The sequence below is a fragment of the Nonomuraea maheshkhaliensis genome (assembly GCF_039529435.1).
Lineage (GTDB): Bacteria > Actinomycetota > Actinomycetes > Streptosporangiales > Streptosporangiaceae > Nonomuraea > Nonomuraea maheshkhaliensis.
In genome coordinates, this window is sequence record NZ_BAAAMU010000037.1 from 1 (window position 1) to 55,173 (window position 55,173).

General features: G+C 71.2%; 54 protein-coding genes and 1 pseudogene (1 of these 55 only partly in view). 30 read left to right on the forward strand and 25 right to left on the reverse strand.

Translation table 11 applies throughout. The features are described from left to right. Positions 1-795 (reverse strand): serine/threonine-protein kinase (locus ABFX54_RS24520; RefSeq protein ID WP_346108384.1); only part of this gene is annotated, 795 nt, incomplete at its 3' end. A gap of 253 nt (positions 796-1,048) precedes the next feature. On the opposite strand from ABFX54_RS24520, the gene ABFX54_RS24525 reads away from it, so the two are divergent. The 7 genes from ABFX54_RS24525 to ABFX54_RS24555 all read left to right on the forward strand — a co-directional run bounded on the left by ABFX54_RS24525 (position 1,049) and on the right by ABFX54_RS24555 (position 7,164). Further along, positions 1,049-1,954 (forward strand): carbohydrate ABC transporter permease, encoded by a 906-nt coding sequence (locus ABFX54_RS24525; RefSeq protein ID WP_346108386.1) that lies wholly within the window; start codon positions 1,049-1,051, stop codon positions 1,952-1,954. Next, positions 1,951-2,793 (forward strand): carbohydrate ABC transporter permease, encoded by an 843-nt coding sequence (locus tag ABFX54_RS24530; protein WP_346108387.1) that lies wholly within the window; start codon positions 1,951-1,953, stop codon positions 2,791-2,793. The genes ABFX54_RS24525 and ABFX54_RS24530 overlap by 4 nt, the downstream gene beginning before the upstream one ends. 26 nt (positions 2,794-2,819) lie before the next feature. Further along, on the forward strand, positions 2,820-4,214 hold the full coding sequence (locus ABFX54_RS24535; protein WP_346108389.1) for an ABC transporter substrate-binding protein: 1,395 nt from the start codon (positions 2,820-2,822) through the stop codon (positions 4,212-4,214). Between the two features lie 142 nt (positions 4,215-4,356). Continuing rightward, on the forward strand, positions 4,357-4,905 hold the full coding sequence (locus ABFX54_RS24540; RefSeq protein ID WP_346108391.1) for a YciI family protein: 549 nt from the start codon (positions 4,357-4,359) through the stop codon (positions 4,903-4,905). A 160-nt stretch (positions 4,906-5,065) separates the two neighbouring features. After that, positions 5,066-5,821: an SDR family oxidoreductase gene (locus tag ABFX54_RS24545; RefSeq protein WP_346108393.1), complete on the forward strand. Its 756-nt coding sequence runs from the start codon at positions 5,066-5,068 to the stop codon at positions 5,819-5,821. A 122-nt stretch (positions 5,822-5,943) separates the two neighbouring features. After that, positions 5,944-6,375, forward strand: coding sequence for a cupin domain-containing protein (locus ABFX54_RS24550; RefSeq protein ID WP_346108394.1), 432 nt, complete (start codon positions 5,944-5,946; stop codon positions 6,373-6,375). A 27-nt stretch (positions 6,376-6,402) separates the two neighbouring features. Continuing rightward, entirely contained in the window at positions 6,403-7,164 is a 762-nt protein-coding gene (locus ABFX54_RS24555; RefSeq protein ID WP_346108396.1) for a class I SAM-dependent methyltransferase, read from the forward strand. Positions 7,165-7,256: 92 nt separating this feature from the next. Here the strand turns inward: ABFX54_RS24555 and ABFX54_RS24560 are convergent, their stop codons facing one another. Next, positions 7,257-8,051 (reverse strand): FHA domain-containing protein, encoded by a 795-nt coding sequence (locus ABFX54_RS24560; RefSeq protein ID WP_346108398.1) that lies wholly within the window; start codon positions 8,049-8,051, stop codon positions 7,257-7,259. A gap of 194 nt (positions 8,052-8,245) precedes the next feature. On the opposite strand from ABFX54_RS24560, the gene ABFX54_RS24565 reads away from it, so the two are divergent. Further along, on the forward strand, positions 8,246-9,580 hold the full coding sequence (locus ABFX54_RS24565; protein WP_346108400.1) for an acyltransferase family protein: 1,335 nt from the start codon (positions 8,246-8,248) through the stop codon (positions 9,578-9,580). Here the strand turns inward: ABFX54_RS24565 and ABFX54_RS24570 are convergent. Then, complete coding sequence (locus tag ABFX54_RS24570; protein ID WP_346108402.1) at positions 9,480-10,598, reverse strand: helix-turn-helix transcriptional regulator; 1,119 nt, start codon at positions 10,596-10,598, stop codon at positions 9,480-9,482. The genes ABFX54_RS24565 and ABFX54_RS24570 overlap by 101 nt on opposite strands. Positions 10,599-10,703: 105 nt before the next feature. On the opposite strand from ABFX54_RS24570, the gene ABFX54_RS24575 reads away from it, so the two are divergent. Then, complete coding sequence (locus tag ABFX54_RS24575; RefSeq protein ID WP_346108404.1) at positions 10,704-11,126, forward strand: VOC family protein; 423 nt, start codon at positions 10,704-10,706, stop codon at positions 11,124-11,126. Positions 11,127-11,203: 77 nt separating this feature from the next. After that, entirely contained in the window at positions 11,204-12,301 is a 1,098-nt protein-coding gene (locus ABFX54_RS24580; protein WP_346108406.1) for a winged helix DNA-binding domain-containing protein, read from the forward strand. A gap of 6 nt (positions 12,302-12,307) precedes the next feature. Here ABFX54_RS24580 and ABFX54_RS24585 read toward each other — a convergent pair whose 3' ends face one another. After that, complete coding sequence (locus tag ABFX54_RS24585) at positions 12,308-12,940, reverse strand: pyridoxamine 5'-phosphate oxidase family protein (protein ID WP_346108408.1); 633 nt, start codon at positions 12,938-12,940, stop codon at positions 12,308-12,310. Positions 12,941-12,968: 28 nt separating this feature from the next. Continuing rightward, positions 12,969-13,952, reverse strand: coding sequence for a helix-turn-helix domain-containing protein (locus tag ABFX54_RS24590; protein WP_346108410.1), 984 nt, complete (start codon positions 13,950-13,952; stop codon positions 12,969-12,971). A gap of 230 nt (positions 13,953-14,182) precedes the next feature. On the opposite strand from ABFX54_RS24590, the gene ABFX54_RS24595 reads away from it, so the two are divergent. Next, positions 14,183-15,262: a sialidase family protein gene (locus tag ABFX54_RS24595; protein ID WP_346108411.1), complete on the forward strand. Its 1,080-nt coding sequence runs from the start codon at positions 14,183-14,185 to the stop codon at positions 15,260-15,262. 24 nt (positions 15,263-15,286) lie between these two features. On the opposite strand, the gene ABFX54_RS24600 is transcribed toward ABFX54_RS24595, so the two are convergent. Then, positions 15,287-17,362 carry a serine/threonine protein kinase gene (locus ABFX54_RS24600; RefSeq protein ID WP_346108413.1) on the reverse strand — a complete coding sequence of 692 codons (2,076 nt, stop codon included), beginning with the start codon at positions 17,360-17,362 and terminating at the stop codon, positions 15,287-15,289. A gap of 105 nt (positions 17,363-17,467) precedes the next feature. After that, a complete protein-coding gene (locus ABFX54_RS24605) occupies positions 17,468-18,037 on the reverse strand; it encodes a CGNR zinc finger domain-containing protein (protein WP_346108528.1) in 570 nt (189 codons plus the stop codon). Between the two features lie 81 nt (positions 18,038-18,118). Here ABFX54_RS24605 and ABFX54_RS24610 point away from each other — a divergent pair, with 81 nt between their 5' ends. Continuing rightward, positions 18,119-19,330: an MFS transporter gene (locus ABFX54_RS24610; protein ID WP_346108414.1), complete on the forward strand. Its 1,212-nt coding sequence runs from the start codon at positions 18,119-18,121 to the stop codon at positions 19,328-19,330. A 10-nt stretch (positions 19,331-19,340) separates the two neighbouring features. On the opposite strand, the gene ABFX54_RS24615 is transcribed toward ABFX54_RS24610, so the two are convergent. The 3 genes from ABFX54_RS24615 to ABFX54_RS24625 form a co-directional block, all read right to left on the reverse strand. Then, positions 19,341-21,182 (reverse strand): zinc metalloprotease, encoded by a 1,842-nt coding sequence (locus ABFX54_RS24615; RefSeq protein WP_346108416.1) that lies wholly within the window; start codon positions 21,180-21,182, stop codon positions 19,341-19,343. Positions 21,183-21,263: 81 nt separating this feature from the next. Next, positions 21,264-21,866, reverse strand: coding sequence for a TetR/AcrR family transcriptional regulator (locus tag ABFX54_RS24620; protein WP_346108418.1), 603 nt, complete (start codon positions 21,864-21,866; stop codon positions 21,264-21,266). A gap of 30 nt (positions 21,867-21,896) precedes the next feature. Then, complete coding sequence (locus ABFX54_RS24625) at positions 21,897-22,736, reverse strand: oxidoreductase (RefSeq protein ID WP_346108419.1); 840 nt, start codon at positions 22,734-22,736, stop codon at positions 21,897-21,899. Positions 22,737-22,835: 99 nt separating this feature from the next. Between ABFX54_RS24625 and ABFX54_RS24630 the strand changes: the two genes are divergently transcribed. The 3 genes from ABFX54_RS24630 (at position 22,836) to ABFX54_RS24640 (ending at position 25,510) form a co-directional block, all read left to right on the forward strand. Next, entirely contained in the window at positions 22,836-23,414 is a 579-nt protein-coding gene (locus ABFX54_RS24630) for a TetR/AcrR family transcriptional regulator (protein WP_346108421.1), read from the forward strand. Positions 23,415-23,491: 77 nt separating this feature from the next. Next, positions 23,492-24,601: an aldo/keto reductase gene (locus tag ABFX54_RS24635; RefSeq protein WP_346108423.1), complete on the forward strand. Its 1,110-nt coding sequence runs from the start codon at positions 23,492-23,494 to the stop codon at positions 24,599-24,601. 504 nt (positions 24,602-25,105) lie between these two features. Continuing rightward, the gene (locus ABFX54_RS24640) at positions 25,106-25,510 is read left to right on the forward strand and encodes a hypothetical protein (protein WP_346108424.1); all 405 of its coding nucleotides are present in this window, start codon (positions 25,106-25,108) and stop codon (positions 25,508-25,510) included. On the opposite strand, the gene ABFX54_RS24645 is transcribed toward ABFX54_RS24640, so the two are convergent. Continuing rightward, positions 25,405-26,466, reverse strand: a complete 1,062-nt coding sequence (locus tag ABFX54_RS24645) for a 3-deoxy-7-phosphoheptulonate synthase (RefSeq protein WP_346108426.1) — start codon at positions 26,464-26,466, stop codon at positions 25,405-25,407. The genes ABFX54_RS24640 and ABFX54_RS24645 overlap by 106 nt on opposite strands. Positions 26,467-26,791: 325 nt before the next feature. Between ABFX54_RS24645 and ABFX54_RS24650 the strand changes: the two genes are divergently transcribed. The 3 genes from ABFX54_RS24650 to ABFX54_RS24660 all read left to right on the forward strand — a co-directional run bounded on the left by ABFX54_RS24650 (position 26,792) and on the right by ABFX54_RS24660 (position 29,184). Next, positions 26,792-27,745 (forward strand): phage baseplate protein, encoded by a 954-nt coding sequence (locus ABFX54_RS24650; RefSeq protein WP_346108428.1) that lies wholly within the window; start codon positions 26,792-26,794, stop codon positions 27,743-27,745. Positions 27,746-27,801: 56 nt separating this feature from the next. After that, complete coding sequence (locus tag ABFX54_RS24655) at positions 27,802-28,527, forward strand: helix-turn-helix transcriptional regulator (protein ID WP_346108430.1); 726 nt, start codon at positions 27,802-27,804, stop codon at positions 28,525-28,527. Positions 28,528-28,620: 93 nt separating this feature from the next. After that, entirely contained in the window at positions 28,621-29,184 is a 564-nt protein-coding gene (locus ABFX54_RS24660) for a hypothetical protein (protein ID WP_346108431.1), read from the forward strand. Here the strand turns inward: ABFX54_RS24660 and ABFX54_RS24665 are convergent. The 6 genes and pseudogenes from ABFX54_RS24665 to ABFX54_RS24690 all read right to left on the reverse strand — a co-directional run. Continuing rightward, a complete protein-coding gene (locus ABFX54_RS24665; RefSeq protein ID WP_346108433.1) occupies positions 29,144-30,028 on the reverse strand; it encodes a glycerophosphodiester phosphodiesterase in 885 nt (294 codons plus the stop codon). The two genes, ABFX54_RS24660 and ABFX54_RS24665, sit on opposite strands and share 41 nt — an antisense overlap. Before the next feature lie 245 nt (positions 30,029-30,273). Beyond that, positions 30,274-31,179: a sugar phosphate isomerase/epimerase family protein gene (locus ABFX54_RS24670; protein ID WP_346108435.1), complete on the reverse strand. Its 906-nt coding sequence runs from the start codon at positions 31,177-31,179 to the stop codon at positions 30,274-30,276. 9 nt (positions 31,180-31,188) lie between these two features. After that, positions 31,189-33,300 carry a PQQ-dependent sugar dehydrogenase gene (locus tag ABFX54_RS24675; RefSeq protein ID WP_346108437.1) on the reverse strand — a complete coding sequence of 704 codons (2,112 nt, stop codon included), beginning with the start codon at positions 33,298-33,300 and terminating at the stop codon, positions 31,189-31,191. Between the two features lie 232 nt (positions 33,301-33,532). After that, the gene (locus ABFX54_RS24680) at positions 33,533-34,624 is read right to left on the reverse strand and encodes a S1C family serine protease (RefSeq protein WP_346108439.1); all 1,092 of its coding nucleotides are present in this window, start codon (positions 34,622-34,624) and stop codon (positions 33,533-33,535) included. A 284-nt stretch (positions 34,625-34,908) separates the two neighbouring features. Beyond that, positions 34,909-35,172: a hypothetical protein gene (locus ABFX54_RS24685; RefSeq protein ID WP_346108441.1), complete on the reverse strand. Its 264-nt coding sequence runs from the start codon at positions 35,170-35,172 to the stop codon at positions 34,909-34,911. 157 nt (positions 35,173-35,329) lie between these two features. Continuing rightward, positions 35,330-35,831: pseudogene (locus tag ABFX54_RS24690) on the reverse strand (response regulator); the annotation flags it as partial. 18 nt (positions 35,832-35,849) lie between these two features. Here ABFX54_RS24690 and ABFX54_RS24695 point away from each other — a divergent pair. Beyond that, complete coding sequence (locus tag ABFX54_RS24695) at positions 35,850-36,023, forward strand: hypothetical protein (RefSeq protein ID WP_346108443.1); 174 nt, start codon at positions 35,850-35,852, stop codon at positions 36,021-36,023. Between the two features lie 352 nt (positions 36,024-36,375). On the opposite strand, the gene ABFX54_RS24700 is transcribed toward ABFX54_RS24695, so the two are convergent. Beyond that, entirely contained in the window at positions 36,376-37,032 is a 657-nt protein-coding gene (locus ABFX54_RS24700) for a hypothetical protein (RefSeq protein ID WP_346108445.1), read from the reverse strand. A 311-nt stretch (positions 37,033-37,343) separates the two neighbouring features. On the opposite strand from ABFX54_RS24700, the gene ABFX54_RS24705 reads away from it, so the two are divergent. The 5 genes from ABFX54_RS24705 to ABFX54_RS24725 all read left to right on the forward strand — a co-directional run bounded on the left by ABFX54_RS24705 (position 37,344) and on the right by ABFX54_RS24725 (position 41,782). Then, the gene (locus tag ABFX54_RS24705; RefSeq protein ID WP_346108446.1) at positions 37,344-38,333 is read left to right on the forward strand and encodes a trypsin-like serine peptidase; all 990 of its coding nucleotides are present in this window, start codon (positions 37,344-37,346) and stop codon (positions 38,331-38,333) included. A 144-nt stretch (positions 38,334-38,477) separates the two neighbouring features. Then, on the forward strand, positions 38,478-39,662 hold the full coding sequence (locus tag ABFX54_RS24710; RefSeq protein ID WP_346108448.1) for a M20/M25/M40 family metallo-hydrolase: 1,185 nt from the start codon (positions 38,478-38,480) through the stop codon (positions 39,660-39,662). A 150-nt stretch (positions 39,663-39,812) separates the two neighbouring features. After that, the gene (locus ABFX54_RS24715; protein WP_346108450.1) at positions 39,813-40,262 is read left to right on the forward strand and encodes an RlpA-like double-psi beta-barrel domain-containing protein; all 450 of its coding nucleotides are present in this window, start codon (positions 39,813-39,815) and stop codon (positions 40,260-40,262) included. 13 nt (positions 40,263-40,275) lie between these two features. Next, positions 40,276-40,884: a cell wall protein gene (locus tag ABFX54_RS24720; protein ID WP_346108452.1), complete on the forward strand. Its 609-nt coding sequence runs from the start codon at positions 40,276-40,278 to the stop codon at positions 40,882-40,884. A 10-nt stretch (positions 40,885-40,894) separates the two neighbouring features. Next, positions 40,895-41,782, forward strand: a complete 888-nt coding sequence (locus tag ABFX54_RS24725) for a MauE/DoxX family redox-associated membrane protein (RefSeq protein ID WP_346108454.1) — start codon at positions 40,895-40,897, stop codon at positions 41,780-41,782. An 11-nt stretch (positions 41,783-41,793) separates the two neighbouring features. Here ABFX54_RS24725 and ABFX54_RS24730 read toward each other — a convergent pair whose 3' ends face one another. The 3 genes from ABFX54_RS24730 to ABFX54_RS24740 all read right to left on the reverse strand — a co-directional run bounded on the left by ABFX54_RS24730 (position 41,794) and on the right by ABFX54_RS24740 (position 43,733). After that, on the reverse strand, positions 41,794-42,135 hold the full coding sequence (locus ABFX54_RS24730) for a chorismate mutase (protein ID WP_346108456.1): 342 nt from the start codon (positions 42,133-42,135) through the stop codon (positions 41,794-41,796). Between the two features lie 43 nt (positions 42,136-42,178). Further along, positions 42,179-43,351, reverse strand: a complete 1,173-nt coding sequence (locus tag ABFX54_RS24735; protein ID WP_346108458.1) for a 4-hydroxybenzoate 3-monooxygenase — start codon at positions 43,349-43,351, stop codon at positions 42,179-42,181. Positions 43,352-43,424: 73 nt separating this feature from the next. Then, positions 43,425-43,733 (reverse strand): hypothetical protein, encoded by a 309-nt coding sequence (locus ABFX54_RS24740; RefSeq protein ID WP_346108460.1) that lies wholly within the window; start codon positions 43,731-43,733, stop codon positions 43,425-43,427. 143 nt (positions 43,734-43,876) lie between these two features. Here ABFX54_RS24740 and ABFX54_RS24745 point away from each other — a divergent pair, with 143 nt between their 5' ends. Beyond that, positions 43,877-45,145, forward strand: coding sequence for a sensor histidine kinase (locus ABFX54_RS24745; RefSeq protein WP_346108462.1), 1,269 nt, complete (start codon positions 43,877-43,879; stop codon positions 45,143-45,145). Then, positions 45,136-45,783: a response regulator gene (locus tag ABFX54_RS24750; protein ID WP_346108464.1), complete on the forward strand. Its 648-nt coding sequence runs from the start codon at positions 45,136-45,138 to the stop codon at positions 45,781-45,783. Before ABFX54_RS24745 ends, ABFX54_RS24750 begins: the two co-directional genes overlap by 10 nt. 44 nt (positions 45,784-45,827) lie before the next feature. Here ABFX54_RS24750 and ABFX54_RS24755 read toward each other — a convergent pair whose 3' ends face one another. Further along, positions 45,828-46,085, reverse strand: a complete 258-nt coding sequence (locus ABFX54_RS24755; protein ID WP_346108465.1) for a hypothetical protein — start codon at positions 46,083-46,085, stop codon at positions 45,828-45,830. A 214-nt stretch (positions 46,086-46,299) separates the two neighbouring features. Here ABFX54_RS24755 and ABFX54_RS24760 point away from each other — a divergent pair, with 214 nt between their 5' ends. Further along, positions 46,300-47,631, forward strand: a complete 1,332-nt coding sequence (locus tag ABFX54_RS24760) for a hypothetical protein (RefSeq protein WP_346108467.1) — start codon at positions 46,300-46,302, stop codon at positions 47,629-47,631. 48 nt (positions 47,632-47,679) lie between these two features. On the opposite strand, the gene ABFX54_RS24765 is transcribed toward ABFX54_RS24760, so the two are convergent. Continuing rightward, entirely contained in the window at positions 47,680-49,083 is a 1,404-nt protein-coding gene (locus ABFX54_RS24765; RefSeq protein WP_346108469.1) for a hypothetical protein, read from the reverse strand. A gap of 196 nt (positions 49,084-49,279) precedes the next feature. Between ABFX54_RS24765 and ABFX54_RS24770 the strand changes: the two genes are divergently transcribed. Continuing rightward, positions 49,280-50,029 (forward strand): response regulator transcription factor, encoded by a 750-nt coding sequence (locus ABFX54_RS24770; RefSeq protein WP_346108471.1) that lies wholly within the window; start codon positions 49,280-49,282, stop codon positions 50,027-50,029. A 258-nt stretch (positions 50,030-50,287) separates the two neighbouring features. Here the strand turns inward: ABFX54_RS24770 and ABFX54_RS24775 are convergent, their stop codons facing one another. Beyond that, positions 50,288-51,484, reverse strand: a complete 1,197-nt coding sequence (locus tag ABFX54_RS24775; RefSeq protein ID WP_346108473.1) for a cytochrome P450 — start codon at positions 51,482-51,484, stop codon at positions 50,288-50,290. A gap of 172 nt (positions 51,485-51,656) precedes the next feature. Here ABFX54_RS24775 and ABFX54_RS24780 point away from each other — a divergent pair, with 172 nt between their 5' ends. Next, positions 51,657-53,171 carry an FAD-dependent monooxygenase gene (locus ABFX54_RS24780; protein WP_346108475.1) on the forward strand — a complete coding sequence of 505 codons (1,515 nt, stop codon included), beginning with the start codon at positions 51,657-51,659 and terminating at the stop codon, positions 53,169-53,171. Between the two features lie 21 nt (positions 53,172-53,192). Then, the gene (locus ABFX54_RS24785) at positions 53,193-54,146 is read left to right on the forward strand and encodes an NAD-dependent epimerase/dehydratase family protein (RefSeq protein ID WP_346108477.1); all 954 of its coding nucleotides are present in this window, start codon (positions 53,193-53,195) and stop codon (positions 54,144-54,146) included. A 1-nt stretch (position 54,147) separates the two neighbouring features. Here ABFX54_RS24785 and ABFX54_RS24790 read toward each other — a convergent pair whose 3' ends face one another. After that, on the reverse strand, positions 54,148-55,173 hold the 3' portion of the coding sequence (locus ABFX54_RS24790) for an ABC transporter substrate-binding protein (RefSeq protein WP_346108478.1). 246 nt of this gene lie beyond the right edge of the window; the window shows 1,026 of its 1,272 coding nt (coding positions 247-1,272); the start codon falls outside the window, past its right edge — the gene reads right to left on this strand; its stop codon occupies positions 54,148-54,150.

Sequence of the window (55,173 nt, forward strand, 5' to 3'; positions counted from 1 at the left end):
CTCCGGCTCGCTGCGCAGCATCGCCGCCAGCACCGGACGTAACGGCCCCACGTCCACCGCCATCTCGACGACACCGTGGTGCGCGGCCCGCCCGACGATGCGCGCGTCGTCAACAGAACCGCGGCCGTCGGCCCGGCGCGCGTCGTCAACGGAACCGCCATCGTTCCTGGCATCGCAGCCGTCGTCGTGGGCCCAGGGGCGTGGGGGGTGGCCGGCGACCAGGGCGTACACGGTGGCGCCCAGAGAGAACACGTCGGAGGCCGCGCCCGGGCGCCCGCCGACGAGTTCGGGCCCGGCGTAGTCGGGCGTGTAGGAGATCGGCCGGTCGGGCGAGATCGTCTCCACGCCGCCGATCCGCCACACGGCGTCGAAGTCGGTGAGCTTCGCCGTGCCCGCGGCGTCCATGACGATGTTGGCCGGTTTCACGTCGCAGTGGACCAGCCCCTTACGGTGCAGCGCCGCCAGCGCGTCGGCGATCTGCGCGCCGATCCTGGCCGCCTCCCGAGGGGAGAACGTGCGCTCCGACAGGCTGCCGTCCGGCATGCGTTCGAGGACCAGCCACGTGCCCGCCCAGGCCCCGTCGTCGAGGGTCAGGACATCCTGGACGGTGACGATGTGGGGGTGGGTGAGGGTGGCCAGGGCGCGGGCCTCGACCGAATCGGTGCGTTTGAGCACGACGGGGCGGCCGAGCTGCTCGTCGTGGGCGAACAGCACCCTGCCCCTGCCCTCGGCGACGGACGCCTCCTCCACCCGGAATCGCGCGCCGAGCCTGTCCGCCGGCTCTTCGTCCACCATCCGCCTCCCTGCGGTCCGGGCGGCCGCGTCGTCACGTGCGGTAGGCCCGATGATCCACGAGAGTAACAAGAACACCGCCCGGCCGCCCCCGGACGGGGGCAGCGCACCAGGTCAGGAGGGTCATCGCGGATAACGTTCCGCGAACGTTCGCTGTGAAGTCACTGGTCAGACCTACCGCGAGCTGACCTGGGTAGGCAGAATCCAGCAAGCACGTTTGTGAATGGTCAGTGAACGAAAGTAGGACGGCACGACGATGGAAGCCCGCGCTACCAGGGAACGGGGACCGACGGGCGAACGCCGGTTAGCACTGCTGTATCTGGCGCCCTCGCTGATCATATTCGCGATCTTCGTCTTCTACCCGCTGGGCAGGACCTTCTACCTGTCCACGATGGGCACCGACATCATCGGCCGGGCCAACAAGTTCGTCGGTCTCGACAACTTCACGGCCATGTTCGGCGACCCCGGATTCTTCAAGGCGCTGGGGACGACCGCGCTCTTCGTCCTGTTCACGGTGGTCCCCGCGATCGCCGGCGCTCTCGTGGTCGTGCTCCTGCTGGAGTCGCGGATCAGCGGGCAGCGCATGTTCAGAACGGTGTTCGCGCTGCCGTTCGCCTTCTCGGTGGCGACCGCGTCGGTGATCTTCGCGCTGATCTACAACCCGGCCGTGGGCATGGCCAACGGCGCGCTCAGTTACCTCGGCGTGGACCGGATCGGCTGGCTCACCGAGCCGGACCTTGCCCTGATCTCCATCTCGATCACCACGGTCTGGATGACGCTGGGCTACAACGTCCTCGTCCTCTCGGCGGGGGTCGGCGCGATCCCGGCGGAGGTGGTGGAGGCGGCCAGGCTCGACGGCGCCACCGGATGGCGGCTGCACAGCCGGATCACCATCCCGATGTTGTCGCCGCAGCTCTTCTTCCTCGTCGTGATCTCCACGATCCACGCGCTGCAGAGCTTCGGGCAGATCCACATCCTGACCAAGGGCGGCCCCGACGGCGCCACCTCCACGCTCGTCTACTGGATCTACGAGAAGGCCTTCAGCTACGGCTCGTCCGACTTCGGCACGGCCAGCGCCGCGGCGATCGTCCTGCTGGTGATCGTGCTGGTCTGCACGGGCATCCAGTTCGGCGTGCTGGAAAGGAAGGTCCACTACCGATGAGCAGATCCGCCACCTCCTCGGTCACGAGCAAGATCATCGTCTATCTCGTGCTCATCGTGTGCGCCATCCCCGTGGTCTTCCCGCTGTACTACGCGTTCATCGGCGGCATCATGACGCCGGGCGACCTGTCCAGCTATCCGCCGAAGCTGCTCCCGACGGCGATCGACCTCGGCAACTTCTCCTCGGCGCTCGACACGATCCCGCTGGGCAGGCAGTACCTCAACTCGGCGATCCAGACCGGCATCGTCACCATCTGCCAGCTCCTGTCGAGCGTCCTGGCCGCCTACGCGTTCGCGTTCCTGCGGATGTGGGCCAAGACGGCGATGTTCGCGCTGTTCATGGTGACGCTCATGGTTCCGTGGGAAGCGATCATCCTGCCGAACTACCTGCTGATCTCGGACCTGGGCCTGACCAAGGGGCCGCTGACGTACCTCGGTCTGACGCTGCCCTTCCTGGCGCACGCCTTCGGCACGTTCCTGCTGCGGCAGTCGTTCCTGCAGTTCCCGGTCGAGGTACGCGACGCCGCGGTGATGGACGGCTGCGGGCACCTGCGGTTCCTGTGGCGCATCCTGCTCCCCCTGTCGAAGCCGGCCATCGCGGCGGTCGGCGTCTACGTGTTCATGACCACGTGGAACCAGTACTTCTGGCCGCTGATCCTCGGCAACGACGACCGGTACAAGACGCTGCAGATCGGCGTGTCCATGCTGAACGACGCCGAGTCGTCCAGCCCCACGCTCATCCTGGCCGGAGTCACCCTCGCGTTGCTCCCCACCCTCGCTCTCGTGATCTTCGGACAGCGCTTCATCATCCGCGGGCTCACCGCGGGCGCGGTGAAATGATCGTGATTCAGAAACGGAGTTCCCCCATGGCACTACCCCGATCCCGGCGAACGCGCGGCGCACTGGCCGCGGTGGCCGCGCTGTCACTCACCCTGACGGGCTGCGGCGGCGACGGCGGCTCCGGCGAGGGCGGCGAGGCCGCCACCGCACCGGGCGCCGACGCGATCAGCGAACCGGTCGAGATCGAGTTCTGGCACTCCATGAAGGAGAAGAACGAGCTCGCCATCAAGGCCATGGTGGACGACTTCAAGAAGGCCAACCCCAAGATCACCGTGAAGCCGGTGTTCAAGGGCGACTACGACCAGATGGTCGTGGCGTACAAGCAGGCCGTCCAGCAGGAGTCCACGCCGCCGCTGGTGCAGATCTACGACATCGGCTCGCGCTTCATGTACGACGCCCAGCAGGTCGTGCCGATGTACAAGTTCATCGAGGCCGACAAGTTCGACCAGAACGCGAACATCGAGCCCAACATCGCCAGCTACTACACGATCAAGGGCAAGCTCTGGTCGATGCCGTTCAACTCCTCGGCGCCGCTGCTCTACATGAACGCCGACGCCGTGAAGAAGGCCGGGCTCGACCCCGACAAGCCGCCGGCGACGCTCGACGAGATCGGCGAGTGGGCCAGGAAGCTCACCGTCAAGGAGGGCGGAACGGTCAAGCAGTACGGCTTCAACGCCGCGCTCTACGGCTGGTTCGTCGAGCAGCTGACCGCCCAGGACAACGCCGAATACTGCGACAACGGCAACGGCAGGAACGGGCTGGCCACCAAGGTCAACTTCGGCACCGGCGCCGGGCCCAAGTTCGCCGAGTGGCTGGGCACCCTGGTGAAGGAGGGCTACGCCACCAACACCGGCCGGCCCACCGACCAGGCCCAGAACGCGTTCAAGACCGGGACCGTGGCCCTGCACCTGGAGTCGACCTCCGCGCTCGGTGGCTACACCCAGGCCGCCGAGGGCAAGTTCGAGCTGAAGACCGCGCCGTTCCCCAAGCCGTCCGCCTCCTCCAGCGGCGGCACGATCATCGGCGGCGCCTCCCTGTGGATCAACGCCGCCGGTCACAGTGACGCGGAGAAGCGGGCCGCCTGGGAGTTCGTGAAGTTCTCCAACACGCCCGAGCAGCAGGCGAAGTGGCACGCGGCGACGGGCTACGTGCCGGTCAACCCGCAGGCCAAGTCGAACGACAACCCCAACTTCCAGGTCGCGGTGACGCAGCTGCGCTCCCAGCAGCCGTCGGCGGCCACGTCGGGCTGCCTGCTCGGCATCATGCCCGAAGCCAGGAAGGCGGCCGAGGTCGGCCTGGAGCAGGCCGTGCCGGCGGGCGAGGGCCAGGAGCCGAAGACGTCGGCGGAGCAGGCGATGCAGACGGCGGCGACCGGCCTGCAGACGGCCATCCAGAAGTACAACGCCAACGTCGGGCAGTAACCCGGCCGGGGTGACTTGCGCGCGGGCGTCCTCGTACGAGGGCGCCCGCGCGTGTGGTTGTACGGGGCGGCTGGACGGGCCCGGCCGAGCGGGCTGCCCCGAGGATGACCCGGGTGGCCGGGCGGGTGGGAGACTGCGCGGCATGGAGTTCTTCTGCTACCACCGTGACCGGACCGGCTCGCTGCCCCTGCGTGAGGAACTGCTGGAAGCGCACTGGAGCTACATGGACCGGTACGTGCAGGAGCTGATCGCCCGGGGCCCGACCATGGCCGACGACGGCGAGACGCCCACCGGCAGCGTGCACGCCGTCGACCTGCCCGATCCCGCCGCCGCCCGCGCGTTCGCCTTCGACGAGCCGAACTACCAGGCCGGTGCCTACCGGGACGTGCTGCTGCGACGGTGGCGCAACACGCTGGGCCGTACGATGTGGGACTTTCCCGGCGGCCGTGAGGGCGGCAACCGCTACCTGGTGCTCGGCCTCGGGGAAGGCGAACCCGCCGACCTGGCCCTGCCGCCCGCCGAGGAGACGCTGATCGCCTACGGGCCGCTGTCGTCCGACGACGGGACCGCCTGGCTGGGCACGGCGGCGCTGGTCCTGGCGCCGGACGCGGCCACGGCCCGCGCCGTCCTGACCGCCGACCGGTACGCGGACATCGAGGTGCACAACTGGCAGTTCGGCGGACGCTCCTGACCCAGGCTCAGCCGGTGAGGTCCAATCCGCCGTCCACGGTGAGGATCTGGCCGGCCGGCTTGCGAAGAATTTAACGGCGGCTGTCACAAGTGAGAAAGGCGTCCTGTCTTAGCTGTCGTCCGTAGGGCAAAGGATGCCCCGGCGGCAGAAAGGGGATGTCATGAAGGTCGTCGTGATCGGCGGAACCGGCCTGATCGGGTCGAAGCTGGTGGCCAAGCTGCGCGAGCACGGCCACGAGGCGGTGGCGGCGGCGCCGAGCACCGGCGTCAACACGCTCACGGGCGAAGGACTGGCTGAAGTGATGGCGGGCACGCAGGTCGTGGTCGACGTGTCGAACTCGCCGTCGTTCGAGCCGGCCGCGGTGATGAAGTTCTTCGAGACCTCCACCCGCAACCTGCTCGCCGCGGAGGCGGAGGCCGGGGTCGGCCACCACGTCGCCCTGTCGGTGGTGGGCACGGATCGTATGCCGGACAACGGCTACTTCGCGGCGAAGATCGCCCAGGAACAGCTGATCCAGAAGTCGGGAATCCCGTACTCGCTCGTGCACGCGACGCAGTTCTTCGAGTTCGTCCGGGGCATCGCCGACGAGGCCACGCGGGACGACGTCGTACGGATCGCGCCGGTGCTCTTCCAGCCCATCGCGGGCGACGACGTCGCCGCCGCGGTCGGCCGGGTCGCGGTGGGCCAGCCGCTGAACGGCCGGATGGAGATCGCCGGGCCCGACCTGTTCCGGATGGACGACTTCTTCCGCGAGACGCTGGCCGGCTGGGGCGACCCGCGCCAGGTGGTCACCGACCCGCACGCGCGTTACTTCGGCGCGGAGCTGAAGGAGCGGTCGCTGGTGCCGGAGGACGGCGCGGCGCTCGGCTCGATCCGCTACGCCGACTGGCCCGGCCGCGACGCCGACGGCCGCTGAGGCGCCCGGGTGCGACGCACGCGCCGCGCCACCGGCCCTCCGACCGCCGTACGAACAAACCGGTTCGTACGACCTCCGCCACGAGCCGACCGGCTCGTAGCGGCCCACGAAAGGTGAACCTCATGTCCGACAGAACATCGCAGACGCGCGAACCGCGCTCGACCGCCTGGCAGACGGCGCTGACCGTGCTGCAGGAGGCCGAACCCCCGTTCATCCCGGCCGGGGCGCACGCCATGACCATCGTCATCGAGTACCCGCCCGGCGATCCTGGCACGCCGCCGCACCGCCACACGGGGCCCGCGTTCGGCTACGTGCTGGAGGGCGAGATGCTGTTCGAGCTGGAAGGCCAGCCCGAGCGGGTGGTCAAGGCCGGAGAGGTGTTCTGGGAGCCGGGTGGCGACGTCATCCACTACCAGGACGGCAACAACCGCGACGACGTGCCGCTCCGGTTCACCGTCACCATGCTGTGCGAGCCGGGCAAGCCGATGCTCGCCCTGGTCGACGAGGAGGAGCTGGCCCAGCGCAGGGACCGCCGCGCTCCCCGTCCCGCCTGAGCGCCTGCCCGACGACACAGGAGGCGCGTGGTGATCGGATCGGCGATGTCCGCCGAGTTCGACGACGTCCCCGGCTGGACCGCGGAGGCCGTCGAACAGCTCGGTGAGCGGCACGCCATCCCCGCCGCCTGCCGCGGCAGCGCGAGCCCGGCCGCGCTGGCCTGGCTGGCCGAGGCGTGCGAGCTCGCGCCGGGGATCAGGCTGCTGGACGTGGGCGCGGGAGCCGGCGGCCCGGCCGCCTGGGCGGCGGAGCGGTTCGGGGTGACGCCGATCCTGCTGGAGCCGATGCCGGCCGCGGGCCGGGCCGCCGTCCGGCTGTTCGGGCTGCCGGTCGTCGCGGCCGACGGACGGCGCATCCCGCTCCGTACGGCGTCGGTGGACGCGGCCTGGTGCCTCGGAGTGCTGTGCACCGTGCGGGAGAAGGCGGCGATGCTCGCCGAGATCCGCCGGGTGCTCACCCCCGGGGCCTCCCTGGGGCTGCTGGTGGTGCTCGCCAGGGGCCCGCAGTTCCTGCCCGCTCCTGACGGCAACCACTTCCCCACCGGCGGAGAGCTGCTCGGGCTGCTGACCGGGGCCGGGTTCGAGGTCGTCGAGCAGATCGACCAGCCCACCGACGCGCCGCTGTCCTGGACGCGGCGGGCCGAGCAGGTCGCCGAGGTGGTGGCCAGCCGCCACCGTACCGACCCCGCCTTCCGCCTGGCCGCTCACCAGGGCGAACGTTTCGCCCGGCTGTTCGCCTCCGGCCAGATCGCGGTACGCCTGGTCCACGCGATCAGCCGTACCAGCTGACCCCCACCCCCATGGAGAGAAGATGAACCTGCCGAACGGCGAGGACGACGTCCTGGACGAGCTGGAGGGCGGCCACGACGCCTGACGCGCCCTCACCTGGGCGGGGCGTGCCAGATGTGCAGGCGGTAGCCGAGGGTGGGGACGGTCTCCAGGACGACCGGGTTGCCCGGCTCGGGCTCGACGCACTTGCGGACCGCGTACACGACCGCCGCGACGTCCGAGTTGTCGTACGTGCGGCCCACCGGCCAGTCCTCCCTCGGGCCCCACAGCGCGGTGATGAGCTCGGCGTGGTCGCAGGCGACCTCGTCTGAGGACTGGCTGCGACCCCGTCCGACCATGAAGCGCAGCAACTGGTGGCCCTTGGGGCGCAGCCCTTCGATGAGCGTCTCGGCGCCCGACTGGTCCACCCGGTACGCCCGGCTCGCCACCCAGTCGTAACGCAGCCTGGCCCGGGGCGCGGGCAGGTCGAGCCGCGCGGGGGTGGTGGTCGTGTACCACTGGCGCGCGGGCAGGGTGCGCTCGTCGGCGTCGATGTAGACGAGCTGCCAGTGCAGCGGGACGTCGCCGTCGGCCATGTCGCCGATGATCAGCAGGCGGTCCTGGTGGTGCAGCATCTGGCGGCCGCTCACCGGGCGCGGCCCGCCGGGGGTGTCGTCGCGCTCGATGAGGGTGCCGTTGCGGGCGTGGTCGGTCACCCACCAGCGGCCGTGCTCGTAGTCGAGGATGCAGTGCAACCGGCTGATCCAGCCCTGCGGGTCTGGTCCGAGCACGATGTCGGGGCGGTGGTCGGCCACCGCGCGGCCGATCGTGTACTGCGTGCCCGTCAGGTCGTATCGACGTGACTCGCCTGAAGGGGAGATCACTTCGAGTACGGCCGTTCGCGACATCGCTACCTCCGGTCCGGCGGGGAAGATCCGCGCTCGTCCCGATGTAGCCACAGCCGCCGGACACGTGTCAACCGGCCCGAATCGGCGATTGACCAGTGAACTTGACAACACCTTCCGGCGGACAAGGGGTGTCCACTCATGCTGCCTGAGCACACTCCAAGGTTTCGCTCAGGTTGACCACCTAGCCTGACACGATGCCCATCGACCTGGCCGCTCGCGAAGGCGGCGGTGAGCTGCGGACCGGACACCGGACCAGGACGGCCCAGGCGGCCCCGCCGGCTCGCCGGCAGACCTGGTTGGACGCCCTGCGCGGGCTGGCCGTGCTCGCCGTACTCTTCGAACACCTGCTCGACCCCCTCTTTCCCGAGGTCCGCTCGGGCGCCAGCCCCTGGTTCGACTTCGGCCAGTACGGCGTCATGCTGTTCTTCATCATCAGCGGCTACGTGGTGCCCGCCTCGCTCGAACGGCGGGGCAGCGTCACCGGGTTCTGGATCGGCCGGGTGTTCCGCATCTACCCGCTGTGGATGGTGGCCGCGGTCATCGGCACCGCGTTCGCGCTCGTCCCCGTCTACGCGGAGCTGCCCGCCCAACTCGGCGAGCATCCGGTGCTGGCCGGGCTGGCGCACCTGACCATGCTCCAGGACTTCCTCCAGGTGGTCAGCGTCGTCAACGTGTTCTGGACGCTGTCGTACGAGATGGTGTTCTACCTGCTGGTCACGGCGATCTTCGTGATCGGGGCGCGGCGGGTGCGCACGACGGGCGTGCTCGCCGTCGCGGTCGCGGGCGTGCTCGTCGGCGGTCTGCTGCCGGCCGGCGCCCTGTCGCGCGCCTTCGGCTCCGACGTCGTGGTGCTGGTGGTGACCGGGGTGATGGTGGCGGGGCTGGCCGCGGTCGTCGCCGGGGCTCATCGCGTACGGCTCTGCGGCGCGGCCGCCGTGGCCGCCGTGGCCGTCGTGCTGCTGGTCGTCAACAGCCGGATCGGCGCCTGGCAGAGCGTGGCCGTGGTCGCCACGATGTTCGCGGGGACGGCCCTCTACCGGCTGGACCAGGGGCAGGTCAGGCGGGGTGTGGCCGGGTGGGTGATCGGGCTCGTGCCGGTCGTGTCCGTCGGCGCGGCGGCGTGGTTCGGGCCCGGCTGGTCCATGGCCCACCAGCAGGCGGTGGCGTTTCGGTGGAGCTGGTCCACCGCCGTCGCCGCCGCGTGGCTGACGTTCCTGATCGGCCGAAGGCTGCGGTCGTCCGCGTGGCCGGCCCTCATCGTGCGTCTCGGGCTGATCAGCTATTCCGTCTATCTGCTGCATCCGCTGCTGATCCAGGTGCTGCGGCGGTCCATCCCGGATCCGGCGCCCGTGCCGCTCGGCTGGCGGATCACCTGGTTCTGGGTGCTGCTGGCGGCGGTGGTCGCCTGCGCCGTCGTCAGTCACCGCTTCATCGAGCTGCCCGGGCAGGGGGCGGGTCGTCGGCTGGCACGTTCCGACCGGCTGCGGCGCCTGCGTAGCGTCGTGCCAGGCGGGCGAACGCGTCCCTGAGCTCGGACGGGCCGACCACCTCGATGTCGGCGTCGAACCTGCCGACGGCGGCGACCAGGGCGGGCCACGACCACGAGCCCATGACGAGCCGGCAGCGGTCCGGGCCGAGCTCCTCGACGAGCCCGTCCCGGACGTAGCGGGACACTTCGGCCGCGGGCAGGCCGAGGATCACCTCCCCCTGGCACGGCCAGTCGCCGGTGCCGCCCGAGCCGCGGAACTTGCTGGTCACGTACGTGGCGACGTCGCCTCCCGGCAGCTCGCGCGGGGTGAAGCGGGGGCCTGAGGGGGTGCGGAGGGTGATGCGGTCGGCGCGGAAAGTGCGCCAGTCCGCGCGGTCGACGTCCCAGGCGATGAGGTACCAGCGCCCGCCCCAGGTGACGAGGGGGTGCGGCTGCACCCGGCGCGGCGGACGCGGCGGACGCGGCGGGAATCGCTCGCCCCCGGCGGAGGCCGCGCCATCGCGGGAGGCCGCGCCGTCGTCGGGGGATGCGTCGATGGCGGCGTCCGGGGACGGCCCGGCGTCGGGGGACGCGCCGGCGTAGTCGAAGCGCAGTACCTCGCGGGCGTGGACGCCGGCGTCCAGGGTCATGAGCACGCCGCTGTCCACCTGGACGTCCGGCCGGGAGGTCGGCCGGTCGACGGCGGTGACCTGGAAGGTGTCGATCCGGTGCCGCAGCCGGGCGGGCATGACCTGCCTGATGGTGTGCAGCGCGCGGGCCGCGGCCTCCTCGATGCCGGCGCCCGTTCCGGTGGCCAGTTGGAGCGCGATGGTCAGGGCGACGGCCTGCTCGTCGTCGAACAACAGCGGGGGCAGCTCGGTGCCGGCCTCCAGCCGGTAGCCGCCGTCGGGGCCCTTGAAGGCCACGATGGGGTAGCCGAGCTCGCGCAGGCGGTCGACGTCGCGGCGCACGGTGCGCGGGCTGATGTCCAGCCGCTCGGCGAGCAGCGCCCCCGGCCAGTCCCGGCGGGTCTGGAGCAGGGAGAGCAGGGCCAGCAGGCGCGCTGAGGTTTTCGGCACGAATTCCATCCTGCCGCAAGTAGAGGCCACAACCTGGCCGCTACTCCTGTGAGCATTCATCTCGGGCGCCATCCCGGCGTCCACCGCAGAATCAGGAGTAGCGATATGTCGGTCAAATCCGTTCTTCATGTGAACTTCCGTGGCGAGGCCCGGGCGGCGCTGGAGTTCTACCGGTCGGTGTTCGGCGGTGACCTCGGCGTCGTCACGTACAAGGACGCGGGCACCGCCTCGGACCCTGCCGACGCCGACCACGTGATGTGGGGCCAGGTCGCCGGCGACAACGGCTTCCACGTGATGGCGTACGACGTGCCCGCGGGCATGCCGTACGAGCGGGGCGAGAACTCCTTCTTCGTCTCGCTGTCGAGCGAGGACGCGGAGGAGATCACCGCGTACTGGGAGCGGCTCTCCGCCGGGGCGGAGATCGTGCAGCCGCTGGAGCCCTCGCCGTGGGCGCCGCTCTACGGGATGCTCAAGGATCGTTTCGGCGTGGTCTGGGCGGTCAACGTCACGAGCACCTACCACGGCTGAACCCACCCAGATATCGGCCAGATACCGGAAGGAACCACCACCATGACCACGCGGCTCCTCGACCTCCGGGCACGCGCATGACCGTCCTCGGCACCCGGGCGCTCAACCGCGCGACGCTCGCCCGGCAGTTACTGCTCGATCGCGCCGATCTGCCGGTCCTCGACGCCGTCGCGCACCTGTGCGGGCTGCAGGCGCAGGAGCCGCAGGAGCCGTTCGCCGGGCTCTGGTCGCGGCTGCGCGCGTTCGACCCGGCGGCGCTCTCGGACCTGCTGACGGGACGCCGCGTGGTGCGCACCGTCCTCATGCGCCGTACGATGCACCTCCTCACGGCCGACGACGTCGTGGCCTGGCGGGCGCGGCACGACGGCATGCTGCGCCAGCGGGTCCTCGGGACCTACCGCCGCGAGCTGGCCGGGGTGGACCTCGACGAGCTGGCCGCGGCGGGCCTGGCGGTCATGGCCGACGGCGAGCCCCGCTCGATGGGCGACCTGGCGCGGGCGGTGGCCGGACGCTGGCCGGCGGCGGGGCCGCGCCCGCTGGGCGAGATGCTGACCGCCGCCCTCATCCCGATGGTGCAGTTGCCGCCGCGCGGGCTGTGGCGTACCAAGGCGGGGGTGCGTCATGTCCCGCTCTCCGCCTGGCTGGGGCGCGAGCCGGCCCCGCCGGCCCAGGACGGCTCGGACCCGGTCGGGCAGGAGCTGGTGCGGCGCTATCTGGCCGCGTACGGGCCCGCCGCCACGGCCGACCTGCGCGCCTGGTCCGGCCTGGCCGGACTGCCGGCCGCGGTGGCCGCCGTACGCGATGAGCTGGTCTCCTTCCGCGACGAGCGCGGCAGGGAGCTGCTCGACCTGCCCGACGCCCCGCGCCCCGACCCCGACACGCCCGCCCCGGTACGGTTCCTGCCCGCCTTCGACAACGCGATCCTCGGCTACCAGGACCGCGGCCGGATCATCGACGACGCCCACCGCAACCTGTCGGTCAGCGGCGCCCGCGTCGCGCTGGTCGACGGCCGGGTGGCCGCGACCTGGACCGTCGCGGACGACACCGTGACCGTCACCCCGCTGGGCCGGCTCTCCCGCGAGGAGCGGGACGCGGTGGCCGAGGAGGGGCGGTCGATGGCGTCGTTCCTGTCCGACGGCGCCTCCGACCGCGTCCACGTCGCCGCCTCCCCCTGACCGGTCTCAGTACCGGTTCTGCTCGGCGTCGCGGTCGAGCCCCTCGTCGAGCGCCTCGGCGGACAGCTCCTTGATGCCGAGGTGGTCCTTGGCGATGCGGCCGAGCGTGGGCAGGCTCTTGCGGTCGGGCCAGGTGTCCGGCTGCCACAGCGACGAGCGCAGGAACGCCTTGGCGCAGTGCATGTAGAGCTCTTCGACCTCGACGAGCAGCGCGAGCCGGGGCCGCTTGCCCTTGACCACCAGGTCGTCGAAGAACGGCGCGTCGGAGACGAGCGTGGCGCGCCCGTTCACCCGCAGGGTCTCGTTCATCCCCGGCACGATGAACAGCAGCCCCACCTGGGGGTTGGTGAGCACGTTGCGCAGGCCGTCGAGGCGGTGGTTGCCGGGGCGGTCGGCGATCGCCAGCCGGTGATCGTCGAGGACCAGCACCGACCCGGCGGGGTCACCACGCGGCGAGACGTCGCAGGTGCCGTTCTCGTCGGCGGTGGCCAGCAGCAGGAAGGGCGAGTGGGCGATGATCGTGCGCGCGTGCTCGTCGATCCTGGCGATGTCCTTGTCCCAGATGGGCTGCGGGGGCGCCGCGACGATCTCCCGCAGCTCGGCCTCGGTCGTCACCGTACGGATCTCAGAAGCGCTCATCTCCCCAACATAAAAGACATGCCGGACATCAGGCCGAGTCGGGCCAGCCGCGGCGGGCGGCGAGCAGGCCGGCCTGGAAGCGGGTGCGCGCGCCGAGCAGATCCATCAGCTCGCTGACCCGCCGGTGGATCGTACGCAGGCTCACCCCGAGCTGCCGCGCCACCGCCTCGTCCTTGAGCCCCGCGGCGAGCAGGGTGAAGAGCTCGGGGTCGGGCAGCTCGGGATGCCCGGTGGACGGGGTCGACGGCAGCGGCAGTGCCGCGCGCCACAACATCTCGAAGAGCGCGACCAGGGCGTCGAGCAGCGTGGAGGAGTGCACGATGACCGCACTGTCGGCGTGCGCGGGCTCGGTGGTGCTCAGCGGCAGGATCGCGCTCTTGCGGTCGGCGATGGCCAGCTTCATCGGCACCTCGGGGCTGATCCTGGCCTGCTCGCCGGCCGCCGCCGCCTCCTGGGCCAGGCGCAGCTTGCCGGGGACCTCCAGCGCGGAGACGTCGTAGATGCCGCGCACGAGCACGCCGTGCGCGAGCCGGTTCATCTCCTCGGCGTTCTGCTCGGTGGGATTCTGTGCGTAAGGAGGACGGTCCAGCACCAGGAGCTCCTCGGTCGCGGTCTGCTGCAGCTGGGTGAAGCGCTGCACCACGGCCGCCTGGCCCTGGACGACCTCGACGAGCTCCTCCGGCGACTGGTTCTCCGTCCGCGGCGTCTCGGCGAGCAGCGCGATCGAGGCCAGCCGGGCCTGGGCCAGCCCTTCCTCCCTGCGTGAGATGAGGGCGGCCACCGCGACGTCGGGCCTGGTCGCGAGGAACCGGGCCGGGCGGCCCGCCATGCGGCTGACCAGCCCGAGCGCCTCCAGCCGGGTGAAGGCCCTGCGCAGGGCCACGGTGGTGCGGCCGGTGTGCTCGGCCAGCTCGGGCAGGGTCGCGCGCGGACGGCGGAGCAGGTCTCGGTAGACGCGCTCGTCGTCGGCGTCAACGCCGACGGCCGAGAGTGCGTTGTCGTCGGCGTTCACGGTCTCTCTCTGTGTCCTCTTCATGAAATGTCACAAATCTGCCAGTGCTTTGCCTAGCCTAGGCGATTCTCCGCCCGGTAGGACGGACGACGGGATGTTCCCGTTTGAGCCTGTCATGGAGGCAGTCGTGCGAAAGATGATCACCTTGGGAGTCGCGGCCGCGTTCGCGGTCCTGTCGGCGGCGACTCCGGCCGCCGCCGCTCCCCCCCGCCGCCACCGGAGACCCGGCGATGCCGGCCCCGGCCGCCGGAGATCCGGCGGCGGCGGCGGGCCTTGACGGTTTCGGCCGCTGGCACCAGCCGCGTTGCGCGACGGTCACCGGCGACGGGACGGTGACCTTCACCCGTGACGAGGGCAGGACGCTCGCGCCCACCAGCCAGACGCCGCGGCCCGTCGTCTACACCCGCGGGCTGGTCGCGCTCGACCGTCCTGACCACTTGCTGGCCATGTCGAACAACGTGCTGCTGGCCTCGAAGGACGCCGGTTGCACCTGGACGCGGGTGGGCGAGGTGCAGGGCGCCAACCTCACGCTGACGGCGGCCCGCGGCGGCCGGGCCTACGCCTGGGACCAGGACGGCAACCTGTCGCTGGTCACGCCGGACGGCATCACGCCGCTCACCTCACCGGCGGACGAGGTCGCCGGGCTCGGCACCGACTCGCTGCGCGGCGACCGGCTGCGGGTCGCGGACGGCGACGGGCAGCTGCACGAATCGCGTGACGGCGGACGCACCTGGAAGCCCGTGGGCAGGCGCGCCTTCCCCGAGAGCGAGCTGCTGATGATCTACACGGCGGCGTTCGACCCGCACAACCTGAACCACGTGCTGCTGGGCGTGGCGAGCGACGGCGCCCGCGTGACCTACGACGGCGGGCGGAGCTGGCGCGCCGCCACCGGCCTGAGCAAGACCGGCACCAGGGTCAACGTGTTCAGCGCGACGATCTCGCCCGCCGCGCCGAACGTCGTGTACGCGATGGGGCTGAACCTGGCGGAGAACGACGAGCACGCGCCGTCCGGCGGCCGCCACATCTACCGCTCGTTCGACGGCGGCCGCCGCTTCACCCCGGTCGTCGACCAGGGCGACGGGATCACCCTGCCCAACGGCCCGCTTCTCGCCGCGCACCCGACGAACCCGGGCGTGCTCTACTTCGCGTGGGGCACCGGCTGGTCCAACCTCGGCACCGACATCTACCGGTACGACGCGCTGCGCGGCCGGGTCACGACCAACCACAACCCCCACGACCGGGTCACCTCGATCGCGTTCAACCCGTCGAACCCGAGGGTGATGTACCTGGGTCTGGCCGAGGAGTCCTGAGGGCGGCCGGCGCGGACCTCCGGCTCACGTCGTCTTCTGGGTGTAGGTCAGGGTGAGCCGGGGGTAGTCGTCGGTGTCCGCGAGCTTGCGGACGAACTGCCCCTTGAAGTCGATGACCTGGATCGTCCCCTTCTGCTGCACCTTGGCGTAGCAGTAGAGGTGGGCGTCGTCGTACCAGCCGAGCAGATCCTGGCACTCCGTCCTGAACTCGTGCAGGGTCTTCCCCGTCACCACGTCCGAGATGCAGTAGCCGCCGGTCGGGCAGTCGGTGAGCACGACGGCCCCGTTGGGTGAGAAGTCATCCCAGATCTTCTCGGTACGGGCGCCGACGCCGAGCAGGGCGTGGTCCATGGTGCCGTCCGCGTCGAAGAAGCGGATGACGTTCTTGCGCTCGTTCACCACACCCCGGTCCTTGTTGTCCCAAGTGAAGGCCGAGGTGGCGGTGAACTCGTCGGTCGGCTCGACCTTCTTGATGGACTTCTTCGCGACGTCGATGATGGCGAACCCGGAGTAGAGCGTCTCGTCGTTCTTGGTCGTGCTCAGGTTGAGCAGGATGCGCGAGCTGTCCCGCGACCACCCCACCAACGTCCCCACCTGCGGTTCCTTCACGCTCTTGACGGTGAACCTGAGCCCGGTGCCGCGCTCCATGACGGTGACGGAGTCGTAGCCGTCGTCCTCGTACGTCGACTTCCTGGTCGCCACGTAACGGCCGTCGGGCGAGACGAGACCCTCGATGAGCTCGGAGTGGTAGTTGAAAACCCCGGCCGTGGTCGGCAGGTAGACCCTGACGTCGTCGTCGGTGACGTCAAGCTGGTAGCTGGTCAGCTCGACGGGCTGGTCCGGGTAGTCGTACACAGTGGTCTTCGTGCCCGGCAGGAGCCGCCCAGGGGGAAGCTGCACCGAGGCGGACGGCCGCGTCGGCGGGGGCGTGGACGAGGCGTTCGTCGGGCCCAGGCGGCTCCAGGGGACGGTCACGCCGATCGTGACCAGGGCCGCCGCCGACAGCGCGGCCAGCACGCTCTTCCTGCGCCGGCGCCAGGCGGTGGTGCGCCACAACGACGACAGCGAGGTGGACGGCGACGCACCGGCCGGCGGCGAGGCAGCCTGCGGCGAGGCGGCCGGCGGCGAGGCGGCCGGCGGCGAGGCGGCCTGCGGGAAGACGAACGGGGGCGAAGCGGACGGCGGCAGGGTGACCGGCGACTCCGGCGGCGGCTGGGTGGGGGCGGATCCTGTGGTGCTCGCCGGGCGCGGTGGGGAGGTGTGGCCCGTCCGCGCGGGCCGGGAGGCCGTGGCCGGGCCCTGCAGCAGGCGGCGGGTCGCCTGGTCGAGGGTGGGCCGGCAGGCCGGATCCTTGTGCAGGCAGTCGATCACCACCTCGCGCAGCGGGTTGTCGAAGTCGGGCACGTTCGGCGGGTTGTAGAGCACCCTGGCCAGCACGGCCGGCACGCTGTCGTCGCCGAACGGCGGCCGCCCGGTGGCGGCGTAGACCATGGTGGAGGCCCAGGAGAACAGGTCGGCCGCCGGTTCCACCGGCTGCCCGAGGAACTGCTCGGGCGACATGTACGCGGGCGTGCCCAGCACGGACGAGGTGAGCGTCGACGTGGCGTCGAGGGCGCGGGCGATGCCGAAGTCGACCACCCTCGGCCCGTCGGTGCCGATGATCACGTTGGACGGCTTGAAGTCGCGGTGCACGATGCCGGCCTGGTGGATGGCCGCCAGGGCGGTGAGCGTGCTGACGGCCAGCCGGTGCAGGCCGCCGCCGCTCCTCGGCCCGTCCTTCTCGATCACCTGCCGGAGCGACGGGCCCTCGATGTACTCGCTGACGATGAACGGCCGCCCGGCCTCGACGCCGGTGCTCAGGACCTGGGCGGTGCAGAACGCGGCCACCCGCTCGGCCACCCTGGCCTCACGCAGGAACCGCTGGACGATGTCGGGATCGAACGACACCTCGGGACGCAATAACTTGATCGCCACCTGCTGGTCCGGCTCGGCCGCCGCCAGGTAAACGACCCCCTGTCCGCCCTCTCCCAGCCTGCCCAGAAGCTCGTAGTCCGCGAGCCGCTTGGGGTCCTCTGGTTTGAGTGGTGCGTACGGCGACATGAACGAATTGTCTCGTCCCTCTCCACCCGAAACCAAACATCGGCGGGGACGAGCACGTCAGGGCGCCGGACGGGCGCGTCAAGCGGGCCGGCGGACCGGAGCGGGTCAGGCCGGCGGACGGGTGGCCGAGCGGGCGCGGAAGGCGGCCGCCTTCGTCCGGCTCTGGCAGGAGCGGGAGCAGAACTGGCGCACCGCGTTGCGGGAGGCGTCCACGTACACACGGTCGCACCCCTTGGCCTGGCAGACGCCGAGCCGCCCGCCGAGGTCGCTGCCGATGGCCAGCGTCAGCGCGGAGGCGAAGCCCGCGCTCCACCCCACCGACAGCGTGTCGTCGGCCCCGTGGAAGTGGACCTGCCAGGGCTCCCCGGGCACCCGGTTGAGCTGGGGGCGCGCGCCCGTGCTGATGACGAGCGCGTTGACGATCTCGGCCGCCTCGTCGTCGCGCCGGCCGTCCATGGCCTCGAAGACGCGCCGGACCTTGAGCGTGGTGCCGGCCAGGTAGAGGGCCTCCTCCATCGAGACCGCCGGCTCCCCCGGCAGCACGGCGGCGATCGCCTCGGGCAGCGCGTCCGCCCTGGGCGCCGTGTAGGGCCGGCCGCGGTCGCCGCCGTCGGTCAGCACGTTCACGAGCCCCGCCGCGGTGTCGAGCAGGATCGCCACGTGACTATCGAACATCACTTGACCGGTCACCCCTAGCGTCGTAAGGTCCGTGACCAACGTTAGCAGTTTCGTTGGTCACGCGAGGAGGAGTGCGGCATGCCGGCCCTGGGCTTCCCGCGTACCGTGTGGTGGCTCGTCCTGGCCCGGGCGATCAACCGGCTGGGCGCCTTCTCCCTGGGCTTCCTCACCGTGCTGATCACCACCGGCTTCGGGGCGGACACGGTGACCGCCGGCCTGGTCTCCGCCGCCTTCGGCGTGGCCACCATCCCGTCCCGGCTGCTCGGCGGCGTCCTGGCCGACCGGTTCGGCCGGCGCCGCACGATCGTGGCCGGGCTGGCCGGATGTGCCCTGGCGCAGGCGGGCATCGCGGTGTCCGGGTCCGTGGCGATGGTGGCCGTCTTCGCCGTCCTGCTCGGGCTGGTCTTCGAGATCTACGAGCCGCCGTCCCAGGCGATGATCGCCGACGCCGTACGGCCGGAGCGGCGGGCGCAGGCGTTCAGCCTGTTCAACACGGCGCTGGCGGTGGGCGGCATGGGAGCCGGGCTGATCGCGGCCGGGCTGGGGCGCTGGGACCTGCGCTGGCTCTTCGTCGTGGACGCCGTCACCTGCCTGGCCTGCGCCGTCGTGATCCGCCTCGTCCTGCCCGCCGACCCACCCGTCCGGCGCAGCGCCTCCTCACCTAAGGCCGAGGACGCGGGGGCGGTGTGGCGGGATCGGTCGTTGCTGGTGCTCCTGGCGTCCGGGACGTTCTTCGCGCTGATCTACATGCAGGTCGTGATGGCGTTGCCGCTGGCGCTCACCCGGCGCGGGCTTGAAGCAGCCGACGCCGGGCTGCTGTCGGCGCTGTCGGCCGTCGTCATGGTGCTCTGCCAGCCGCTGCTGCGCCGGACGGCGGCGCTGTCCCACCACGCGGCGATGACCTGCGGCTACCTGCTGCTCGCCGCCGGCCTCGCCGGTTACGCCGCTTCGGACGGCCTGCCCGGCCATCTCGCCGCCACCGTGGTCTGGAGCGTCGGGGACGTGCTGATGTTCGGGCGCAGTTACGCGCTGGTGGCCGGCATCGCGCCCGACCACGCCCGCGGTCGCTACCTGTCGGTCTTCGGCACGTCCTGGGGCATCGCCACCGTCGTGGCCCCTTTGTGCAGCACCCAACTGCTCGACCGCGCCGGACCTGCGGGGTTGTGGAGCGGCCTGGCGTTCACCTGCCTGCTCCTGGCCGTCGCCCAGCTCACGGTGATCAAGCCTGTGCTGGTCAGGAACGCCGCCGGTGCGGGGTCTGCGCCGGCGGCGCGTTCTCAGGAACGTTGACGCGAGGCCGCTACCGCTCCGCCGCGTCGCGGTAGCGGTCGGCGAGGGCGGCCGTCTGCTGGGCGGTGTAGGGGTCGAAGGTGCGCAACGCCTCCGCGCCCAGGCCGCCCAGCAGCCGCGCGGCCCGCTCCGGGTCGCCGTCGTGGCGGACGAACTCGTGGTCCGTGAGCCGGATCGAGAGCCGGGCGGCGTCGAGCGCGGCGGTCCTGGTGGTCGCCGCGACGACCGGGTCCGCCGTCCCCGCCTCGGCCTGGCGGCGCTCGCGTACCTCCTCCAGGTCCCGCTTCGCCTTTCCGAGCGCGTCGCTGCCGCCGAGGGCGAACCACGCGCCGACGTCCGCCCGCCCCAGCACCTCGGCGTCACGTTCCCCGGCCACGCCCAGCGGCGGAGCGACGCGGACGCGCAGCGGCTCGCCCGAGACCAGCCACTGGACGGGCTCGCCCGCCGGATCGCGGCCCGGGATGGCGAGGACCGGGGTGATGTCGTATTCGCCGGGTTCGGCGAAGGTGAAGCCGGCCGAGCCGAAGGTGAGGTTGACGTTGTTGCTGAGTGACGCGCCGGGCGGCAGGGTGAGCGTGGCTTCGGCGTCCATGGCGGCCATGCAGCGCTGGGCGATCGGGGTGAACGCGGCCGTCTCGTCCTGGGGAGCGCCACGGCGGCGTACCAGGAGCTCCAGCGGGCCCGCCTTCGGGTCCAGCACCCAGCGCTCGACCTGCAGATCCGTGGCGGTCCTGTTCTCCAGGGTGACCTTGAGGAAGACGGGCTGCCCGAAGGCGAAGACCGGCCCCGCCTCGGGCGCGGTGAGCGCCAGCCGGTATCCGTCGAACGGGATCTCCGGCGCGTACGGCGAGTGCCCGCCGGCCCCGTCGGCCCAGTACCGCACCGAGTGGAACGGCTCGCCGCCCGGGATCAGCGACGTCAGCGGCCCGTGCCGGAGGAAGGCCAGCTCGTCGGCGTCGAAGGTGAACGCGAAGTTCCGCCAGTAGTCCGCCTCGTGCCCGCCGCCCAGGTAACGCCAGTCGTAGTTCATGAACGAGGTCGAGTCGGCCCGGCCCACAGCGCGCTCGAAGCGGTGGGCGAGGTTGAGCGCGTGACCCAGTTCGTGGACGATCGTCCTGATGATCCGCTGGTCCCTGGACGCCCCCGTGAAGCCGGAGGTGAAGACGGCCGCGCCCTGCCGCTGGAGCAGGCCGTCGGCGTCGAACATGATCCCGGCCAGCCCGGGGATGGCCGCCCGCGACAGCAGGAGCAGGTGCAGCTCCCACGCCCGGCCCCGGAGCGAGGCGTCGCCCGTGATGAGCATGAGGTCGCTCAGCATGGTGTAGAGCAGCGAGTCGTCCCAGGCGCCGGCGATCCCGGCGGGGATCGGGCTCTGCCGTCCGATCTCCTCGACCGCGAAGCCGGCGGCCCGCAGGCACCCGTCGACCGTGCGCTCGATGCCCTCGACGACCACCGGGCTCGGCGCGGGGATGCCCTGCTCCAGCTCGATCTCCAGGCCGAGCGGGCGCAGCGCGTCGTCCTGGTGCTCGACGGGGACGATCACGTCGGTCCGCGCGGGCAGCCCGTTCAGCGGGGCGTCGAGGACCAACGTGGCCGACACCGTGCCGTCCGGAGCCGAGTCCAGGGCCAGCGAGCCCGTCGTCTTGTTCGCGGGGCTCGCCTGCCAGACGGCCGGCCACCTCCCGTCGTCGAGCGCCACCTTGGCCCCCGGCGCGGTGCGCGCCGACGCCAGGTAGCGCCGTCCCTCCGTGCGGAACACGTCCGCGCTGATCACGCCCGAGCCGTCCGCGTCCACCCGCAGCGTGACCGAGAGGTCGCCGCTCTGTCCCTCGTATCGTCCGTCCCTGATCATGGGACCCCTCCTCGACCGTCGAATACGCCGGTTTCCCCACGATGAGGGCGAGAGGCGGAGCGGGCATGAGTACCCCCATGCTCAGGCTGCGGCCGGGCCTCGGAGATGGGCGATGGCCATGTCGAGCGCGGCCTCCAGGTGCGTGATCTCGCCGGTGGACAGCTGGAGCAGCACCCCGCCCTGGATGCAGGCCAGCACGGCCGCCGCCGCGCGGTCGGGGTCGAGGCCGGCGTCGATCTCGCCCACGGCCTGCATGTGCCGCACGCCGGCGCCGATCTCCCTCTGCCACCGGTTCATCAGCTCGGAGACCACGGCCTGGGCGGCGGGCGTGGTGTTGCCCAGGTAGGACATGACCGTGTTGAGCGGGCAATGGCGGCCCTGCCGACGGTAACGTTCGACGACCTTGTCCCGCCACTCCTGCCACGCCGGCCAGGAGGTGAGGTAGCCCAGCTGGGGCTGCTGGTCCTCCAGCACGCGGGTGGCCTCGAACCGGGCCACGGCCAGCAGCAGCTCCTCCCGCCCGTCGGGGAAGTAGTGGAACAGCTGGCTCTTGCTGGTCGCCGTCCGGCTCAGCACGTCGTCGAGGGTCGTGGCGGCCACGCCGAACTCCCGGATGTGGGCGGCCGCGCCTTCGAGGATGCGCTGCCTGGTCGCGGCGCCCTTGCGGGTCAGCGTGGGCATCATTCCTCACAAAACTGGATTTAGCGGTCCATACTACTCACCCGGCGGGAAGTCGGCCGAGCGGCTGACCTCGGCCCAGCGTTCGGCCTCGGCGGCGCGGGCCCTGGAGGAGGTTTCCGCCATCTCAACCGCCTGCGCGCCGAGCAGCAGCCGCAGCGGGGGCTCGGCCAGTTCGGCGAGGTCCGTGATGATCCGCGCGGCCCGGACCGGATCGCCGCGCCAGGTCGCGACGGTGCTTTCGCGGTAGCGGTTCATCTCGCCGACCGTGGCCTCGTAGTCCTCGCCGACCGGCAGGGCGGTCATGGATGAACCACCCCAGTCCGTACGGAATCCGCCGGGTTCGATGATGGTGACCTTGACACCCAGCGGCTTCAGCTCGGCGTTGAGCACCTCGGAGAAGCCTTCGACGGCGAACTTGGCGCTCTGGTAGGCGGCCAGGCCGGGCGATCCGCCCACGCGCCCGCCGATGGAGGAGAACTGGATGAAGTGCCCGGAGCGCTGCTTCCGAAGGGCCGGCAGGGCGGCCCTGGTCACGTTGAGCACGCCGTAGAAGTTCGCCTCCATCTGGGCGCGGAACTCCTCGTCCGGCATCTCCTCGATGGGGGCGCTGGTGGCGTAGCCGGCGTTGTTGACGACGACGTCGAGCCGGCCGAACGCGTCGAGCGCCAGCCGCACCGCGGCCTCGGCCGCCGCGGCGTCGGTGACGTCGAGGGCCGTGGTGCGGACGCGGTCGCCGTACTGACGGACGAGGTCGTCGAGCTGCTCGGGGCGGCGGGCGGTGACGACGGCGCTCTGCCCGCCGTCTAGTACGGCCCGCGCGAGCGCCAGCCCGAAGCCGCGCGACCCGCCGGTGATGAGCCAGACCTTGCTCATGGGAGTTCCTGCTTCCAGTTGTAACTAAACAGTCATTTATATACTGCGTCGCGCGAACCAAGTTGTCAAATAAACGGTTAGTTGCCATAAACTGAGGGCATGTCGCAGCAACCCCGGCCCGCCAAGACCCGCGACGCCGAGGCGACCAGAGCGCGCCTGCTCCAGGCGGCCACGGCGGAGTTCGCCGCCCACGGCATCGCCGGCGCCCGCGTCGACCGCATCGGCGCCGCCGCCAACGCCAACAAGGCGCTGATCTACACCCACTTCGGCAACAAGGAGCAGCTGTTCGACGCGGTCATGGACGCCCATGTGTCCCGCGTGCTCGACCAGGTGCCCTTCACCGCCGACGACCTGCCGGGCTACGCGGGCCGCCTGTTCGACTACCTGCTCGCCAATCCCGACCAGCTCCGCCTGGCCACCTGGCACCGCCTCGAACGCTCGGGCACCGGCCACGAGACCGAGGGGCTGCGCGCGTCGATGCGGCAGAAGACGGAGTCGATCGCGCACGCCCAGGCCGAGGGGCGTGTGCCCGCCGCCTTCACCCCTGAGGACCTGCTGGCCTTCACCCTGGCCCTCACCAACGCCTGGATGCCGACCAGTCCGGTCGCCGCCACCGGCCAGGACGTGCGGCAGCACCGCGCCGCGGTCGTGGAGGCCGTCCGCCGCCTGGTCACCTGATCGGCCATTTCTGGACTTGCCAGTCCATTTTCTGATGTGCAGGCTGAACGCACCACATCGGAAAGAGAGGCACCGCCATGTCCATGGACCGCTACTACCTGCTCGGACGCTCCGGGCTGCGGGTCAGCCCGCTGGCGCTGGGCACGATGAACTTCGGCACCGGCGGCTACCACGCCGCCTACGGCAAGACCGAGGAGGAGGCCCGTCCGATCTTCCGCCGCTACCTCGAGGCCGGCGGCAACCTCATCGACACCGCCGACTTCTACACGGCGGGCGAGAGCGAGGCCATCCTCGGCCGGCTCATCGCCGAAGCCGGCGTGCGCGACCGGGTGGTGCTGACCACGAAGTACACCAACAGCGTCGATCCCGGCGATCCGAACGCGGGCGGCAACGGCCGCAAACACCTGATCAGGGCAGTCGAGGAGTCACTGCGCCGCCTGCGCACCGACCACATCGACCTGTTCCTGCTGCACACCTGGGACCGCATCACCCCGGTCGAGGAGGTCGTGCGCACCTTCGACGACCTCGTCCGGGCCGGGAAGATCCGCCACGCGGGCCTGTCAGATGTGCCCAGCTGGTACGCCGCCCGCGCCCAGACCTACGCCGAGGCCCACGCCCTCGAACCCATGGTCAGCCTGCAACTGCCCTACTCCCTCGTCGACAGGGAGATCGAGCACGAACACGTCCCCATGGGACAGGCGCTGGGGCTCGGCGTCACCGCGTGGAGCCCGCTCGCCGGCGGATTCCTCACCGGCAAGTACCGGCCCACCGGCCGAGGGCTGGCCGGGCCTGGCCGGCTCAGCGGCGAGGGGCCGGAGTGGTCCGAGCGGGAGTGGGGGGTCCTGGCGGCGGTCGAGAGCGTGGCCGGGAAGCTGGGCGTGCCGATGGCCCAGGTCGCGCTCAACTGGGTCGCCACCCAGCCCGGCATCGCCGCGGCGATCGTCGGCGCGGGCAGCGCGGCGCAGCTCGACGCCAACCTGGCCGCGCTCGACTTCGAGCTGCCCGCCGACCTGCGGGCAGAGCTCGACCAGGCGAGCGCGGAGCCGGCTCGTTCGGTCTACCGGATGTTCACCAGCGGCTACCAGAGCCTGCTGGTCAACCCGGGCGCCAAGGTCGGGGACAAGCCGGATGGCTACGCCCCCGCCATACGCAACTGGGTCGAAGCGGAGCGCTCCACCACGTCTTGACCTGCGCGGAGATGTGGACCTGGCGCTCGTTCCCGAGCGCGTCAGGCCGGCCGACGTGCTCGGGCGCGGCCGGCCGGCGACCGCGCGGCGGACGCGTACGGCGGATCCCCCAGCGCGAGGTCATCACCTCAGCCGATCGCCTATGTGAAAACTCTTCACCTTTATCTAACGTGGTGTCTCAGGAGGCGGACGATGCAGTGGTGACGGATGTGTTCCGAGCGACGGTCGATCGGTTCCTGGGCGCGCTCATGGGCTGCATGCTGCCAGGCCCAATCTGGCCACGCTGTGGCGGGAGATCCTGCCCGACGGCATGTTCCCGCAAGAGTCCCGCTACGCCGCGAACGCCAGGGACGTCGCCGGCTTCTCGGAGACCCAGCACCCGGTGGTGCGCGAGACCGTGGACCGCCTCTGGCCGCAACCGGAGAGCGGCCGGGGTCGTCGATCCCGACCCGGTCGCCCGACCGCGCGTCGAGGCGAACGCGCTGGCGGCGGACATGGTCGCCCGTGCTCACCGATCAGCTCGTGGTGGACGCGCTGAGCGAGCGTCCCGGCGTCGTCGCGGTACGGCGGGCCTGGCGCGACGACTCACCAGAACCGCGCCGGGTCTTCCTGGTGGAGGTGGATCCGGGCGGGCCGGCCTGGGAGGCGGCGCTGGAGGGCCGGACCGAGGCGGAGCAGCTCGGCGAGAGCGATCCGCGGGTCGAGGTCTACTGGACCGGCGACGACCTGACCTGCCTCCCTACCACCGGGCCGCGATCGAGGCCGCGGCCCTTCTGCGGCATCGCTGACGAGCGAGAACAGCTTCAACCGGCGTTCGCGCGGCGGGCGCGTACGGCTTCGGCCAGGACGTCGAGCAGGCGTTCCGTCTCGTCCCAGCCCACGCACGCGTCGGTGATGCTCTGCCCGTAGGTCAGGGTCTCGCGCGGGCCGGGCTCCTGCCGGCCGGGCACGATGAAGCTCTCCACCATCAGCCCGGCGATCCCGGTGTCGCCGTCGGCGATGCGCGCGGCCACCTCCCTGACGACCTCGGCCTGCCGGACGTGGTTCTTGCCGCTGTTGCCGTGGCTGGCATCCACGACCAGCCGCTTCGGGCGATCGGCCTTGGCCAGCAGGGTGAGGGCGTCGCGGACCGAGCCGGCGTCGTAGTTGGGGCCGCCGCGACCGCCGCGCAGGATGATGTGGCAGTCGGGGTTGCCGGTGGTGCCGACCACCGCGGCGCGGCCGTCGTCGTCGATGCCGAAGAAGACCTGCGGGTGGGAGGAGGCCTGCACGCCGTCGATCGCCACCTGCACGTCGCCGTCCGTGGCGTTCTTGAACCCGACGGGCATCGACAGGCCCGAGGTGAGCTGCCGGTGCACCTGGCTCTCCGGCGTACGGGCGCCGATCGCGCCCCAGGTGACGGCGTCGGCGATGTACTGCGGGCTGGTGGGCTCAAGGAACTCGCAGCCGACCGGCAGGCCGAGGCTCAGCACGTCGAGCAGCACCGTACGCGCCGTGCGCAGGCCGCGCCGCACGTCGTGGCCGCCGTCGATGTCGGGGTCGTTGATGAGCCCCTTCCAGCCGATCGTGGTACGCGGCTTCTCGAAGTAGACGCGCATGACCACGAGCAGGGCGTCGTCCATGTCCCTGGTGGCCTCGGACAGGCGGCGGGCGTAGTCGAGCGCCGCCTCCGGGTCGTGCACCGAGCACGGCCCGATGACGAGCAGCAGCCGGTCGTCAGCGCCGGTCAGCACCTCGCGGGCGGCGCGGCGGCTGGCGGCCACCAGCGCGGCGCGTTCCTCGCCCAGCGGTTGTTCCGTGCGCACCTCTGTCGGCGTCGGCAGCGCCTCGAACGAGGTGATGCGCAGATCGCTGGTTACGGTCATGGGTCGTGTCCCTCGTGCTCGACGGCGGTACGGCCCACGCCCAGATCTCCGGAACCGACCGCCTAAATGACGAAAAGCAGAGACGGGTCGTCTCTGCTTCGTGGCTCCGGATGATCAGTAAGTCAGCGCATGTGACTCTGGGCCCCACCCGGAGCCGGCACATAGCGCCAAAATCGACTGATCAACATGGCCCGAACGGTACCAGGGCGGTGCCGGAATCTCCAAATCAGCACCGTCACCCCGGACCATGGTGTTGATCAAGAACGGACTCCCAGGTTGAAATGGGGTTGATCAAGAATTCACTTCCAGGTGAAGGGGACCGCGAATGACCTCCCACATGCCGGTGACCCGCAGAGATCTGCTCAAGCTCGGCGCTGCCGGCGCCGCGACCGCCGCGCTGGCGGCGCGACCCGCCACCGCCACCGAGGGCCGTTTCGACCTGACCGGCTCGTCGTCGCCGCTGATCTGGAAGAAGGACCTGTACGACCAGACCGTCCTGCAGTCGTTCGCCTGCGACAACGTCCACGGGCACATCTACACGCTGCAGCTGCGGAACGGCACCGGCCAGAACGCCGCGGGCAACCTGTGCCTGACCAAGCTCGGCCTCACCGGCACGGTGCTCGGTCACATGTACCTCATGGGCTTCGGCCACGGCGTGCAGCTCGGGGTCGAGCCGTCGGGGTCGTCGGCGTACCTGTGGACGGAGACCGACGGGGTGACCGAGAACGGCAGCGCCAGAGGCAGCCAGTTGGCCAGGTTCAGGTTCGCGGACGGCCAGACGCTGGACACGGCGTCGCCGGCGCTGACCAAGTACAAGCCGATCGCGACCGCGGACAACACCACGTGCGCGATCGACCCGTCCAGAAACCGGCTGATCATGCGATACCGGTCCGAAGGCGCCTTCCGCTTCGCGGTCTACTCGCTGCCCGCGCTCAAGGCGGGCACGGTCAGCGCGCTGTTCGACATCGCCCAGCCGTCGGGCCTGGGCGTCTTCCAGGGGTACGCGGCCTACGGTGACTTCCTCTACCTGCTGACCGGCGAGGCCTACAGCGACGCCAACCCCGCGCCGGGCAACACGTACATCACCTGCCTGGACCTGCGTACGGGCGGGCAGGTCCAGCGGGAGCTCACCGAGGCGGGCAAGTCGCTCGACTACCGCGAGCCCGAGGGCATGGCGATCCAGATCGCCGCCGGCCGCCCGCGCCTGTGCCTCGGCCTGGCCTCGGGTGTCGAGAAGGCGCGCAAGGCCAGCATCTTCTACAAGAGCGCGATGATCTGAGCCCCGCCGTGCGGGTCCCGCCTGGCACGATCTGTGGGTGAGAGGAGGAGCTGAGCGTGGAGGAGAGCGTCTCGCTGGCCCGGCTGGCCCGCCGGTTGGAAGAGGTGGTGGGTGACCTGCGCGGCATCCCCGTCGAGGTCGAGCGGGTTGAGGACAACGACCTGGTCCGCCGGCTGATCGCCCAGGCCGCCGACTCGTCCCGCGAGCTGCGGGCCATGCAGCCGCTGGGCGCGACGGAGACGGGCCGCGACGAGCAGCGGAGCAGGCGTCACGTGCTCGACGCGCTGCGGCAGGGCCTGTCGATGCGGACGATCATCCATTCAAGCGTGCTCGACGACCCGCGCAAGGCGGCCAGGATCAGGGAGCTGCACGCCGCCGGCGATCTGCACCGCCTGATCGACGAGCCGATCCAGCAGGTGCTGGTCTTCGACCGCTCGGTGGCGTTCGTCCGGATCACCCCCGTTCCCTACGCTCCAGGCGCGCTGGTGATCCGCCAGCAGAGCCTGATCACCACCCTCATCGACCTGTTCGAGCGGACGTGGATCAGGGCCAGGGAGGTCACGGAGCCGGCGCAGCGGCTGACCCCGCGCGAGCGCGAGGTGCTGGCCCTGATCGCGGAGGGCCGCTCCAACAGCGCCGTCGCCCGCGCCCTGTCGATCTCGGAGGCGGCCGTCGGCAAACACGTGGCCGGCGTGTTCGCCAAGCTCGACCTGCCGGCGAGCGAGGACGACAACCGGCGGGTGCTGGCGGTGCTGGCCTATCTGCGGGGTGCGGCCAGGTAGGGCCAGACCTACCCGGCCCTCGTGCCACCCCCAGCGCGAGCGTGGATGAATGACCGCTTAGATGGGTCCATGCAACGAATGTCTGGTCTGTTGGTGGGTGCGATCTTCGGCGCGGTCTTCGTGCTCGTCAACGCGCAGAGCCCGTTGAGCGCGCCGGTGGCGCTCGTGCTGCGGGTGGCCGCCTGCCTGGCGGCCGCGGGCGTGATCGCCATGTGGTTCACGACGGCCAGGAAGGAGCGCTCAGCCGTACGGGGAGAGCGGTCGGCCGTACGGGAGGAGCGGCCGGGCGGGCAGGAGGAGCGGCCGGGGAACATGTTCGGCCGGGGTTACCTGATCGTGGTCGCCGCCGAGGTCGTCCTGCTCTTCGGCGGGCTACGGGTGATGGCCGCCATGGGCGCGCCCGCGCAGGCCAACGTGGGCTGGGTGGCGTTCGTGGTCGGCGTGCACTTCATCGCGCTGGCGCCGGTGTGGAAGGACTGGGGCATCGCGGTGCCCGGCGTGGTGCTCACGCTGCTCGGCGGCGCCGGTCTGGTGCTGGCGGCCACCGGGTCCGCCCTGGCGTGGGTGCCGTTCATCAGCGGCGTGCTGTCCGGCGTGGTGCTGCTGGGCGGGTCGCTCACCTTCGGCTGGCGGAACGTGCGGGCCGCGGCGCTGTGACCCCGTGGAGGCGGTCTGGCCTGTTGGTCATGATGCCGTCCACCCCGTACGAGACCAGCCGGCGGATGAGGGCCGACCGGTCCGCCGACCAGGTGTAGACCCGCATGCCCCGTTTGTGGGCCTTCCTGACGTAGTCCGCGGTGAGCCCGGCGTGCGGCACGGTCAGCCCGTCGGCGTAGCGGGCCAGCTCGGAGAGCCGATCGGCGGCGGGCTTGCCGAGCAGCGCGATGGGCAGGCCGGGCACCATGCTGCGCAGGACCCGCATCGACTGCCAGCCGAACGCCTGCACGGTCAGCCGTTCGGCGTTCCAGAGCTCGCGGGCGTCCTGCAGTTCGGCGGCCACCCGCCGGTCGATGTCCGGGCGGTGCGGCGGGTGCTTGACCTCCACCAGCAGCCTCGTGGCGGTGCCGCGTACTGACCGCAGGGCCTCCGTCAGCGTCGGCACGCCCTCGCCCCGGTAGCGCGGGGCGAACCAGGAGCCGGCGTCCAGGCGGCGGATCTCCGCGAGGGTGAAGTCCGCGACCCGCCACGGTGCGCGCCCGGGGAAGACCTTCTCCACGTTGGTGGTGCGCTCCAGCGTCTCGTCGTGCATCAGCACGAGCCGGCCGTCCTTGGTCTGCTGGACGTCGAACTCGCACACGTCCGCGCGCTGCTCCCTGGCCAGGGCGCAGGCGGCGATGGTGTTCTCCGGCGCGTGCGCGGCACCGCCCCGATGGGCGATGTTGTCCACGTGGTCCGGGGCGGCGAGCGGCGCGGCGAGGCGTGAGGTGAGGGGCGAGGCGAGGGCGGGGCTGGCCGTGAGGATCAGGGTGGTGGCGGCGACGACGCCGAGCGAGCGGTACATGGTCCTCCCCAGGCGTGCTCCCGCATGTCGAGTTATGCGGAAATGTGCCCAGAAAGGGGCCAAAGACCGCTCTCAGCGGAGATCAGCACGAAGATTTGGGACAGAGGAGACGAGCCACCGGTCGCCCCGCCCATGGCGGGACCGCGACGCACCGAGCCCCGCCCGTGGCGCGGGCCAGGAACCGGGTTCGCCGCGCTCGCCGGGCCCGGCCCGCGGTGCGGACCGGGCCCGGTCGATCAGATCGGTCAGAACCGCAGCTTGCGCAGGTAGCGGTAACCGATCTCCGCCGTACGCCGTGGCGTCACGTCCGGACTGTCGTTCTCCACGATGTACTCCCGCACCTGGTGGGCGTCGAACACCCGGCGGAAGTCGATCGTCCCGGTGCCGAGGTCGGCGTGGTCGCCGTCGAGGTGCCGGTCCTTGACGTGGTACTGCAGCACGCGCTGCGGCGCCCTGCGGATCACGTCGATGGCGAACTTGATCGGGTCCCTGGCGCCGCGCCCGACGCCGCCGGTGACCGCCCAGTAGATGTCGATCTCCAGGTGGACCAGGCGCGGATCGAGCTCACGGGTGAGCACGTCCCACGGCGTCACGCCGCCGCCGAGGTCGGTGGTGAACTCGTGGGCGTGGTTGTGGTAGCCGTAGCGCAGCCCGGCCGAGCGGGCGGCCCGCGCCTCGACGTTCATCCGCTCGGCCCAGCCCTTCCACTCGTCCAGGCTGTTGGACTGCAGGAACGGCACGACCATGTACGACTGACCGAGGGTCAGCGCGTTCTGGATCTTGGTGTCCAGGGCGGCGTCGTCGGGGCTGATGCCGTCGTGGCTGGAGGTGGCGTGGATCCCGAGCCCGTCGAAGAACGTACGCAGCTGCTGCGCCGTCCGCCCGAAGTAGCCGAGCGCGACCTCGACCTTCGGGTAGCCGATCTCGGCCAGGTAGGCCAGCGTGGTGTCGTAGTTCTGGGCGAGGTCGGCACGCACCGTGTAGAGCTGCATGCTGATCTGGCCCGGCGGAACGACTCTCTTGGGGTGATGGTGGCGGTGCGGCGGCGTGGCCGCGGCGGCGGCGGGGGACGCGGCGGCCAGCGCGGCCGCCCCGAGCCCGAGGCCCGCGGCGAGCAGGGAGCGTCTGCTCGGCTCGTAGCCGTAACACATGGTGATCTCCTAACTCGTGGGCTGGAGCACGACCTCGGTGCTGCCGGTCAGCCCCGGCAGGTCGCCGGTGCCGGGGTCGGTGTAGGTGGCGACGAAGACGCCGGTCAGCTCGTCGTTCTCGGGGTCGTGGCCGCTCGGCACGGTGGTCTGGATCGAGCCCGTGCAGCCGCGTGCCGTGGTCTGCGGATGGCCGTGGTCGTCGTGACCGAGGATGTAGTTCACGGCCACGTTCGCGCAGTTCACCGGCTGGTCGTCGGTGACGCGTACCTCGAACTCGATCAGGTCGCCGAAGCGGAACGGCTGCCCCGCGACGGGACTGACCAGCTCGACGACCGGGACGGCGTTGCCGATGACGATCCGCACCGACGTGGAGGCGGACATGCCCGCGTCGTCGGTGACCTTGAGGGTGGCCTGGTAGAGGCCGTTCTCGCGGTAGGTGAACGACGCCGAGGGGCTGCGTGAGTCGATCCTGCCGTCGGCGTCGAAGTCCCACGCGTAGCGGAGCCGGTCGCCGTCGGGATCGCTGGTGCCGGTGCTGGTGAAGGCGACGGTCAGCGGGGCGAGCCCGCCCGTCACCGACGCCTGCGCCGCCGGGATCGGCGTGCGGTTGCCGGTGTGGCCGGTGAAGTCGATCCTGGCCAGTTGGGCGTCCGGGTTCTCGCTGAAGAAGCCGTCCCCGTACTCCAGCACGTAGAGCGCGCCGTCGGGGCCGAACTCCATGTCCATCGGGTTGTCGAAGACGATCGAGGGCAGCACGCTCTCGATCCGCTGTCCACGGTCGAACATCGCCTTGACGTAGTCGCGGGTCCACTCGTAGAAGAGCGGGACGCCGTCGTAGTACTTCGGCCAGGCCACGGCGCGGGGGCCGCGGGTGTCGGCCGGGTCGAAGTCGTACGCGGGCCCGCCCATCGGGCCGATGCCGCCGGTGCCCAGCGCGGGGAACTCCGCCGACGCCCCGTACGAGTACCAGACGTCCGGCTGCGTCACCGGCGGCAGCCGGCGCAGCCCGGTGTTGTGCGGCGACTCGTTCACCGGTGCCGCGCAGTCGAAGGTGGCCCCCGACGCGCCGGTGCCGAAGTCGTAGTCCACGTACGGCAGCCGCGCCGTCGCACAGTAAGGCCAGCCGTAGTTGCCCGCCCTGCGGATCGTGGTCCACTTGCCGGTGCCCGACGGGCCGCGCTGCGGGTTGGCCTGCTGCTGGTCGGGCGAGTAGTCGCCGACGTACAGCTCGCCGGTGCGGCGGTTGAGCTCGATGCGGAACGGGTTGCGCAGGCCCATCGCGTAGATCTCCGGCCTGGTGTTCTTCGTGCCCGGCCGGAACAGGTTGCCGTGCGGGATCGAGTAGGAGCCGTTGTCGCGGGGCTTGATGCGCAGGATCTTGCCGCGCAGGTCGTTGGTGTTGCCCGAGCTGCGCTGGGCGTCGAACGCCGGGTTGCGGTCGGCCCGCTCGTCGATCGGGGTGAAGCCGTCGGAGAAGAACGGGTTCGTGTCGTCTCCGGTGGACAGGTACAGGTTGCCCGCGGCGTCGAAGACGATGTCGCCACCGACGTGGCAGCAGATCCCGCGATCCACCGGCACGTCGAGAATCTGCTGCTCGGTACGCAGGTCGATGGTGCTGCCCGTCCAGCGGTACCGCGAGAGCCGGATCAGGCCCTTGAACGGCGCGAAGTCCTCCGGAGTCCCGGTGAACGGGGCGTCGCCCTCGTTGACGTCCGGGGTGGCCGGGTCGTCCACAGGGGTGTCGAGCGGTGGCGAGTAGTAGAGGTAGATCCAGTCGTCCTTCTTGGAGCCCTTGCCGAAGCCCGGGCCGAGCGCGATGCTCTGCAGGCCCTCCTCGTCGTGCTGGTAGACGTCGAGCCTGGCGGCGAGCGTGTTGAGCCCCGTCTTGGGGTCGTGTAACCAGACCTCGCCGGGCCTGGTCGTGTGCAACACCCTCGAATCGGGTAACACCGCCAGGTCCATCGGCTCACCGGGGTTGTCGTTGAGCGTCACCTTCTGGAACTGACTGTCGGGCGGCGGAGCCGCTGCGCCCGAGGGCGCGCCGGCGTCGGCGGCCAGTGCGGCCTGCGGCATGAGGATCGCCGCAGCAGTCAACGCCGCGATCGTGGTTCTCACTCGCATGCCTCTCTCCTTCGGTTTACTCGGGGGGATAAGAGAGGGCAAAGTAACGTGAATGTAACCCGAGTTTTGCCGATCGAGGAGGGCCTAATCGCCACGGATCGGGCATCTTTCGCGGATCATCGCCCTAAGTGCCGGCGCGAACGCGGATCGCCCCCTGCCCGCGGGCTGCGGACAGGGGGCGATCGAGGAGCGAGGGCGGCGGGCGGGCGGCGATCGTGGAGCGTGATCTGGCTTAGTTCTTCTTCTCCTGCATGGTGACGGTCACCGTGCTCTCCTTGCCGTTCCGCTGGTAGGTGATCTCGACCTGCTGGCCGACCTTGTAGCCGCGTACCTGGCCGACGACCGTGTCGCCGCCCTGGACCGGCGTCGCGCCGATCTTGGTGATCAGGTCGCCCTCCTTGAGCCCGGCCTTCTCGGCCGGGCTGCCCGCCGTGATCTGGCGGACGAGCGCGCCGGACACGTCCCCGGTGGCGTCGGTGACGCTGACGCCGAGGTACACGTGGCTCACCGTCCCCTTGCTGATGAGCTGCTCGGAGACGTGCTTGGCGGTGTTGACCGGGATGGCGAAGCCCAGGTTGACGCCGTCGGCGGCCACCGCGCTGTTGATGCCCACGAGTTCGCCCGCGGCGTTGACCAGGGCGCCGCCTGAGTTGCCCGGGTTGATCGCCGCGTCGGTCTGGATCATGCCGCCGAGCGTGGTCGTCTCCTCCTGGCCCTGCTGCCGGCCGCCCCAGCCCGGCGGGAGCTGCTGCTCGTTGGGGGCGTTGCCCGAGGTCACGGTGCGGTCGAGCGCGCTGACGATGCCCGACGTCACCGTCCCGTCCAGGCCCAGGGGGCTGCCGATGGCAAGCACGTCGTCACCCACCTTGAGCTGGTCGCTGTCGCCGAGCGCCACCTTGGCCAGCCCCGAGACGCCCTCGGCCTTGATCACGGCCAGGTCGGTGGCCGGGTCGGTGCCGAGCACGGTGGCCTTGGCCGTCTTCCCGTCGTTGAACTTCACGGTCAGGCCGGAGTTCTGCCCGGACACGACGTGGTTGTTGGTCAGGATCTGGCCGTCCTCCGACAGCACCACGCCCGAGCCCTCGCTCGTCTGCCCCTGGATCATCACCACGGACGGCTGCACCTGAGCCGCCACCTGCGCGACCGTGTACTGGTCGGACGCGGTGTGGAACACCGGGCTCGGGTTGGCCGGCGTGGCCGTCACCACCGCCGGGGCGCCCCCTCCGGCCAGGGACGCGCCCACCGCGCCGCCGCCCAGCGCCGCCGCCGACATCGCGGCGACGGCGGCCAGGGCGAGGCCGGCGATCGCCTTGCGGGTCAGCACGAAACCGGTCCTCGACGGCGCCGGCGGCATCGGCGGAGGCGGAGGCGGAGGCAACGGGCTCGTCGGCCGGGTGAACCCCCCGGCAGTGGGCGGCCTGTCACCGAACTGGCTCCAACCACCGGTGCGCGGCTCGTTCGCGTCCATGTCATCTCCTAGTGTCCCGAGGACACCAGGTTGCTCAACACGGCGTAAATCCCGGCTAAGCGGGCGATCTCCCGGCCGCTGCGGCCCTGACACCTGCCTTATCGCCCCTGGCAGCGCCGATGCGTCACCGCCGGAAAAATCTAGGGCGCGGTGTCGCAGTACGGCCCAGGCGGCACCCCCGGCGCCGTGAACGACAGGCACATCACGTCGCCGGGGACCAGCGGCGGGTAGGGCTCGTACCAGCCCTGGACATAGTCGTCCCCCGTGAAGTGCGTGAGGTTGCCGGTGACCGGCGTGCCGTTGACCGTGGCGTCCACCGCGAGCGTGACAGGCCGCGGCCTGATCGTGAAGGCGAAGCGGCCGTCGTCGAGGCCGGCGCACACCTGGGTCTCGGGCAGGCACACGGGCACGTCCGCGCGGGCGGGCGGGGCCGCGATGAGGAGGGCGAGCGGGACGGACAGTCCCAGGAGGAGGCGGGTGATCGGTTCGGCGTGGATGGCGCGCTCCCGTCGGTCGCGTGATCGTTCGCGGGTCTCGCGAAGCGATCTGACCCTAACCCGATCACCAGGTCAGGTCCACAGGTGAAGATCCCGGTCCGGCTCGCCGGGCACCGCCGGCCCCGAGGGCTCGGGCGAGCTCGCCGGGGACCGCCAGCCCCGTCTCGTACGCGACGATCACCGCCTGGATTCGGTCGCGCAGCCCGAGCTTGGTCAGCACGGGCAGCCGCTCCGAGGGCGGCGCGGCGGGCCTGGGCGCTCTTGAGGTGAAGTCGGCGATCAGCCGCGTGGTGACCGAGGGGGCGAGCAGCGACTCTCCGGCCGCGACCACCCGTACGGCGTGCACGAGGTCGTCCCCGCGCACGTCCTTGAGCGGGAACCCGGCGGGCGCCCGCCCGCAGCGCGTCGTAGACGTAGTCGTCCAGGTCGAACGTGGTCAGCATGAGCACCCGGCAGCCGCCGTCCGCGCACACGATCCTGGCCGCCTCGATGCCGTCCATGACGGGCATGCGAATGTCGAGCAGGAGCAGGTCGGGGCGGTGCTCGCGGACGGCGGCGACGCCGTCCCGTACGGCGACGGGCACGTGGTGAACACGACCGCGATCAGCGTCACCTCGACCTGGGCCTCGGGCGACCTGATCTCGACGGCCGCGGACCTGGAGAAGTTCGTCAAGGCGCTGTTCTCCGGCAAGGTGGTGCCGCCCGCCGAGCTGGAGCCGATGTTCACGGTGCCGGACGTCCAGGCCGCGTTCTCCTGATCGAGACAGCGCAAGCGCCCGGTGAGACAGCGGAAGCGGCCGAGACGCCAGAGGTGAGGGCGGACGCCCTCACCTCTTCCGGCGGATCCGCTCAGCGGCGGCGACGGCGCCTGCGCCGTGCGCGGCTGTAGCTTTCGTCGTCGCCGCCCCAGGGCGGCTCGTGGTACCGGAGCATGGGAAGTCGGAACGATGTGAGACCCAGATATCGCTGGATGGCCATGGTGTTCCCCCTCATGAAGCCCTTGAGGTTCGGCGCACCGGACGGCTGCGCGTCCGGCCACTACCGGACTGAGTCACGCTCTACCCGGAAACCCACCAGGCTATCCCGCTGACCTGCGTCTCGGCCTCTCCCCTACTTGACCGACAGCTTGCGCCGCTTGAACATCGGGTGCTTGGTCTCCCAGTAGCGCCATCCCTCGACGCGGGACGGCACGCTGGCGATGCCGGCGGCGACCTTGTTGCGCTCGCAGGTGCCGAGCACCGACCAGGCGGACCAGCCGACGCGGTAACCGAATACCCGGTACCACATGTTGCCGTACATGCCGTCGCTGATTTCCTTGGTGTATTCATGGCCGGAGAAGACCATGTGCCGCTCTTCCAGGTGCGGCAGCCCGAGCCGGCGCAAATGGTCGACAACGGTTTTGGTGTCGATGGTCTTGGAGAAGTCCTTCGACTTCTCGTTCTCCGTTTCGAGGAAGGCGGTGATTTCAGCCTCGCGCGTGACCGACACCGTCATGGAGCCGCCGGGGCCGTCGATGTAGCGGGTGCGGGGCAGGTAGAAGTTCCGCGGCGACATCTGGTGGATCCGGAAGAAGGTGCGCGGCCTGCAGTTTCTTCCGCCGTCGTCATCGTCGTCGTGGTAATCGACGAATCCCCTGTCACTGGTGCGGTGGTGGTGGTCGTCGTCCTTGGAGTCGGCGCTCGCCGCCGGTGCCATGGTGACCGCCAGTGTCGCCGCGAGAAGACCGCGCAGTGCGGGCTTCGCCATTTCTCTCAGTGGGGTGAACATTACCGTTCCTTTCCGCATGCGACCTATAGTCGCCAGACCGGTACGATGCTTACAGTTGCCGCGAGCGAGATGACAACGCCACGCCGATGTCGAATTTCCCGTATCCGGAAAAGAGCGGTGAAAAAGCGTCATCAATTGACGCCTATTCGGCAAAGAAAGCACAGACCCCGGGCAGCGATCCAGAAGTCACCCTCCGTGCTCGGGTGCTTTCGTACAGGTATGACGCCATATCCAAATGTGCATGCGTTGAGGCGAATGGATGACCCCGTACGTACCTCCCTACGGCAGATTCCGCGTTTCAGGAGGTACGTATGCACCGCAGAGTCGCCCTGCTCTCCACTTTCGTGCTCGCCCTGGCAGGTTCCCTCGTCCCCGCGGGCGCCGCCCAGGCCGATCCCAGCAGGCCCGTCACCTGGTCCGCCACGGATTCCTGGTCGGAGCGCAGGTCCGTCTCGCAGTACTGGACCCCGCGTCGCATGGTCGCCGCGCAACCGCTGGAGGCGCCCGCGCCCCGGCGTGGCGTCCGGTCGCGCACCCCGTCCCAGGGCAGACCGTGGGCGACCCGCGGCACCTCGGGCAGCGGCAACGGCAGGCTGCAGGCCGCGGTGGCCAACAGCCCCGGCCTGCAGTGGACCGACGGCGGCGCCGTCGTGCGCACCACCGGCCGGGTCTTCTTCACCACCGCCGACGGCCGCAACTCCTCCTGCTCCGGCTCGGCCGTGACCAGCGCGAACGAGAGCGTCGTGATCACGGCGGGACACTGTGTGAAGCTGAACGGCGCGGCGCACCGCAACTGGGCGTTCGTCCCGGCCTTCGACGACGGCCGGCGCCCGTTCGGCACCTGGGTGGCCAGCGAGATGTTCACCACGCCGCAGTGGAACGCGCGCGAGGACATCAACTTCGACGTGGCCGCGGTGGTGGTCGCGCCGCTGAACGGCCGCACGCTGACCGACGTCGTGGGCGGGCAGGGGGTGGCGTTCAACCAGCCGAGGCAGCGGCAGAACTTCGCGTTCGGCTATCCGGCGGCCGACCCGTTCGACGGCTCCGAGCTGATCTACTGCAGCGGGCGCGCGTTCAACGACACCGTCTCGACGAACGACCAGGGGCTGCGCTGCAACATGACCGGCGGGTCCAGCGGCGGGCCGTGGTTCCAGGGGTTCGACCCGGCGACCGGGCTCGGCTGGCTGAACTCGCTCAACAGCTTCACCTACAACTTCGCCCCGAACTTCATGTTCGGCCCGTTCTTCGGGAACGAGGCGATGGCCGTCTACCAGACGGCCCAGAACTCGCAGGCCACCTGAGCGGCTCGGGCCGCCCGAGAAACGGCCGGGAAGCGGTCGGGAAGCGGTCGGGAAACGGTCGGGAAACAGTGCCGGCCGGAAGCGGTTCGGGCCGGCTGGGAAGCGGTGCGGCATGATGGGCCTGGATCCCCCAGGAGGCCCGCCATGCCGCCCGTCGTGCCGCCCGTCGTGCCGCCCGCAGGATCGTCCGCCGGCGATCCGCTGCCGCTGCTCGAACGTCTCATCGCCGCGGACTCGGTCAATCCCGACCTCGCCCCCGGCGGCGCCGGCGAGTCGGCGGTGGCCGAGCTGTGCGCGGAGTGGCTGGGCGAGCGCGGTTTCGAGCTCCACCGGCTCGAACGAAGGCCCGGCCGCCCGTCTCTGGTGGCCGTGGCGCGCGGCACCGGGGGCGGGCGGTCGTTGATGCTCAACGGCCATCTGGACACGGTCGCCTACGGCACGTACGACGGCGACCCGCTCACCCCGCGCGTCCAGGACGGCCGGATCCACGGCCGCGGCGCCTTCGACATGAAGGGCGGTGTGGCCGCCATGATGGCCGCCGCCGCCCGCGCCACCGCGGCCGGCCCGCTGCGCGGCGACGTCATCGTGGCCTGTGTGGCCGACGAGGAGCACGCCAGCTTCGGCACCGAGGAGGTGCTGGAGAGGTTCACCGCGGACGCGGCGATCGTGACCGAGCCGAGCCTGCTGGAGGTGACGCTCGCGCACAAGGGGTTCGCCTGGTTCGAGATCGACGTCCTGGGCCTGGCCGCCCACGGCTCTCGCCCCGATCTGGGCGTGGACGCGATCGCCAAGGCCGGTCACTTCCTCGTCGCCCTGGAGGAGCTGGGCCTGCGCCTGGCCGCCTCGGGCGGGCACCGGCTGCTCGGGCCCGGCACCGTGCACGCCTCGCTCATCGAGGGCGGGGAAGGCCCTTCGACGTATCCGGCCCACTGCCGGATCACCGTGGAGCGGCGCACGGTTCCCGGTGAGAGCGCCGAGACCGTACGGGCCGAGCTGGCCGAGATCCTCGACCGGCTGGCCGCCACCGTCCCCGATTTCCGGTACGAGCTGCGCGGCGGCCTGCACCGCGATCCGTTCGAGGCCGATCAGGAATCCCCTATCGCGCGGGTGCTGCTGCGTCACGTGGAGCGGGCGCTGGGCCGACCGCCGGTGATCCGCGCGGAGCCGTTCTGGACCGACTGCGCCCTGCTGGCCCGCGCCGGGATCCCGTGCCTGCTCTTCGGGGTGGACGGCGGCGGCGCGCACGCCGACACGGAGTGGGCCGACATCGCCTCCGTCGAGCTGGTCACGGACGTGCTGGCGGCGACGATCGCCGAGTTCTGCGCCTGATCCACCCGCCCGGCTTCGCCTGCCGGCCGCCGCATGCCCGGACAAATTCGGGCATTGACGAAAAATCCTTACATGGTAGTTGTAGATCGAGTCGGAAAGCTTCAAACCCCTCGCTGAGATCGTCCAGAGCTCACCCAAGGAGGACGCGCCATGGCGCGAAGCACGGCCACCGACCCGCCCGCCGACTTACTCGGCCCCGTCCAAGGAGAGGTCTCCTGGTTCTGCTGCGGCACCGCCTGGGGCCCGTGCAGCAGCACCGGCAAGGGAGCCTGCGGCACCTGCAACTCCGGCAACCTCCAGCACGCCTGGCCCAACACCTCCGACGCCTGCTGGGCCATCACGCGCCCCGACAGCTGCGGCGTCGGCCTGTCCCGCCGTACGTGCGGGTTCCGCCACCGCATCACGGCCCTGTGCAGCGGCTCCAGCGTCGTCACCGCCATCGCCGACTGCGGCCCGCAGACCGACCTGTTCTGCGGCGAGCGCAGTTGCTGCGGCGCGACCTGCGCCAGCAACCGGCTGATCGACCTCACCCCCGCCGCCTACAGCCAGATCGCCAGCCTCTCCTCCGGCCTGCGGCCGGCCGAGATCTCGACGGCCTGAGGAGGCGGAGCAGATGCGCAGCAGAAGGGATGTGCTCAGGTCCGCCGTGCTCGGCGGAGGCGCCGGCGTCGTCGCCGCCACCGCGATGGGCTCGCTCGGGCCCGAGGCGGCGTTCGCCGCCACCGCGTCCGCGCCCGCGCAGAAGGTCGAGCCGGGCGCGCCCGACCCCGACTTCGCCGAGGGCCGGATCCGCTCGATCAAGGAGAACACGCTGCTCGTCCTGGGCTCGAACATGGTCTTCCACACCATCAGGGTCGTGGACGGCACGAGCCTGTGGAAGCTCGGACCGGTCGCGTTCGACCAGGCCAAGCCGGGAGACGGCCTGTACGCCAGGGGTGTGCGCATGCCGGACGGGATGCTGGCCGCCGAGTCGGTGTGGCTGAACATCGTCAACATCAAGGGCCACATCAAGAACATCACCGGACAGACCCTCCACCTCGACCACAACGGCCACGAAGTGCTGTGTCACGTCGTCGCCGGCAAGTCGGTGGCCATCCACTCCGAGTCGCCGCCCACCGAGGACCTGTCGATGCTGAAAGTGAGCCAGCACGTGCAGATCCTGGGCGCCTGGCGGCCGGACACGAACGAAGTGGACATCGCAACGGTCTTCTCCCCGCACTAGGAGGCAGTTCGTGAACGGGATCGCCGCGTCTCAGCCGTACGTGATCGCATTCTTCCTCCTCTGGGCAGGTCTGGTGAAGCTGCTCAGCCGGCGGATGCGGGCACAGGCCGGCCAGACCGCTCTGGCCCGGCTCACCGGCCCGGCGCGCGCGGTCCCGGTCCTGCGGCTCGTCGGACTGGCCGAGGTCGCCGTGGCCGCCGCCCTGCTGCTCCCCGCCCTCTTCTTCGGCGGGGCCGCCTCGCGGCTGCCGCTCGCCCGCTTCTTCGAAGGGGCGCCCGCGCAGCTCCCCGATGGGGCCGGCGCCGCGCTGTCGCCCGCGCATCTTCCCGGTGGGGTCGCCGCCGCGCTGCTGTCGGCCGGCTTTCTCGTCTATCTCGCCTACGCCCACGTCGCCGCGCCCGCCGCGTCGTGCGGCTGCCTGGGCACCCATGCCAAGCCCGTGGACGCGCGCTCCTTCGCCCGGGCGGGGCTGCTGCTGGCCGCCGCGCTGGTCACCGTGCTGTTCACGGCGGCGCCCGGCCTGCTCACGGCCGTCTCTCTGCCCGGCGGTCTGGCGGGCGTCGTGGTCTCGGCGGAGATCCTGGCCCTGCTGGCTCTGTCGTCGGAGCTGGATCGCTACTGGCTCGTCCCGCTGCGCCGCCTGCTGGTCCGCCTGCGCCGGCCGCTCGCCCTCACGCCCACCGGGAGCGTTCCGCTGGAGGCGTCGCTGCACCTGCTGCGCCGCAGCCCCGCCTACTGCTCGGCCTCGGCCCAGCTCACCTCGGACGTGCGCGACACGTGGGACGAGGACGGGTTGCGCTTCGTCGTCTACGGCGCCCGCGACCGCACGGCCGTCTTCGCCGTCCCCCTCGTCGGCGACGACCCGCACGCGGTCAAGGTCGCCCTGGTGAACGTCTGAAGCCCGGGACCTTAGTTGCCGCGGGAGGCCGCGTGGTTGCTGGCGATCAGCTCGTGGTGCCGGACGACCTCGGCGATGATGAAGTTCAGGAAGCGCTCGGCGAAGACAGGGTCGAGCTTCGACTCCTCGGCCAGGGCGCGCAGGCGGCGGATCTGGGCCGCCTCCCGATCGGGGTCGGCCGGGGGAAGCTGGTACTCGGCCTTGAGCCGGCCCACCTCCTGCGTGCACTTGAAGCGTTCGGCCAGCAGATGGACGAGCGCGGCGTCGAGGTTGTCGATGCTGTCGCGGAGCCGCTGCAGCTCCTTGCGAATGAAGGTGTCCTGTTCGGTCAGATCCTGAGAGGTTTTATCCACAAATATCCCCACATAGCGCAACATGACCCTAGAAGGGGAAATGTTACCCGCCGGCCATCAGGTCGGCGAAGGCCCGAGCCGCCGCCCCCGAGCTGAACAGCCGCTCCAGCCGCGCCCTGGCCAGCTCCCGCCGGAACGGCCCCGCCAGCGTCGCGTCACCGGACTCGTGGGTCATCTCGGTCAGCCAGCGCGAGAACTCCTGGGCGTTCCACACCTTTTTCAGGCACGTGGCCGAGTACGCCTCCAGCGGCCCGCCGTCCCCCTCGCGCAGCGCCGCCCGCAGCGCGTGGGCCAGGACGTCCGCGTCGGCGATGGCCAGGTTCATCCCCTTTCCGCCCATCGGGGTGATGATGTGGGCGGCGTCCCCGGCCAGGAAGAGGCGCCCGTACCGCATGGGGTCGACGACGAAGCTGCGCATGTCCACCACGGCCTTCTCCGTGATCGGCCCCTCGGGCAGTCCCGGGTCGCCGAGGCGCAGCCGTAACTGGGCCCAGATCCGGGCGTCGTCCCAGTCGCCGAGCGCGTCGCCGGGCGCGCACTCCAGGTAGAAGCGGCTGGCCTGCGGCCCTCTCGGGAAGTGGGCGGCGAAGCCCGCCGGGTGGATCGCGAACATCGGGTGCCGCGGCGGCGTCACGTCGGCCATCACGGTGAACCAGCCGATGCCGTGGTCGTAGGTGTACGTGGTCAGCGCCTGCTCCGGCACGCTCGCCCGGCTGACGCCGTGGTGGCCGTCGCAGCCGGCCACGTACGAGCAGGCGATCTCGCGTACGGTGCCGTCCTGCTCCCGGTAGGACACGACGGGGGCCTCACCCTCGACGCCGCGCGGCGTCACCTCGGCGGCGTCGAAGCGCAGGTCTCCCCCGCCCGCTTCGAAGGCCGCGATGAGCCGGCCGACGAAAACCTGCTGCGGGACGATCCGCCCCGATCTGCCGTCGGCCAGCGCGACCACGTCGAGGAAGCGCGGCTCGCCGTCCACCCTGATCTCCATCGTGGAGTCCCGGTGCGTGCCCGCGAGCACGCTCTCGGCCAGGCCCCAGTCCTCGAAGACGCGGGTCGCGGCGTGATCGAGCACGCCGGCGCGCTGCCGCCGTTCCACGTAGGACCGGCTCTGCCGCTCCAGCACCACACACGCGACGCCCGCCTGCCGCAGCAGATTGGCCAGGGTCAGGCCGGCCGGGCCGGCTCCGATGACGACGACCTCGGTGCTCTCCGGCATGCTCGGCCCTTCCGGCGATATCAGTGCTTGTCGTCCGGAATCCGACACCAGGATCGGCTGATCCGCAAGCCCTTCAGCTCCGGCCGTTCCCGCGGGTCTCGTAGTGCTGGGCGATCAGCGCCGCGGCGCAGCCCAACGTGGCCAGGCCGAACCCGACCCCGACGAACACGTTGACGTCGGCGATGGACGACACCGCGTTGCAGACCGCGAAGACGGCCAGCAGCAGCCAGAGCACGGGGCGGCGCACCCGGGAGAGTACGCCGGCGGGACGGGTCTCGGTGGTGTGGTCGGTCATCATGCGCTCCTCGGTCATCGTTGATACGTCGGTCGTCGGGGCGGTCGTCCCGGCAGTGATGGGGCCGGGCGTCGTGCCGTTCGTCATGCCGAGAACGCTACGGAGCGGCGCGGGCCGCGACGATCCCAGCAGCGGGACAGTCAGAGGTACAGCTAGCTGTACTTTTCGGCCGGCGATTGCCCGATGTCGCACCTCTTGTCCTAGGGTCTGTGCGGACGAAGGAGGTGCGGATGCAGGCCCAGGACCCGGCGGCAGGGCAGCGGCGGGCCCGTTCGTGGGACGTGTTCGCCCGCGCCCGCACCACCCTCGACGGGCTGGAACACCTGGTGGGCGGCATGGGCACCAGCGCCCTGGCGCTCGTCGCGCTGATCGGGCTGGCCGCCGTGCTGCCCTTCTGCCTCACGGGCGTGGGCCTGCGCCTGGTGCCGATCTCCCTGCGCGGGCTGCGTACGGTCGCCAACAGGGAGCGGGCCCGGCTGTCCCGCTGGGGTCCGGAGATCATCAACCCCGATCCGGTGCCCGCCGACTGGCGCGCGGCCGTCAGGCAGCCCGCCACCGGCCGCGAGCTGCTCTGGCTGGCCTGGCACGCCACGATGGGGCTGCTGCTGGGCGCGATCGGGCTGACGCTGCCGTTCCGGGCGGCGCTCGACCTGGTGTTCCCGCTCTACTGGCCGCTGCTCGGGCCGGAGGATCGGGCCGGCGCCATCCTGGAGATCTGGCCGGCCGAGGACCTGCCGAGCGCGCTCCTGGTGAGCCCGATGAGCCTGTTCTGGCTCGGGCTCGCGCTGGCCCTCATCCCGGGCATGGCCCGGCTGCAGGCGTGGCCCGGCCGCCGGCTGCTGGCCGCCGATCCGGGCACCGACCTGGCCCTGCGGGTGGCCCAGCTGACCGCCACCCGCGCCGCCGCGCTGGACGCGCACGCCGCGGAGCTGCGCCGGATCGAGCGTTCCCTGCACGACGGCACGCAGAACCGGATCGTGGCCGTCAACGTCCTGCTGGGCGCGGCCCGCCGCGCGGTGGAACGTGACCCGGCCTCCGCCGACGCCGTGCTCGAACGGGCCCAGGACGCCGCCGAGCAGGCGCTGGCCGAGTTGCGCGCGGTCGTGCGCAGCATCCTGCCTCCGGTGCTGGCCGATCGCAGCCTGGCCGACGCACTGAGCGGCCTGGCCGCGGCCAGCCCCGTGCCGTGCGAGGTCGACGCCGAGGTGCCGGGGCGTTGCCCGGTCTCCGTCGAGGCCACCGCCTACTTCGTGGTGGCCGAGGCCCTCACCAACATCGCCAAGCACAGCAAGGCGCGGCGCGCCACCGTGACCGTGCGGCGGACCGACGACCGGCTGCGCATCCAGATCGTGGACGACGGCCGCGGCGGGGCCGTCGAGGAGGGCGGCTCCGGGCTGGCCGGGATCCGCCGCCGGACCGAGGCGCTCGACGGCACCTTCACCCTGGCCAGCCCTGTGGGCGGGCCGACCACCATGAATGTGAGCCTTCCATGCGGATAGTGATCGCCGAGGACGACGCCCTGCTGCGCGAGGGGCTCGCGCTGCTGCTGCGCGCGGAAGGACTCGACGTGGTGGCCACCGCCCCCGACGCCGCCGGGTTCCTGGAGGCGGTGGACACGTACAAGCCGGACGTCGCCATCGTGGACGTACGCATGCCGCCGACCCACACCGACGAGGGCATCGTGGCGGCCGTCGAGGCCAGGCGGCGGCTGCCCGGGCTCGCCGTGCTCGTGCTGTCGGCCTACGTCGAGCAGGCGTTCGCCACCGACCTGCTCTCCCACGGCAGCTCCAGACTTGGCTACCTGCTCAAGGAGCGGGTCGGCCGGGTCGGGGAGTTCCTGACGGCGCTGCACCGGGTGGCCGACGGCGGCACCGCCATCGACCCCGAGGTGGTCGCGCAGTTGCTGACCCGCAGCCGCCCGGACAACCGGCTGGAACGGCTGAGCCCGCGTGAGCGCGACGTGCTCGCGCTGATGGCGGAGGGGCTCGGGAACGCGGCCATCGCGGAGCGGCTGTTCGTCACGGACGGCGCCGTGCACAAGCACATCCGCAGCATCTTCGCCAAGCTCGACCTCGCGCCGACCGACGGGACGGACCGGCGGGTGGCGGCCGTGCTGCAGTACCTCGAAAGCGCCTGACCACCGGCCACCGCACACCTCGAAAGCGCCTGAAGACGCCCGCCTCAAGCGCCCAGATCACGGACGACGTTGTCGAGCCGGATGGCCAGCCGGTCGAGCTCGTCCTCCGACGGCTCGCCCGCCGGCAACTGGGCGATCACCTCGTCGCGCCGCGCGATGACCAGGCCCCTGTGCGCCTCGTCCACGTCCGAGGCGGGCAGCACCACGCAGTCACCGCGGACGAACACCAGCGTGGCGTCAGGATGACGCGATTCGAGCAGCTCACGGACGCACTCTTTGTCGATCAGAGACATGGAAGACATCGGCTTTCCTCCCCCGGTCGGCCCCTCCACGCAGCCGCCTACCCCCGTACGCAACGCAAGAACCCCGGCCCTGCGGGACCTGCCTCCAGCAGGCGTTTGACCAGCTAAAACACCCTTCTGCGGCAACACGTGTCGTCCTCCGTCAATTACGGAGAGTGACCGTATGGTGAGGTCAGTGGCCCCAGATGGCCCCTCCGCAAGCGAGAGGATCGAAATGCCGCAGGAACCGAGAATCGACGTCGAGACCAGAGCCCACGGGATCGAGAGCAGCCTGTCCGCAGAGCAGGTCGAGCGGATCGCCGAAGCGCTCGGCCACCAGGGCGTCTGGTTCGCCGGCCCGCCGGAGCGCTCCGGCCAGGCCCGCCCGCCCGAGCAGGTCTGGGAGCTGGTCGGCGACAGCCCGCACCACGGCCGGCTGGCCACCGGCCGCGCCGCCGTGCACCTGGCCGAGGGGCACCAAGCGCTGACCAGGCCGCTGATCCTGGCCGACGGCTTCAACTACGGTCCGAGCGACCTGGACGAGCTGTGGCGCCACTTCAACAAGCCGTACGCGCCGGGCAGGCCCGGCTTCCTCGACCAGCTCAGCACGCTCGGCATCGACGTGATCCTGCTGGGCTTCGACCAGCGGCACATCGCCGTCCAGGCCAACGCCGCCGTCGCGGTCACCGCCGTGCAGCGCGCCATCGCCGAGCGCGTCGGCGACGCCCAGCTCGTCGTGGGCGGCGTCAGCATGGGCGGCCTGATCACCAGGTACGCGCTGGCCCGCATGGAGAACGAGCGCATCGACCACCAGACGGAGAAGTACTTCTCCTACGACAGCCCGCACCTCGGCGCCTGGATCCCGCTGGTGCTCCAGCAGCTGGCCTACCTGCACGAGGCGCTCGACCCGCGCTCCGACGGGCCGGGCCAGGCCGAGCTGATCCGCAGCCCCGCCGCGCAGCAGCTGCTGTGGGGCTGGGTCGAGAGCGCCGACTTCTCGGGCCCGGTGACGGACAACGCGCTGCGCCAGGAGTGGATCGAGGATCTGCGCAGGGTGGGCTGGTTCCCGATGCGCCCGTACAAGCTGGGCATGGCCAACGCCACCGGCAACGGCGTCGGCAACGGCCTGCCCGCCGGCACCCCGGTCTTCGACCTCAACCTCGAAGCGCTGCAGCTCGTCGCCCGTTTCCAGCCGGACATGGGCGAGCTGCAGAACATCGGCACCGTGCGCTTCGGCGCCCCGGTGTGGACGAGCGCCACCTCACACGTGCCGGCGTTCGACGGCGCGCCCGGCGGCACGCTCGACGCGTGGGGCCGGCTCGCCGACGCGATGGGGCTGACGATCGAGCCGCGCTTCCGCAGCAGCTGCTTCGTCCCCGCGGTCAGCGCGGTCGCCCTGGCCAGGGACCTTTACCAGTGGCCGTCCGAGCTGCACCTGGACCTCAGCGACCTGCCGAAGGACGAGACGCAGCTGGACGCGTTCTGCTGCGACACCGCCAACACCGAGCACAGCGCCGTGTCCAGGCCGCTGATCGAGTGGTTCCTTGAGCAGCTGGCCGGCTGGTAGAGCGAAGAAGGAGAGTGCCGGCTCGCCGCGCGAGCCGGCACTCGCCGTTCAGCGCACGCCCCGGTGCACGCACAGGAGCTGGTCGCGGGTGGCGTTCTTGTCGCGGTAGGCGATGACGGCCGGGCCCTCGGCGCTGTGGTGGTCGGGCAGCCGCTCGTCGGCGAGCCAGCCGGAGCCGTTGAAGCTGCTCCACCACAGGCTCTGGTCGGAGGCGCCGCGGTGCAGGCAGTAGAGCCGGTCCTTGTAGACGGTCAGGGCCGGGCCCTCTGAGGCGTGGTGCGCGGGCAGCTTCTGGTCGGCGCTCCACTTCCCTCCGTCCCAGCGGGTCCACCACAGCGCCGTGTCCCCGCCGGCGCCGCGGTGCACGCAGTAGAGGTGGCCGCGGTACGTGGCCAGCGCCGGGTTCGAGCGCGAGGCGTGGCCGGGCAGCCGCTGGTCCTGGCTCCACCGGGAGCCGTCCCAGCGGGTCCACCACAGCGACTCGTCCGCGCCCGTGCCCCTGTGCACGCAGAAGAGCTGCCCGTCGTACGTCGCCAGCGCCGGAGCCGTCCTGCTGAAGTGCTGCGGGAAGCGCTCGTCGTCGCTCCACCTCGCCCCGTCCCAGCGGGTCCACCACAGCGACTCGTCCGCACCGGCGCCCCTGTGCACGCAGAAGAGCTGCCCGTCGTACGCCGCCAGCGCGGGAGCCGCGGCGCTGAGGTGCCGGGGGAAGCGCTCGTCGTCGCTCCAGCCCTGCTCGGCGTCGTAGACCGTCCACCACAGGCTGGAGTCGCCCGCCTTGCCCCGGTGCGCCAGGAAGAGCCGGTCCTGGAACTGGGCCAGGGCAGGGCTCGACCCGCTGAAGTGGTCGACGAAGCGCTGGTCGCGACTCCATCCCTCGCCGGGCTCGTGCACCGCCCAGTACAGGCTGGTGTCACCGGCGGGCCTGCCGTCCTGGCGGGCCGGGACGAGCATGCCGGGCGCGGTCCACGGCGAGACGAGCCTGACCCCGTACGGGCGGGCGATGGAGGCGATCCAGTCGGATTTGGCCCGCACGGAGCGCTCGATGAGCGGGGCGAGCCAGGAACCGATCACGGCGCCCGCGGTCTCGCCGATGAGCTGCGGCAGCTCGGCGGCCAGCAGCGCGGCCGACTCGTTCAGGTGGATCTCGTAACCCCACCACCTGGTCACCGGCCAGACGTCGGCGCCCATCGTGCGCAGCTCGCGCTGGAGGCGCTGGACCCGCTCCCGCTCGTCGGGGGTGAGCGCGGCTATCTGCCGCTCGCTCTCCCGCCTGGCGTCGGCCGCCTGGCGGACGGGGGCGTCGTCGAGCAGCTCCGTCTCGACGGCCGCGTCGACGGCGGCGGAGGCCACCGGGTCGTCCTGGGAGTGCAGGAGAACGGCCTCACCATCGAGCGCCGACTCCTCGGCCGTGTGGGTTCTGACCTTGCCGGCCCGGGTCTCGTCAGTCATTTTCCAGCCCCCTGGAGTGATAGATGAGCGAACTTCGCCATCGTAACGTTGAGTAGTGGTTCGATTACTCTAGGAGCGTATTGTTCCGGGTAAAGCCCCGCAGGGCGGCCGGCCTGGGATGCGGCGGGCGCGGTTCACAGCCGATTACTAAGCGGCGTTCATCGAACGCTCATGCAAGGACGTCATCGTCACGACCATGCACACGTCCAGCGCGAACGTTTCGGCCGAGCCCGTGCGCCGGCCCGGTGGCGGCGCCGCCGACATCCTCGTCGTGGCCGGCGAGCCCGCACTGACGAAGCTCCGCTCCACGCTGGCCCGGCAGGAGTCGTGGCGGGTCCGCGGCGCGTACGACGGCGGCGCGGCCACCCGCGCGGCCCGGTGCGCCCGCCCCGACGCGGTCGTGCTCGACGCCACCATGCCCGGCGCGGCCGGCCTCCGGCTGCCCGGCGTGCCCGTCCTGTACCTGACCACGACGGACCGCCTGGACGAGGGGCTGGCCGGGCTGGGCGCGGGGGCCGGCGACTACGTGACGAAGCCGTTCCGCGTGGAGGAGGTCGTCGCCCGGCTGCACCGGCTGCTGCGCCGCGCGCGTGCGGCCCAGCGGGACGGCGCCGGGCTCGTGGTCGGGGACCTCACGCTGGACCAGCGCACCCGCCGGGCGCGGCGGGACGGCGAGGACATCCGGCTCTCGCCCACCGAGTACGAACTGCTGCGCCTGCTGATGCGCAACCCCGGCCGCGTGCTCAGCAAGGCGCACATCCTCGACCGCGTCTGGGCCTACGACTTCGGCGGCCGGGGCAACGTGGTCGAGCTGTACATCTCGTACCTGCGCAGGAAGATCGACGCCCGCCGCGCACCGATGATCCACACGGTGCACGGCGTCGGCTACGCCCTGCGCCCGGCCGCCGGGGGCAGGGGTGCCCGTCACGCCGGTCGGAGCGCGTAGGACAGCGCGCTCCCGGTCGGGCCGTTCAGGGGGATCGGGGCCAGGGGTTTCTGTCGGTGACCGCGTGGCCGGGGGTCCACCTGACGTAGTAGCCGACGCTCGCTCGCCGGGCTGCCCGAGTTCGGCAGCGGTACAGGCGCGCCGGACGCGCGGCAGCGCCTCCTCGTCCCAGGCGGTGACCCGCAGGTCGCGCCGCCGCGCCGCCTCGTCGCGTTCGGCGTGCCGTCCCTCTCAGTGTGCCCGGCCGTCAGGGAAGCATCACCAGGCCACCTCCAGGGAGGCCATGCCGTACACGATGCTGGACGTGCGGAACTGCGGCGTGTTGTCCGTGGTGCGCAGGCCGGGGAAGCGGCTGAGCAGGGCGGGCAGCGCGGTGCGCAGCTCCATGCGGGCCAGCGGGGCGCCCAGGCAGTGGTGCACGCCGTGGCCGAAGGCGACGTGGCCGGGGGCGCCGCGGGTGAGGTCGAACGTGTCCGCGTCGGGGACGAGGCCCTTGTCCCGGTTCGCGGCGGGCAGGGAGACCAGGACCAGGTCACCCTCCGCGATCGCCTGCCCGCCGATCTCCGTGTCGGCGGTCGCGACCTTGGTGGTGCCCGAGTTGACGATGCTGAGCCAGCGCAGCAGCTCCTCGACGGTGGCGTCGATCCGCTGCGGCTCCTTCCTGAGCAGGTCGAGCTGCTCGGGGTGGCGCAGCAGGGCGAGCGTGCCCAGGGAGAGCATGTTGGAGGTGGTCTCGTGCCCGGCGAACAGCAGCAGCCCGCCGATCCCGACCAGCTCGTCGGTGGTCAGGTCGTCGCCGTGCTCGCGGACGAGCATGCCCAGCAGCTCCTCGCCCGGGTCCTGCTGGATGCGGGCGACCAGCCCCTCCATGTACGCGCGCTGCTGGAACTGGAGCATCATCCGCTCCTCGCCCGGCACGCTCATGTCGAGCATCCTGTTCGTCCGCCGCTGGAAGTCCTCGCGGTCCTCGTACGGCACCCCGAGCAGCTCGCAGATCACCAGCGCCGGGATCGGCAGCGCGAACGACGGCACCAGGTCCACGGGCGACCCGGCGGTCTCCATGGCGTCGAGGTGGTCGTTCACGATGGCCTCGATGCGCGGTTCGAGGCGGCGCATGCGCCGGATGGTGAACTCGGGGGTCAGCATCCGGCGCAGCCGGGTGTGCTCGGGCGGGTCGAGGCCGAGCAGGTTGCCCGCGCGCACCTTGGCGAGCTGCTCCTCCGTCATCGGCGGCGCTCCCGGCAGCCGCGCGATGGTCTGCGGGGCGACCTTGAACCGCTCGGCGTCGCCCAGCACCTCGCGGACGTCCGCGTACCTCGTCACCAGCCAGGCGTCGGCCCCGAATGCCGTCTGTACCCTCTTGACCCGCTCCTCGTCGCGCGCGGCCGCCAACTCCGGCGCTGGATCGAACTCCACCCGCCGCATGTGCAGCGGCATCGTCGAGGTCTCGCTCATGCAGTCCCCTGGATGGTCCCGGTTTTTGGCTTGCACGCTACTGATCGGGACGCCGGGCTCTCTAGGAGCGATCTTCAATCGTTGTGCGGTCGTACCAGAATCAATGCCGCATTGACGCGGGCCGTACGCCGTCAGGAATATACCTCTCATCATTCTGACGAATAGGACGTCCATGGACCTGGTTCCGCGCGTGCCCGACTCCGTACCGGTGCTGGTGGCCGGAGGCGGGCCCGTCGGCCTGGCCACCGCCGTCGAGCTGGCGTACCAGGGCGTCGAATGCCTGGTCGTCGAGCCACGCGAGCAGGTGTCGTGGCTGCGCCCGCGCGCGAAGACCACCTCGGCCCGCTCGATGGAGCTGCTGCGCAGATGGGGGCTGGCACGGACGCTGCGGGATCGGGCGCCGCTGGCGGTGTCGTGGTCGGACCAGGCGGTGTTCGTGGACAGCCTGCTCGGGCGGGAGATCACCAGGATCGGCGGCTGCTTCGGCCTCGACCTGGTCGGCTCCGACCTGGCCGCCGAGTCCGGCCAGCAGGCGCCGCAGCCGCTGGTCGAGGAGGTACTGCGCGAGGCGGTCGGGGACGCGCTGCTGACGGGATGGCGGGTGACGGGCCTGCGCGAGGACCCCGACGGGGTGACGGTCACGATCGCGGCGCAGGACGGCGCGGAGCAGGAGGTACGCGCCCAGTACATGGTCGGCTGCGACGGCCCGCGCAGCGTGACCAGGGAGGCGATCGGCGCCCGGTACGAGGGCCGCCAGGACGCCAGGCCCAACTACAACATCGTCTTCCGCGCCCCGAGGCTGGCCGAGCGCATGCCGCACGGCCCCGCCGTGCACTACTGGGTGCTGAACCCGGAGCAGCCCGGCATGGTCGGCCGCCTGGACCTGAAGGAGACCTGGTGGTGCATCGCGCAGGGGGTGCGCGAGCAGGACGCCGACCCCGTACGGCTGGTGCGGAACCTGGCCGGGGCCGACATCGAGGTGGAGATCCTGGCCACGGACCCGTGGACCGCCCGGATGTTGCTGGCCGACCGCTACGCCAGCGGGCGCGTGTTCCTGGCCGGCGACGCGGCGCACCAGAACCCCCCCTACGGCGGGCACGGGTTCAACACCGGCATCGGGGACGCGGTCAACCTCGGCTGGAAGCTGGCCGCCGTGCTGCGCGGGTGGGCGCCAAAGGCGTTGCTGGGCACGTACGAGCGGGAGCGCCGCCCCATCGCCGCCGACACGATCGAGACCGCCGCCGCGAACATGTCCACCCTCGCCCCGGAGCTGGCCGATCCGGCGCTGATGGGCAATGACGAGGAGTTCGAGCGGGTGCGTCCGGCCGTGGCGGAGGCGGTGCGCAGGACCAAGGACCGGGAGTTCCACAGCCTGGACCTGGTGCTCGGCTACACCTACGCGGGCTCCCCGATCGTCGCGCCCGGCTGCGGCGAGCGCCTGCCGCACCGCTGGCTCGCGCCGGGCGAGTCCCTGTACGACCGGCTCGGCCCCGCGTTCAGCCTGGTCGGCGACCGGAGCGCGCCGGGCGCGGACGTGCTGGTGGCGGAGGCTCGGGAGCTGGGCGTGCCGCTGCACATCGTGGACCTGCCCGGCGAGCCTCTCGCCCTGGTCCGCCCCGACCAGCACGTGGCCTGGCGCGCCGGCCACCCCTCGGGCGCGCTCCGGATGGCCCTCGGCTTCTCCTGACCGGCGGTCTACGCTGTTCGCATGCGCGTAGTGGTGATCGGCGGAAGTGGACATATCGGCACGTACCTCATCCCGAGGCTGGTCGGCGTCGGGCACGAGGTGGTCAACGTCAGCCGGGGGCAGCGCGAGCCCTACAGCCCCCACGGCGCCTGGCAGCAGGTCACCACCGTCACCGCCGACCGCGAGGCCGAAGAGGCCGCGGGCACGTTCGGGCGGCGGATCGCCGGCCTGGACGCCGACGTGGTGATCGACCTGATCTGCTTCACGGAGCAGAGCGCCCGCGCGCTGGCCGACGCGCTCAGCGGCCGGGTGCGCCACTTCCTGCACTGCGGCACGGTCTGGGTGCACGGCCCCAGCGCCCAGGTGCCGACCACCGAGGACGCCAAGCGGGAGCCGTTCGGCGACTACGGCGTCCAGAAGGCGGCCATCGAGGCGTTCCTGCTCGACCGGGCCCAGCGTGACGGGTTCCCGGCCACGATCATCCATCCCGGCCACATCACCGGGCCGGGATGGGTGCCGGTCAACCCGGCGGGCAACGTCGACCCCGGCGTCTTCCAGGCGCTCGCCGAGGGCGCCGAGGTCACGCTGCCCAACCTGGGCATGGAGACCGTCCAGCACGTGCACGCCGACGACGTGGCCCGGCTGTTCATGGACGCCATGGCCGGGCGCTCCGCCGCCGTCGGCGAGAGCTTCCACTCCGTCGCCACCACCGCCCTGACGCTGCGCGGGTACGCCGAGGCGGTGGCGGGCTGGTTCGGCAAGCCGGCGCGGCTGGCGTACCTGCCGTGGGAGCGGTGGCGGGAGACGGTGTCCGAGCACGACGCGCGGGTGACCTACGACCACATCGCGCACAGCCCCCACTGCAGCATGGCCAAGGCCGAGCGGATGCTCGGGCACCGGCCCCGCCACACCTCCCTGGAGGCCATCCGCGAGGCGGTCGAATGGCTGGTGCGAGCGGGCACCATCAAGCCCTAGATCACCCGGTCAGCGGGCCGAACTCCTTGCGGGTGTCGATCACGTCGCCGAACAGCTCCCACCGCTCGCCCTTGAACGTCATGAGCTGCATCGACTCGATCGGGAACCCGTCGCCCTGCGCCGTGTCCATCGTCACCCCCGGCAGCAGCATGTCCACCTGCACCCCCTTGAGGTCGCGCACGGAGTCGCGCAGCCCCTCGCGGGTCGGGCACGCGGCCGCCTCCATGGCCTTGTGGAAACTGCTCGCCACGGCCCAGCCGAACGTGTGGTACGGCACGTTGGGGTCGGCCTGCGGCGCGTACTGCCGCATCTTGTCCTTGTAGAGCCTCATCTCGGCGTCGTCCGCCCACGTCGGGTCGTTGGGGTCCTTGTAGTAGGTGGCCGACACGACACCCTGCACGTTCTGGAACCCGACCGGCTTCAGCACGGTGATCGAGGCGGCGACGTTGTTGACGATGTGCAGCGGGTTCCACTTGGTGTTCTTGGCGTCGGCCGCGAGCGCCTGCGAGCCGAACTTGGGCGTGGTGATGTTGAGGAACACCTCCGCCTCCGACTCGGCCAGGTTCCGCATCTGCGGGTCGACACTGGGGTCGGTCACCTCGTAGCTCTGCTCGGCCACCACCTTGACCTGCGAGCCCTCCAGCGCCCGCTTGAAGCCGCCGAGCAGGTCCTTGCCGAAGTCGTCGTTCTGGTAGAGGACGGCGACCTTGGCCTCGGGCTTGTCCTTCTTCAGGTAGGCCGCGTAGACGCGGGCCTCCGAGATGTAGTTGGGCTGCCAGCCGATGGTCCACGGGTGCGTGGTGTCGGTGCCCCACTTGGAGGCGCCGGTGGCCACGAAGATCTGCGGGACCTTGCGCTGGTTGGCGTAGTCCCAGGTCGCGGAGGTCGAGGGAGTGCCGAGCGTCTGGAACAGGGCGAAGACCTGCTCCTGCTCCACCAGCCTGCGGGCCTCCTCGACGGCCTTGGGCGGCTGATAGCCGTCGTCGCGGACGACGAACTCGACCTTGCGGCCGCCGATGCCGTTCTT

Excerpts from the sequence above, each read along its gene's own strand:
- ABFX54_RS24585 (WP_346108408.1), bottom strand. The coding sequence starts at position 12,940 with ATGAGCGCTTCTGAGATCCGTACGGTGACGACCGAGGCCGAGCTGCGG.
- ABFX54_RS24565 (WP_346108400.1), top strand. The coding sequence starts at position 8,246 with ATGCCCATCGACCTGGCCGCTCGCGAAGGCGGCGGTGAGCTGCGGACC.
- ABFX54_RS24740 (WP_346108460.1), bottom strand. The coding sequence starts at position 43,733 with ATGACGAACGGCACGACGCCCGGCCCCATCACTGCCGGGACGACCGCC.
- ABFX54_RS24535 (WP_346108389.1), top strand. The coding sequence starts at position 2,820 with ATGGCACTACCCCGATCCCGGCGAACGCGCGGCGCACTGGCCGCGGTG.
- ABFX54_RS24575 (WP_346108404.1), top strand. The coding sequence starts at position 10,704 with ATGTCGGTCAAATCCGTTCTTCATGTGAACTTCCGTGGCGAGGCCCGG.
- ABFX54_RS24525 (WP_346108386.1), top strand. The coding sequence starts at position 1,049 with ATGGAAGCCCGCGCTACCAGGGAACGGGGACCGACGGGCGAACGCCGG.
- ABFX54_RS24750 (WP_346108464.1), top strand. The coding sequence starts at position 45,136 with ATGCGGATAGTGATCGCCGAGGACGACGCCCTGCTGCGCGAGGGGCTC.
- ABFX54_RS24600 (WP_346108413.1), bottom strand. The coding sequence starts at position 17,362 with ATGTCGCCGTACGCACCACTCAAACCAGAGGACCCCAAGCGGCTCGCG.
- ABFX54_RS24720 (WP_346108452.1), top strand. The coding sequence starts at position 40,276 with ATGCGCAGCAGAAGGGATGTGCTCAGGTCCGCCGTGCTCGGCGGAGGC.
- ABFX54_RS24780 (WP_346108475.1), top strand. The coding sequence starts at position 51,657 with ATGGACCTGGTTCCGCGCGTGCCCGACTCCGTACCGGTGCTGGTGGCC.
- ABFX54_RS24700 (WP_346108445.1), bottom strand. The coding sequence starts at position 37,032 with ATGTTCACCCCACTGAGAGAAATGGCGAAGCCCGCACTGCGCGGTCTT.
- ABFX54_RS24705 (WP_346108446.1), top strand. The coding sequence starts at position 37,344 with ATGCACCGCAGAGTCGCCCTGCTCTCCACTTTCGTGCTCGCCCTGGCA.
- ABFX54_RS24595 (WP_346108411.1), top strand. The coding sequence starts at position 14,183 with ATGCCGGCCCCGGCCGCCGGAGATCCGGCGGCGGCGGCGGGCCTTGAC.
- ABFX54_RS24785 (WP_346108477.1), top strand. The coding sequence starts at position 53,193 with ATGCGCGTAGTGGTGATCGGCGGAAGTGGACATATCGGCACGTACCTC.
- ABFX54_RS24745 (WP_346108462.1), top strand. The coding sequence starts at position 43,877 with ATGCAGGCCCAGGACCCGGCGGCAGGGCAGCGGCGGGCCCGTTCGTGG.
- ABFX54_RS24635 (WP_346108423.1), top strand. The coding sequence starts at position 23,492 with ATGTCCATGGACCGCTACTACCTGCTCGGACGCTCCGGGCTGCGGGTC.
- ABFX54_RS24710 (WP_346108448.1), top strand. The coding sequence starts at position 38,478 with ATGCCGCCCGTCGTGCCGCCCGTCGTGCCGCCCGCAGGATCGTCCGCC.
- ABFX54_RS24775 (WP_346108473.1), bottom strand. The coding sequence starts at position 51,484 with ATGAGCGAGACCTCGACGATGCCGCTGCACATGCGGCGGGTGGAGTTC.
- ABFX54_RS24770 (WP_346108471.1), top strand. The coding sequence starts at position 49,280 with ATGCACACGTCCAGCGCGAACGTTTCGGCCGAGCCCGTGCGCCGGCCC.
- ABFX54_RS24675 (WP_346108437.1), bottom strand. The coding sequence starts at position 33,300 with ATGCGAGTGAGAACCACGATCGCGGCGTTGACTGCTGCGGCGATCCTC.
- ABFX54_RS24540 (WP_346108391.1), top strand. The coding sequence starts at position 4,357 with ATGGAGTTCTTCTGCTACCACCGTGACCGGACCGGCTCGCTGCCCCTG.
- ABFX54_RS24765 (WP_346108469.1), bottom strand. The coding sequence starts at position 49,083 with ATGACTGACGAGACCCGGGCCGGCAAGGTCAGAACCCACACGGCCGAG.
- ABFX54_RS24545 (WP_346108393.1), top strand. The coding sequence starts at position 5,066 with ATGAAGGTCGTCGTGATCGGCGGAACCGGCCTGATCGGGTCGAAGCTG.
- ABFX54_RS24605 (WP_346108528.1), bottom strand. The coding sequence starts at position 18,037 with ATGTTCGATAGTCACGTGGCGATCCTGCTCGACACCGCGGCGGGGCTC.
- ABFX54_RS24620 (WP_346108418.1), bottom strand. The coding sequence starts at position 21,866 with ATGATGCCCACGCTGACCCGCAAGGGCGCCGCGACCAGGCAGCGCATC.
- ABFX54_RS24530 (WP_346108387.1), top strand. The coding sequence starts at position 1,951 with ATGAGCAGATCCGCCACCTCCTCGGTCACGAGCAAGATCATCGTCTAT.
- ABFX54_RS24645 (WP_346108426.1), bottom strand. The coding sequence starts at position 26,466 with ATGACCGTAACCAGCGATCTGCGCATCACCTCGTTCGAGGCGCTGCCG.
- ABFX54_RS24670 (WP_346108435.1), bottom strand. The coding sequence starts at position 31,179 with ATGTGTTACGGCTACGAGCCGAGCAGACGCTCCCTGCTCGCCGCGGGC.
- ABFX54_RS24665 (WP_346108433.1), bottom strand. The coding sequence starts at position 30,028 with ATGTACCGCTCGCTCGGCGTCGTCGCCGCCACCACCCTGATCCTCACG.
- ABFX54_RS24610 (WP_346108414.1), top strand. The coding sequence starts at position 18,119 with ATGCCGGCCCTGGGCTTCCCGCGTACCGTGTGGTGGCTCGTCCTGGCC.
- ABFX54_RS24650 (WP_346108428.1), top strand. The coding sequence starts at position 26,792 with ATGACCTCCCACATGCCGGTGACCCGCAGAGATCTGCTCAAGCTCGGC.
- ABFX54_RS24625 (WP_346108419.1), bottom strand. The coding sequence starts at position 22,736 with ATGAGCAAGGTCTGGCTCATCACCGGCGGGTCGCGCGGCTTCGGGCTG.
- ABFX54_RS24630 (WP_346108421.1), top strand. The coding sequence starts at position 22,836 with ATGTCGCAGCAACCCCGGCCCGCCAAGACCCGCGACGCCGAGGCGACC.
- ABFX54_RS24560 (WP_346108398.1), bottom strand. The coding sequence starts at position 8,051 with ATGTCGCGAACGGCCGTACTCGAAGTGATCTCCCCTTCAGGCGAGTCA.
- ABFX54_RS24615 (WP_346108416.1), bottom strand. The coding sequence starts at position 21,182 with ATGATCAGGGACGGACGATACGAGGGACAGAGCGGCGACCTCTCGGTC.
- ABFX54_RS24755 (WP_346108465.1), bottom strand. The coding sequence starts at position 46,085 with ATGTCTTCCATGTCTCTGATCGACAAAGAGTGCGTCCGTGAGCTGCTC.
- ABFX54_RS24715 (WP_346108450.1), top strand. The coding sequence starts at position 39,813 with ATGGCGCGAAGCACGGCCACCGACCCGCCCGCCGACTTACTCGGCCCC.
- ABFX54_RS24580 (WP_346108406.1), top strand. The coding sequence starts at position 11,204 with ATGACCGTCCTCGGCACCCGGGCGCTCAACCGCGCGACGCTCGCCCGG.
- ABFX54_RS24550 (WP_346108394.1), top strand. The coding sequence starts at position 5,944 with ATGTCCGACAGAACATCGCAGACGCGCGAACCGCGCTCGACCGCCTGG.
- ABFX54_RS24760 (WP_346108467.1), top strand. The coding sequence starts at position 46,300 with ATGCCGCAGGAACCGAGAATCGACGTCGAGACCAGAGCCCACGGGATC.
- ABFX54_RS24735 (WP_346108458.1), bottom strand. The coding sequence starts at position 43,351 with ATGCCGGAGAGCACCGAGGTCGTCGTCATCGGAGCCGGCCCGGCCGGC.